This window comes from Faecalicatena fissicatena (assembly GCF_016900595.1).
Taxonomy (GTDB): domain Bacteria; phylum Bacillota; class Clostridia; order Lachnospirales; family Lachnospiraceae; genus Claveliimonas; species Claveliimonas intestinigallinarum.
Map to the genome: position 1 here is coordinate 56,033 of NZ_JACLYY010000012.1, position 47,993 is coordinate 104,025.

Genomic DNA, 47,993 nt, shown 5'->3' on the forward strand with positions numbered 1-47,993 from the left:
TTAAAATAGTCCTCCTCCGTGTTCCGCTGTTCCCGGGAGGAGATCAGGATGCAGGGAGTCCTCTTCAGATCCTCCAGCTCCACGCTGGCCTGCCCCGCAAGCGGATGCCCAGCTGAGAGCTCCGCATAGCAGCCGCAGCGGAGGAGCTGATAGTTGGCATATTTGTCCGAAAAGACCCTGCGCTGGTCATTCAGCACAAGATCCACCCCGCCGAACCGGAGGAGGTCATAAAGCTCCTCATGGGTCCCGTTCACGATGTGGATCGACACCTCCGGGTAGAGCCGGGAGAACTCTGCCACCGCCTGGTTGAGCTCCTGGCCGCTGTAGCAGCGCAGATACCCGATGCGCAGCCGGAGCTCATCGTCCTGGCCGATGCGGATGGTCTGCCGCCGGATCGCATCCACCTCCTCCAGCACCCCTCTGCTCTGGGCGTAAAAGTATTCCCCCGCCGGGGTGAGGGAAAAGCGGCGGTTCTCCCTGTGGATCAGCTCCACCCCCAGCTCCTTTTCCAGCGCCCGTATCTGCTGGGAGATGGCTGACTGGGAGATATAGCACTGCTCCGCCGCCTCTGTAAAGCTGCCCCGGACCACCACAGCCACAAAATATTTCATCTGTCTGAGCAGCAAAAAATCACCTTCCATTTCACTGTCTGTACCTGCTTTTCAGTTACAGTCTAGCAAAAAGGAAGGCGGTTTGTCTACTGCGTACTTTTGTCTGACGTATTTTGTCTTTCTATTCCTCCGGTCTTAAGGGGCCGTAGAAACAGGAGGCTGTGGCTCCCCCGTCAACGAGGAAATCTGCGCCTGTGATAAAGGCGCCCTTGCCGCTCATGAGCAGCTACGCCACATTGCCCACCTCGTCCGCCGCCTCGTTCACACATCTGAGGGCATTCAGGCTCCTGGGATAGCCGATAAAGGGAAGACACTGGGAAATGATCTTGATCAGAAATGCCTTGTCATTTCCCACCATCATATTGTTCACGGCGTGGGAGGTGAGCTGGGGCTCGCAGCCTCCCTGGGCCGACAGAAAGCAGAAGGTGATCATCTCCCGCTGCCTGTAGTCCAGGCCTCCCCTCGTGTAGTAATCCCCGAAGCAGTTGTCTGTGAGCCATCTGTTGATATGCCTGCTCTCTTCCGGTCCGGAGCCGGCAAATCCTCTCATGGACTCTCCCATGATGTCCACCATGGCCTGCTCTCCCGCCTCCAGCCTGTTCTCTGTAGTCGTCGTCGCCTGGGGCTCCAGGGGAAGCGCGACGCCCCGCTGCTCCAAAATGTCATTTACAGCATGCAGGAAGGGGAAGACTCTGCCGATCCCCAGGTAGGCCACAGCCTGGTAGACGATCTCTTTTACCTCCACCGGTGTCACGCTAAAGTTCAGGGCCGCCGGGACCATGGCCTGAAATTCGTCCACGCTCTGGCTCCCCACCAGGGTGGCCAGGATGGCCATCATGCGGGTCCGGTCGTCCAGGTCATCGCTGTTGACCACCTCGTCAAAGGCAAAGTTGTCAAACCGCTCTATGAATTCCGGGTCTGTCTCCAGGAATTTCGACTTGTATCCCGGGAACATCCTCTCATGATACCTTTTTGAAGCCTCTGTAATGCTCATCTCTATCACTCTCCTTATGCTCACATGGTCTTTTTCACCCAGGCCTCCACCTGGGCTCTGGACCCGGCCGCCTCCGCGCCGTGGATGGATAGGCCCTTCTCAACTGCTGCTCCCGGGCAGATCTTCTTTAGATCTCTCTCACTGCTGCCCATGCCGCTTCCCTCGTTGGTGCAGAAGGGAAGGATCCGCTTGCCGGACAGGTCATAGTGCTCCAGAAATGTAAACATGGCCATGGGCATAGTGCCCCACCAGTTGGGGTAACCCACGAAAATCGTATCGTACCCGTCCAGGCTGTCCATATAAGATTTCAGCTCCGGGCGCGCGCCCTCCCTGAGCTCGGCCTTGGCCTCCTCAATGCATGTATAGTAATCCGCGTCGTAGGTCTTCACTGTCTCCACCTGGAACAGGTCAGCTCCTGTCATCTCCGCGATCATCTCCGCCACGATCTCTGTGTTTCCTCTGGTGAGGTTCTTGATGCTTCCGTTCCAATAGTTCTCACCTTTTCTTGAATAATAAACGATCAATGTCTTTCCCATTGCAAATTCCTCCTCCATTTCTATTTCCTGGTCGGGAAACTGCTGCCTGCCTCAAACTTTGCCGCCACGTCCTTCAGATAGTCGGTGATGGGCAGATGCTGGGGACAGGCCCTCTCGCACTGCCTGCAGCCGATACAGTCGCTGGCCTTCCCGTGCTTCAGGCTGATATTGTTATAGTAGACCGCCTGGCTGGAGAAGCTGCCGGTAGTCCGGGAAATGCTGTTGTACAGCGCAAAATACTCAGGGATGGCGATCCCCTTCGGACATCCGTGGGTGCAGTAGGAGCAGGCCGTACAGGGGATGGGCGTATTTTTCTCTATGATCTCTGTCACCTGGCGGATGACAGCCATCTCCTCCTCTGTGATGGGCCTGAAATCCCTGAACGTAGCTGTATTGTCCATCACCTGCTCCATGGTGTTCATGCCGGACAGCACCCGCACCACACCCTCCTGGCTGGCCGCAAAGCGAAAAGCCCAGGACGCGAAGGAGGTCTCCGGCGCATATTCTCTCATCAGCTTCTTCGCCTCCTCCGGCAGGTTGACGAGGGTCCCCCCTTTACAGGGCTCCATGACAAACACGGGCTTGTGGTACTTATTGGCCACCTCCAGGCAGCGGCGGGACTGCACGTTGGGCTGCTCCCAGTCCACATAGTTGATCTGGAGCTGGACAAAGTCAAGCATCTCCCCGTAGTTTTCCAAAATCTCATCCAGAAGCTCCGGCATGTCGTGGAAGGACATGCCCAGATACCGGATCTTCCCCTCCGCCTTTTTCTTTGCCGCGAAGCCGAAGGCGTCGTATTTACGGCACTTTTCATAGACATTGGTGCCCATGTTGTGGAGGAGGTAATAGTCAAAATACTCCACGCCGCAGTGCTTCAGCTGCTCATTGAAAATGCGCTCCATATCCTCTGCATCTTTAAAATCCCGCAGGGGGAGCTTGGTGGCCAGCTCGAAGCTGTCTCTTGGATGGCGCTCCACAAGAGCCTTTTTTACCGCCTCCTCGCAGTGGTAGCCGTGATACGTGTAAGCCGCGTCAAAGTAGGTAAAGCCCCGCTCCATATAGGTGTCAAACAGCTTTTCTATCAGGGGATAGTCAAAAGACGCCGGATCATCCGCATTGAGGAGGGGAAGACGCATGCATCCGTAACCAAACTGATATTTTTCCATTTCCATCATCCTTTCTTTTCATTTTCCTGCTTTATATTTTATATCGCTCTCAAAATACTGCAATTTCAATTTCCGATCATATCTATAAGTGGAACTTATGCGAAAAGCAGAGGCCTCCTCCCCGGTCTCTGCTTTTCTCTTTCTGTCCATATTCCTATTTCCATATACTTTCTGGTTTATCTCCCCCTCCTGCAGGCCAGGAAGGGCACAGTCAGGCAGATCACAAAAAGACCTGCCGTCATCAGCGCCGCCGGGCCCGCAGGCCAGTGGAAGGCAAACCAGGATATCCGACTTCCCATGAAGGCCCCCAGGGCCGCCAGGATGGCGCTCCCCACTGTCAGAAGGAGGGCGGCCGCGGCCAGGACATAGAAGCTCCCTTCCGCCGCCAGCATCCACCGCAGCTGCCGCCTGGTCATGCCGATCCTCTCCAGCATGTCAAATTCCCTGCGCCGGGACAAAATTTCGGTGACGCAGACATTAAAATAGTTCAGGAGCCCGGCAAAGATGAGAAGGACCGCGATGACGCCAAAGACCAGGTTGCTGACAAAGATGTAGCTTCCGGCCTCCTCAAGAAGATCCTCTGCGCTGATGAAAAAGACGCCGGCCTCCCCCGCCTCCTCCCTCCGCCTGTTCTCCGCCGCGGTGATCCTCTCGACATCCTTCTGGACGTCCGCCTCCCGGCCGTCCTCTGCGTCCAGCTCCACAAGGAGGGTCTTAGCCTCTGTGGGGAGCTTGTCAAATCCCTCCCGGCTGATGACAAAATAGAGGATGTTCTCCCCGTGCCAGCTTCTGGGGAAATCCGGGAAACCCTCCGCCTTCGTGTCCATGTAGCCACACAGGATGAGTGGCCGGGAGGTCTTTCTTTCCACCTCTCCCATCTGCTCCAGTTCCTCCTGGGTGGCCTCCATCCTTCTCTCCCTCTCCTCCTTTGTCCAGAGTGTGGAAAAGGTGATAGGCTCCCCCACGCTCTCCCCGGCCAGCCTTTCCTTGGCCGGGGACAGGATGTGGTCGTGGAGAAGAAGAACGCCGGTACCTGCCGCCAGGCTCTCCATGTCAACCTCCAGGTCATGCTCCCTGGCAAAAGCTGTCAGCTCCCGTATCTCCTCCTCCGACAGGATCTGGACTGTGCAGTAATCCGCCCCCAGCATGACCTCCACCGGAAGTCCGGAGCTTCCGTACTCCTCCTCCAGCTCCTTTACGCTGTCATCTGTGTCGTTCAGGGGCTCCAGCCCCTTCCTGCTGAAGGTGGGGGACAGATAGCCTCCCTCCACCAGCTTCACGCTGCTCTGGTCCACGCCCTCCGCGGCCAGGAGCTGCTCTTTTACCTCCTGGCTGATGGGAGAGAATTCGTCATAGTCGTTGTCATAGAGAAGGGAAAATCCATCCTTGCCGGTGAGGAAGGGATCCCTTTCCAGGTCTCCTCCCAGATCTCCCTCCCCCTCCTCCGCCGGATAGCAGGAGCTCCCCGCCACCACAAAATCCGGTCTCTGTGCCACAGCGCCCCTGTAGTCCGCGCCCCGGGCCACCACAAGAGCCCCCAGGGCCGCCTCCACCCCGAGGAACAGGGACAGGACGGTGAGGAGGAACCGGGCCCGGTGACGGGTCACGTTCTGCCAGGCCATGAAGACAAGCTCTCTTCCTGGCGAGCAGGGTCTTCTCCTCTTTTTCTTTCCGGCAGCCGCCCTTCTCTTTCTCCTCTCTCCCGGTCTGCCCCCGGTGTAGGCGGAGGCCTCCGGGCCGCTTAAGCGGATCACCCTCAGGATGGCCGGCAGAGCCGCCCCTCCTGCCGACAGCAGGGCAAAGACCGCGCAGGCCGCCAGGATGCCGGGCCGGAAAAAGGTAACGCTTTCGGCCCCGCCCCAGTCTCCCAGATACCGCTCTCCCAGTGCTGTGGGCACCCACGTAAGAAGGAGAAGGGCGGACAGGGCAGTTCCCCCCAGCACGCCTCCCAGGATCGGACCTTTAAGCTGTCCCAGATAAAAATCCCGAAGCTGGCCGTCCGTCATGCCCAGAATGTGCAGAAGTCCCATTTGCCGGACATCCCCGGCCATGGAGATCTGCATCACATTGTAGATAAGAAAGAACATGCCCGTCAGGATGACCGCTGCCGCCAGGGCCGCTGCCCCGTAGCCTCCGGCCAGCCGCCTCACCGCCTCGTAGGAGGCCGTGTTTCCTCCTGTGAACCGCTGATCCTCCGTCTCCAGCCCCACATCCCGGTAGAGCCTCTCCTCCGTCTGCTGTCCGCCAAGAGTGTCCCTCTGCAGGATGAGAAGCTCCAGCTCCTCCTCCAGGCTGCCTCCCCACTCCTCCAGCTTTTCCTCAGAGATGTAGCCCTGGGCCTCCTGGCCGGAGCCCGCCGTGTAGTCTGTGTACCAGCCGCTTAACAGAAAGGTCTCCCGGCGCTTCTCAAAGAGCCCCGTCTCCACCTCCAGGGAAATCTCCATGCCCTCCCGGGGCCGGCTGATCCCCAGGTCTTCCAGAGCCCGCACCGGCAGCATGATCTCCTGCTCTTCGGCGGGGTAATGGCTCTCTATCCCCGTGTAGGCGGGGCTTACCATGATCTCCCAGGCAGTCTCATCCAGGGCCGACAGCCGGCAGACATAGCCCTCCCCCTTGAGATCCCCTCCCTCGGGTTCCTCTCCCTTGGGGCTCACTGCCCGGCCGGCAGGGGCCTTTCTCCCCACAGCCCGAATGTAGGAGAGGCTGCGGATAGACTCATACTGAGATATGTCCGCCCCCTCCAGGCAGGTGGAGGCTGCTGTCCCCGCCTGCCGGACAGAGCGGATCCGCTCTGCCTCTAGCCTTCCCGTGGAGAAGGCAAAGATCACGGCCAGTGCCGCTGTACAAAAGAGCACCGCAAAAAAGAGGATCCTGTTTCTCCCCGCAGCCGCCCGGGCCCCCCGCCTGGCCAGCATCCTCATAGCCTGCCGGGCGCTCCCGGCTATTCTCCCTCTGTGCTCTCTCATACCTTCTCACCCCCTGACAGCTTCCCGTCAGACATGCGGAGGATCCGGTCCGCCATCTGGGCAGCCGCCTCCTGGTGGGTCACAAGGATCACTGTCTGATGGAATCGGTCCGCGCAGGTCCGCAGAAGCCCCATCACCTCCATGCCTGTCACAGAGTCCAGGCTGCCTGTGGGCTCGTCGGCAAGCAGAATGGCGGGCTTGGTGACCAGAGCCCGGGCGATGGCCGCCCGCTGCTGCTGTCCCCCGGAGAGAGTCTGGGGCATCTGGCCCAGCTTCTCCTTTATCCCCAGGGCCGTCACCAGCTCCTCCAGAAAGGTCTCGTCCGGCTCCTCCCCGTCCAGCCGCAGGGGCAGGACGATATTTTCATACACATCCAGCATAGGAACCAGATTGAACTGCTGAAAGACAAACCCGATATTCCTCCTGCGAAAGACCGTTCTCTCCTCCCGTGTCATATCCTTCAGGCTGTTCCTGCGTATCCATACGCCCCCCGCTGTGGGCTCCTCCAGGCCGCCCAGCAGGTTCAAAAGAGTGGTCTTGCCGCTTCCCGATGTGCCGACGACGGCCAGAAATTCCCCCTCCTCTACGCAGAGAGTCACCCCGTCCAGGGCACGGACCTCATAGGTGTCTGTCACATAATATTTCTTCAGGCCTGCGGCTCTTACGATCTCCATCTTCCTGTCCTCCTTCATAATGCACCAGCGGCAGGGACGGACACGCGCCCCTGCCGCCGTATTCTGTTTTCAGTATAGAGGATAAATCTTACAGACTCCTAACAAAAATGCAGTCTTTTCGTTTTTCCATCTCTTCAGGAAATGACATTCGCTCCTCTCCTGTCTTTTATACGCGGCGCTATATGTCAGGCAGGCAGATCCTCACCTCCACGCCGGGATCCCTGCGCTGTATCTCCATAAAGCCTCCATGCCGGGCCGTGATCTCCCTCGCCAGATAGAGGCCCACGCCCAGCCCCTCCTGAGAGGCTGCCCTTCTTCCCCTGTAAAACCGCCGGAACACCAGGGCCTCCTCCCCCTCGTCGATGCCGATCCCCTCGTCCGCCACCCGGATGGTCAGATACAGTTCGCCTCTGGATACCCCCACCCATATGTGTCCGCCCTCAAGGCTGTACTTGACTGCGTTGTCCAGCACATTCCACAGGGCCTCCCCCAGCCAGCCCGGGTCATGCGGGCAGTCCAGCCCTCCGGGCAGATCTTCCAGGATCTCCACGCCCTTCTCCTTTGCCCTGGGGCGGGCCTGGGCAAGGGCCGCCTCTATGGTACCGGCAATGTCCCTCTCCTCCTTCCGGATGCGGATGATGTTGTTTTCCAGCCGGGAGATCCGGATAAACTCCTCGGTCAGGAAGCGGAGCTTTTCCTGGGAGCTTCGCAGTGCCTCCAGATACAGGGGCACGGGATCGGGCACAGAGGCCTCCCCCGCACATTCTTCTCCGGCGCCCCTCCTCTCTGAGAGCTCTCCCTCCAGCAGCTCCAGGTAGGTGCCCCCGTTTGCCAGGGGCGTGCGCATCTGGTGTGCGATCTCCGTGATCAGCTCCTGGATCCGCCTCCGGCTCGCCGCAAGCTCCTCCTGCCGTCCCCGGTTCATGCGCTGGATGCGCACCAGCATATGCTCTATGCGGCCGTAGAGGGTCTCCTCCCCCGCCGCCCTCTCCTGTATGTCCCTTTCGTCCAGCACGTCCCGCGCAAGGCCTGCCAGCTCCTCCAGCTCCTCCGCCCTTCTCCTTCTCTGCTCATGAAGGACAAGAGCAGAAGAAATCCCCGCTCCCAGGACGGCTCCCGCCGCAATCCATATCCACACAGCGCTCTTTCCCCCTCTCACTCTCCGAAGCGGTATCCCAGGCCGAAGACATTCTGGATGTAGCTCTCCTGCCCGGGCCGGGTATCGATCTTTTTGCGCAGCCGGTTTACCGTGACGCTCACAGTCCCCTCACCCACAAACCGGCCGTCCACATCCCAGACCTGTTCCAGGATGCTCTCCTTTCCAAGGACCCGCCCCTGATTTCTCATGAAGAGCTCCAGGAGACGGTACTCTCTGGGCGTCAGGGGGAGGGGCTGTCCGGCCAGGCTTGCCTCCTTCCTCTCCGGCCAGAGGGTCAGCTCCCGGCAGACAAGAACCTGCCCCTGCCTGGCCTCACTCCTTCGCAGCACGGCCCTGATCCGGCGGGAGAGCACCTGCATGGGGAAGGGCTTCACCACATAGTCGTCAGCCCCCGCATCGAAGGCCGCCAGCATGTCCCCCTCCTCGTCCCGGGCTGTGAGAAAGATGCCGGGGATCGGCCTGCTCTTCGTCAGCTCCCGGTACAGACGGATCCCGTCCCCGTCAGGCAGCGTGATATCCACAAGGAGGAGGCAGACAGAAGGCTCTAGCCGCTCCCGCGCCTCCCGGCAGGAGCGGGCCAGAGCTGTCTCATATCCCTCTTTTTTCAGAAAAATTTCCAGGGCCTGCCCCAGAAGCCGGTCGTCCTCTATGATCTCTATCTTCATGTCCCTTTTTCCTTCCCTTCTGCCCTGGAGTGCACGGCCTGCCCACCCGCAGCTCCCGGTAGACATTTTCTCATACTGACGCTATCATACCATATATACCGGCTTCTGTAAAAAAAGAAACTTTTTCAGGAAAATCTGTAACAAACATACCGGGATCTGCGTCTAATGTGCAAAGAGGGGAGGTGACGACACGGTGAAGGTTGATTTTGAAGAGCTGTACGACCGTTTTTTCAGGGATGTGTATCTCTTTGTCCTCTCCATGAGCAGGGATCCCCACACGGCAGAGGAAATCACCCAGGAGACCTTCTTCCGGGCCCTGAAGGACATCCGCCATTTTAAAGGAGGCTGCTCTGTCACATCCTGGCTGTGTCAGATCGCCAAGAACCTCTACATGGATCAGCTCCGAAGGGGGAAACGCCTGGTGCCGCAGGAGGCCGCGGGCGAGAGTCTGGCCGAGCGGCAGATGCCGGCTCCGGACGTGTCCGAGGCCTGTATCCAAAAGGAGGAGGCTCTCTCCATCTACCGGGTCCTCCACTGCCTGGACGAGCCCTACAAGGAGGTCTTCACTCTGCGGACCTTGGGGGAGCTGAGCTTCCGGGAGATCGGGGATATCTTTGGAAAACAGGAGAACTGGGCCAGAGTCACCTACTACCGGGCCAGGATGAAGATCATAAAAGAGCTGTCCCAGGACAGCCTGCAGTAAATGCATGAAAGGATGTGTATGTCATGAAAATTTCCTGCGATATTGTGAGGGACCTGCTGCCCCTGTACAAGGACAATGTGTGCAGCGACGCCAGCAAAGACATGGTGGAGGACCACCTCTCCGGCTGTGAGAACTGCCGGGCATACTACGAAAAGATGAGCGCAGAGCTTCCGGAAATCACCTCCGGCGGCGAGGACGCGAAGCAGATAGAAAGGGACCGGGATTTGTTTGAGAGGCTTGCCCGGAAGCTGACCTTCCGCCAGGTCATGACCGCCGGCGCGGCGGCCCTCATCCTGCTGGCCCTGTACGCGGCCCTCACCTCCTCCGCCCCCTTCATGGTCTTGGCCAGAGAGTGGGTGGCGGAGGCTGTGCCAGTGCTGGATAAGAGGATTTCTGTGGACGACGTGGAGGTACAGGATGTGTACCGTCTGGAGGACGGCTCCATCTACTGCTCCTTTAATGTGAACACCTATATCTCCTCCTTTGACCGCCAGTATGTGGTGGAGGATAAGTCCAGCCCCGAAGTGGATGTCAGCGCCTCCGGCGGCAATACCAACGGCATCTCCCTTCAGAGATACTGGTCTGATTTTCCAAAAGCAGAGGGCTATTCCTCCTCCTTCTATTTCCTCGTGCCGGAGGAGCTCACCTACTACCGGGAGGATCCTGTGACAGCGGAGCACAGGCTTGTCCGCCGGACCTCTGACGGGGTCTACTTTGTGGGGAAGGGAGGCGAGATCCTGCCTCTCTATGAGGAGGGGGATCCCATCTCCGACGCGCCCGGGGACATAGAAGAGCTGGTGCGGGAAAATAGGTCCGCGCACGAAACAAAGGAGAGTGAGGGATGGATGCCCTCCGTCGACTATTCCGAAAACTACTGCTATGTCCTCTCCTTTAACGAGAAAGAGTAAAAGCCTATCTTCTGATCCGGATCCGGTAGGACGCCTCAAAGACCTTTCCAGGCTCCAGACTGTTCTCCCACTCCCGGTCCTTCAGCTCCCCGTCAAAGCCCTCTCTGTCGCAGCGCCCGTACCAGGGCTCGATGCAGACAAAGGGGGCCTTCTTCTTCGGCGGAGACCAGATCCCCACAAGAGGGGCTTCAAAGGACACCTGCAGGTACTCCCTGCCCTTCGGATCCACAAGGGAGACGCTGCCGGCCTGGCCGTTTTCCAGGATCAGGGCATCTCCGTCAAAGAGGTGCTCGCTGACAGGCAGCAGGCCGTCCTTCAGCTCAAAGGTGACCTCCTGGTCCGTGGCAAGTCCCCCCTGCCCGAATACCCGGTTCACAAAGGATGGCCGCTTCTCCCCCTGTCTGTCCCGGATGCAGAGGCTGTAGTCGACCTGCTTCTCCCACTCTCTCACAGGGCAGCAAAAAGCCGGATGTGCGCCGATGGCAAAATACATATCGCTGCTGCCGGTGTTTGTCACCCGCCACATCACCAGGAGCTCCTTATCCTCCAGCCGGTAGCCGATCTCCAGCCGGAAGGGGAAGGGGTACACCTCCCTTGTCTCCTCATCGTCCTCCAGGACAAACCAGGCCTCTCTCTGTGTCACGCTGGCCAGGGCGAAATCCTTATCTCTGGCAAAGCCGTGCTGGCCCATGGGGTATTTCACGTCCCCGATCCTGTATTTTTTATCCCGCACGCCTCCCACAAAGGGGAAAAGAACCGGAGACGTCCTTCCCCAGTAGGCAGGATCCCCCTTCCACATATACTCTGTGCCCCTGGCCTTCTGCTTCAGCGATTTCAGCTCCGCCCCGTGGAGGCTGATCTGGGCCTCCAGCGACTCATTTTCCAGTTTTATCTTAATCCCTTCCAGTCCCATCTTTCACATTTACTCCTTCTCTTTTTCTCCAAACAGGAAGTCTCCCACCATTTTCAGCTCGTCCAGATACATGCAGTTTGGCAGGGTGTCTTCCTCCACCTGCCTCCAGCACTCCCGGTAGTCCATCCAGCGCACGGCCTCCACCTCCGACTCCTGGAGGGTGAGGGCGGTCTCGTCCACCGGCTCCCGGTAGATATAGACGGCGCTCAGCTCATTGTCCCGGAAGGGCCTGCCGTAGAAGACATCCTCAAACTGTGCCCGGCGCATGCCCACAAAGTGAAGCTCCTCCTCCCGGGCCCGGATGCCCAGCTCCTCAGCGAGCTCCCGGATGGCGGAGGGGAGGTAATCGTCCCCCGCCTCCACATGTCCAGCGGAGGAGATATCCCAGCACCCCGGATTGGAGTCCTTGCAGGCGCTCCTCTTCTGCAGGAGAAGATCCCAGCCGCCCTCCTTTTTCCGGACGATCCAGACGTGAGCGGTGGGGTGGAGGCTCCCCTCAAGATGGGCCACGCCCCTCTCCCTCACAAGGCCCGTCCTTGTGCCGTCCTCATTTAAAATGTCGAAGAGCTCCAGCGGCCTTCCGTCCAGGGCGGCCTCCAGAAGGGTGTCCGTCCTGTCGTAGACAAGCTTCAGGGAGAAAAAAGGCCGCCCCTCATTCAGGAGGCGGAAAAAGATCTTGTCTCCCTCCCAGATGTTCAGGCAAAGCACTTCCTCCTTGTCCACCCACTCCAGCTGTCCCTCGTCGCAGGGGTGGGGCTCCCCGGTAAATCCGTCCGCCGTGTAGAGGGACATGTACTCCGTGGTGTCCTCCCCGTAGATAAAAGTAACGATCCCCCGGTACTGCCAGGAGGTAAGGGTGTACCCCGTCTCCTCCCACACCTCCCGCAGAAGGCACTCCTCCGGGCTCTCGTTCCTCTCAAAATGTCCGCCCACACCGATCCACTTGTCTTTATTTACATCCTCCTTCTTCACCGTCCGGTGAAGCATCAGGTATTTCCCGTCCTGCTCAATGTAGCAGAGTGTACTCAGTCTCGTCATGGCCCTCCCTCTCATCCTCCTTCGGCTCCACAAGGAACCCTCTTTTTCTCAGGTCCTCCTCTATCATATCCAGAGTCTCCTCGCTGTCCGCCGTGATCCTGTGATAGTGATACCCCGAGGTAATATTTTTCAGAGGGCTGGACTTCCCGCTTTTGATGTCGCTGATAAATTCCGCCACTCTTCTCCTGGAGGTGATGTGCAGATCCGCCTCCAGGTGCCCGTACACCCTGTGGTTCACCATGACGTTCTCCACCGCGCCGCCCAGATCCACGATGGCGCACAGCTCCTCCTCCAGCTGGTCGTCTGTGTGCTTCACCTTCAGCACCCGGCTGACAGAGGGCGCTGTCCCCAGTATATAGCCCCGGTTGGTGGAGATGATCTCATAGCCCGCGGCCCGGATCAGGGCAACGTCCTGCACGATCACCTGCCGGCTCACATGGTAGAGAGCGGCCAGACTCTTTGCGGGAACCGGTCTTCCGCTCTCCTGGATCCTCCGGACGATATCTTCTCTTCTATCAGAACCAGTCATTTTCTTCTGGCCTCCTTTGCTTCTCGTTTTTCCGACTGCCTACAGGGCGTGGAGATTTTTCATAGAAATGTCCAGTATGGGAGCCGAATGAGTGAGGGCCCCGCTGGAAATATAATCCACCCCAGTGGACACAAGGCTGGCAATATTCTCCTTTGTCACGTTTCCCGAGCACTCGGTTTCAGCCCTGCCGTCTATGAGGCGCACCGCCTCCTTCATCTCCTCCGGGGACATGTTGTCCAGCATGATAATGTCGGCTCCCGCCTCAACGGCCTCCTTCACCATCTCCAGATTTTCCGTCTCCACCTCGATCCTGCGCACAAAGGGCGCATACTCCCTTGCCATGCGGACGGCTTCCCTCACGCCGCCGGCGGCGCCGATATGGTTGTCCTTCAAAAGCACCCCGTCGGACAGATTGTAGCGGTGGTTGTATCCGCCTCCCACGCGGACCGCATATTTCTCAAAAACGCGCATATTGGGCGTGGTCTTCCTTGTATCCAAAAGGCGGATGCCCGTCCCCTCCAGGAGATCCGCCACGGAGCGGGTGTAGGTGGCGATACCGCTCATCCGCTGCAGATAGTTGAGAGCCACCCTCTCACCGGACAGAAGTACCCGGATGTCTCCCTCCACCTTGCCCATGAGCTGTCCTTTAGTCACTCTCTCGCCGTCCCGGCAGAAGAAAACGACCTCCGTATTCTCGTCCAGAAGCTGGAAGACTCTCCGGAACACATCAAGGCCCGCAATCACGCCCTCCTGCTTGGCGATCAGATCCACCTGCCCGGGCACGGCCTCCTTCATCACCGCGTTTGTCGTCACATCCTCGCTGGAAATATCCTCCTTCAGCGCCTCCAGAAGCAGGTGATCCACCTGCAGTGTCATTGTAATTCTGTTCATCTCATCTCTCTCCTTGCTGTTTTCCATTATACTATTTTCTGCTCTGCCATGTCCAGAGTCTCCTGTGCTGTTCTGCGGGCAATATCCTTTGCCGCCCTTCTGGCAAATACAAGGCTCTCCAGCAGGGAGTTGCTGGCCAGCCGGTTGGCCCCGTGGACTCCGTTGCAGCTCGTCTCCCCCGCCGCGTAGAGACAGGGCATGGATGTGCGGCTCTCACTGTCCACCCAGATACCGCCCATAAAATAGTGCTGGGCCGGCACCACGGGAATCCTCTCCCTTGTCACATCATACCCCTCCTCCAGGCAATGGCGGTAAATATTGGGGAAATGGCTCAGGATCTTCTCCCTGGGAATGGGGGCCATAGACAGCCACACATGATCCGTCCCGTCCTTTTCCATCTGCTTTTGGATCGCCTCCGTCACCACGTCCCTGGGAAGCAGCTCATCCACAAATCTCTCTCCGTCCCGGTTCAGCAGCCAGGCTCCCTCTCCCCTCACTGACTCGGAGATGAGAAACCTGCGTCCCGGCTTCCTGGAGTAGAGTGTAGTGGGATGGATCTGAACATAGTCCAGGTGCTCCAGACGGATACCATGCTTTTTCGCAATGTCGATGGCGTCCCCGGTCAGGTGGGGAAAATTAGTGGAATGCCTGTATCTGCCGCCAATGCCTCCGCTTGCCAGAATCGTGAATGGCGCCCGTATGGCGATCCTCTCCTCGCCCTTCCTCGCGAGAACCCCCGTGCAGCGTCCCTTCTCTTCTATAATATCTGTCATCTCCGTATACTCATACAGCGTGACATTCTCCAGCTTTCTCACCTGATCCAGGAGATGGCTCGTGATCTCCTTCCCCGTGATATCCTCGTGGAAGAGAATTCTGGGCCTGGAGTGGGCCCCCTCCCTTGTGTAGGCGAACCCACCGTTGCTGTCCTTCGCAAATTCCACGCCGTACCCAACTAACTCCCTGATGATCTGGCGGGAACCGCGGATCATAATATCCACAGACTCCCTCCGGTTCTCGTAGTGTCCGGCCCGCATAGTGTCCTCAAAATAACTGTCGTAGTCCTCCTCGTCCCGGAGCACACATATCCCGCCCTGTGCCAGGAAAGAATCGCTGCTCTCCAGGTCAGCCTTCGTGATCATGACAATATTCAGATTCCGGGGCAGGCTGAGGGCGGCAAAAAGTCCCGCCACGCCGGTTCCCACGATCACTGTGTCCGCATGTATCTTCATGCTCTTTGCACCTCCTTTTATCTTATTTCGCCGCCAGGTCCATCATCCTCTCAAGAGGCTTTGCGGCCTGGCTGGCAGAGCTTTCTTCCACATGGATCTCATTGTTTCCCGTCCTCAGCACATCTCTGATCTTCTCCAGGGTGATAGTCTTCATATCCTCGCAGACAGGCTCTGTATCAGGAAAATAAAATGTCTTGCCCGGATTTTTCCGCTCCAGCTCCCACCGAACCCCGCTCTCTGTGCAGACGATGAACTCTCTGGAAGGGCTGTCCTGGGCATACCTGATGATCCCAGAGGTGCTTCCTACATAGTCTGCCATGTCACAGATGGCAGCGGGACATTCCGGGTGGACAAGAGTCAGCGCCTCCGGGTGCTGCCGCCTTGCCCTCTCTATCTCCCGAACCTTCATGCTTTCATGGACGGGACAAAAGCCGTCGTTGAAGACAAAGTGCTTTTCCGGCACCTGCCGGGCCACGAACCGGGCCAGATTTCTGTCCGGAATAAAGAAGATATGCCTGTTGGGCAGCTCTCGCACGATCTGTACCGCATTGGCCGAGGTAACGCACACATCGGAATGTCTTTTCAGCTCTGCCGTGGAGTTGATGTAGCACACTACCGCCAGGTCATCGTATGTATCCCGCATTTTCTGAATAGTCTCCGGATCCGCCATGTGGGCCATGGCGCAGTCCGCCGACACCTCCGGCATGAGCACCACCTTCTCCGGGTTCAGGATCTTGGCGCTCTCCCCCATGAAAAACACGCCGGCAAAGACAATCACCCGGCAGGTCAGCTTTTCTGCTGTCCGGCTCAGATAAAAGGAATCCCCTGTATAGTCGGCAATCTCCTGTACCTCCGGCCGCACGTAATAGTGGGCCAGAATCACCGCGTCCTTTTCTTTTTTTAATTGATTGATCTCCTCTTTGATATCCATATCATTTTCTCCTTTTTAACACGAACTTTCCCCATTATACCACTGTTATTTACATGTGACAAGACACATGTATTTACAAATATGCGAGAGTAAGATTACATATAAGGCCTTGCGTCCCCGTAATCTGTATGCTATACTGTTTAGGTTGTTAATAGTTTACCATGATAAAGTAGTAGAGGAGAAAAGTACATGAAGAAAATCGCATTTATCGGAAGCAGCGGAGGCAATCTCTTTAAACAGGGCGGGAATGACATCCAGGGCATGATGAAGGAGATCCTTCTCCAGACAAGGGCCGCCCAGATGGAGGTGGCCGCCGTGCAGTATATACTGGCCTCCTCCAGTCTGGACACAGCAGGGCAGGACAGCCCCGCAAAGCTGTACACCTGGAGGGACGGGGAGCTGTATCTGGAAAAGGAGGGCACCCTCTCCCAGATCAACGACGCCGCCCTGGAGGTGGACGCCCGCATCGCCCAGATGGTACGTGAAGGGCAGATCGACGGCGTCATGTTCGTCAGCGCGGAGCCTGACAGGATCAACCACCTCGCTTTCCAGGCCGCCATAGAGGCCCAGCTTCCCCTGGCCGGCACCGGCGGCAGCTCTGTGGCAAAGGTGCAGAGCATGGGCGGAAAGGTCCTGTCTGCCTCCGGCACCACCGGGACCACCAACCGGACGAGAGCCGTGGCCTTCACCACCGCCTTCGCCAGGGAGTGGGGCATCCGCTACCGCCCCGTCATCGGAAAGACCGGGGCCCAGGCCGCGGAAAATCTCCAGACCAATATATGGAAGCGGATCAATTTCCGGGGCATCATGATGACAAGTCTCCCCGCCTTCATCGCCATGGCCCTCTGCCTTGCCATCAGCCGCATCCCGGTCCTGACGGACCTGTCCAATGTGTTTGACACGCTGGTTGCCTCCATCCCTGTAGTCATCTGTGCCATAGCCGCCAAACAGGTGTCAGGCCTGGACGAGGTAGGCGTAGTGGCCGGCATTGTCTCCGGCGTGCTGGCTGTGGACGGCGGCATCATCGGCGGACTCATTGTGGGTATCGTGGCCGGCGTTTTCTCCTATTACATAAGCATTTTCTGCTTTCGCCACAACATTCCCGGTACAACGGCAAATATCGCCGCAGGCGGGCTGGGCGGACTGGCCGCGGGCCTCATCGGCATGTATCTCATATCGCCTGTTGCCCTCTGGCTTGGCAATCTGATCTGCGACGCCATCAACGCGGCCATTGACATCAACCCGGTGCTTGCGGGGGCCCTGGCCGGCGTGCTCATCTGGCCGGCTATCATCGGAGGCGTGTACCACGCAGCCATCCTGCCTATCGTTCTTCTGGAGATGGAGGAGGCCGGCTTCAGCTTCCTGGGCGCTATCGACATGACAGGGCTTGTCATGGTGTCAGCTGGCATCACACTGGCCAATGTGCTCTTCCCCAAGGACAAAGGGCAGGCTGCGGCAGCCCTTCCCGGCTTCCTTGTAAATGTGTGCTTCGGCACCTTCGTGGAGGCCGCCTATCCCTTCATGTTCTCCAGCCGGATCGTCTTTGGCGGAGCGCTCATAAGCGCCTGCGTCTCCGGAGCCCTGGTGGGACTTTTTAACGTCAGGGGAACCGCCTATGTGCCTTCCGTGGTGGCGCCAGCCATGGCCAACGAGGGGCACGGACTCCAGTTTCTGATCTGTATGCTGGTGGCTGCGGTCCTGGCCTTTATCATCACCTCCCTGGCCAACGTAAGGGAGAAGAAAAAAGCATAAATCTCAGGCAGCGCTTCCGGAAGGCGGCGCTGCTTTTCTTGACAACGGAAGAGCCCGCTCCTATAATAAAAAAAGCATGCGGCTTTTGGATAAGCTGCAGCTGTGGAACATTCGGATTTTATTAATCAAAGCAGGTGCAGACAATTGATGAATTACAAGAGCGGGGGATCTGTCCCCAAAGCAAACAAAAAAGTGCAGACTCTGACTATGTGCGGCCTTTTTACCGCCCTGGTGGCCATCGGAGCGTTTATCCAGATCACGATCCCCGTACAACCGCTTCCCATGCACTTCACACTCCAGTTTTATTTTGCTCTCCTGGCAGGATTTATCCTGGGCGGGAAGCACGGCAGCCTGAGCGTGGGGATCTATCTTCTCCTGGGGCTCTGCGGCGTGCCCATCTTTGCCTCCGGAGGCGGCCCCTCCTATCTGCTGCGGCCCACCTTTGGCTTTCTCCTGGGCTTCCTGTTCACGGCCGCGATCGTGGGCTGGCTGACGGAACGGTTTCACCCCAGGCACATTTTTTCCTATCTGGCCGTCTCCATGGCGGGCTTTGCGGTGATGTACCTGTCCGGTAATCTGTACTATTACGTTGTCAGCAACTATGTGCTGGACACTCCCGTCCCGTGGAGCGTTGTGATCTTCAACTGTTTTATACTGACCGCGTCGGGAGATTTTCTCCTCTGTGTTCTCGCGTCCCTGACGGCGCGGCGGCTCATTCCGATCATAAGCAGGGTTCTCTCTTGATCAAGAAAGAGACTTCCGACTGGAGAAGACAGGAAAGCAGTGAAACCCAATGACAGAAATCCCTGTACCAAAAAAAGAGATACGGCAGGAGATAAAATCCGCCGTATCTCTATTTTTTTGAGAACAGATGCTTCAAAAATACGTACATGACAATGACAAAGGCGATAAGGTAGCCGAAGGCCCCCAGCGCGGGGATGCCCCAGATCTTTGGCCTCATGTCTGTGGTACAGATGATGCTGGAGCTGATGAGAAGGGCCATGACCCACAGGCCCATGACAATATTCTGCACCATCCTCCGAAGAAGCCTGGCAAGCTCCGGCGAGGCGTGCAGATCCAGGTTCACCTTTGTCTGCCCCTTCAGATATCCCTGCACCGCGTCCGAGACGAGGACCGGAATGTCCAGGGCTCTCTGCACCGCCCGGTACAGCGTCTTCCCGCCGCTTTTCAGCTCCTTTTTCCAGTCAAAATTCTTGACAATATTTGCCTTGATGCGGCCCGCGGCGATCTCCACCATATTGATCTCCGGGGCAATATCGGCCAGCACTCCCTCCATGTGAGTCAGGCCCCTGGCCAGCATAGTCAGTCCGTGGGGCATGATGATCCGGTTCTCCTTCATGACCTCCATCAGATCCATCATGACCTCCGCCACATCGATATCCCCCATATCCACAGTGCCGTACTTGGCCAGAAGATTGCTGATATCCTCGTAAAGCCGGCTCGGATCCGGATTTTCCTTGAACTCTCCCAGGGCCATGACAGCCTCCTGGATCAGTCCCACGTCGTTCACGGCCACGCCCCGGACAGCCTTGGCGATGAGCTCTCTGTCCCGCTCCGTGAGCCGACCCATCATGCCCATGTCGATCCAGATGATCTTGCCATCCCGGATCCGCAGGTTCCCGGGATGGGGATCCGCGTGGAAAAATCCGTCCTCTATCACCTGCTTCATGTAGTTGTCCGCCAGGCGGCTTCCCACTTCCTTCAGGTCATAGCCGTTTTCCACCAGCTTCTCCTTCTCGTCTATGCCAAAGCCGTCGATGTACTCCATGACAAGCACGTGGATGGTCGTGTACTCCTGGTACAGCACAGGAAAGCCCACATAGGCGATGCCCTCGTTTTTCCGGGCAAACTCCTCCATATTGGCGGCCTCTGTGAGAAAATTCATCTCCTCCCGGGTCACATCCCACAGCTCTCCCAAGACCATATCCAGATCCACCATGCCCTTGATGCTCACCGGCGGGAGAAGCCTCACCGCCTTTCTAAGAAGGGAGATGTCCCTGGCCATGATGCCGTAGATCCCCTTCCTCTGCACCTTGATAACCACAGGGGAGCCGTCCTTTAAGACCGCCCTGTGCACCTGGGCGATGGAGGCGGATCCCAGCGGCTTCTCGCTGATCTCCCGGAAAATGGCGCCCCAGGGGCAGCCGTAGGACTCGTCCAGCACCTCCGACACCTCCGAGAAGGGCATGGGCTTTACGTCCGAGCGGAGCTTCATCAGCTCGTCGCAGTACCGCTTTGGAAGGATATCTGAGTGCATGGACATGATCTGCCCGATTTTTATAAAGGTGGGGCCCAGATCCTCCAGTATCATCCGCAGCTTCTCCGGCGTCAGCCCTTTGGTGATCTCGTATTTGTGCAGGACAGACGTCATCTCCCTAAGACGGCTCTTGTACTGCCCCGCCTCCCTGTCGTCAGACTCCTGTCTACTCATGGGCCTTATCTTCCTCCGGTCCGCCGGCCTCCTCCTGGTCGGTCTCCTCCTCTTCTCCGTCCGCCTCAGCCTCCATGGCCTGGATGCGGGCCTTCAGAGCCTCGATCTGCTCCGGCGACATGCGATCCAGAAGCGCGTCCAGCTCCTCCGGCGTGGACGCCTTCACGGACACATTGACCTTCTCCTTCATGGTCTTCTTGATATTGTGCTTGAGTTCCTCGTTCAGGGCCTTCCCCTGCTCCACGGTCAGCTCACCCTTTTTCACCATATCGTCCAGTACTTCTTTGGACTTCTCCGTCGTCACTGCCACGGCTCCGATGCCTGCCAGCAGAAGTTTTTTGATGCCGTCTCCAAAGTTTTCCATAGAAATCTCTCCCTTCACTATATCTGTCTTACTTATCCTGTTCTTCTCCGCCGTTTTGCCCTTCTCTTAGCCCAGCAGTCCCAGAAGGAACTGCCAGCCCTTTGGGATAAAGATGATGAGGCCCGCCGCTGCCGCCATGATGGAGGCAATCAGCACAGCCCCCGCCGCCGCATCCTTTGCCAGCTTGGCAAGGGGATGCCGCTTCTCCGTCACCAGGTCCACCACTGACTCCACAGCCGTGTTCACAAGCTCCAGGGACATGATCAGGCCAAAGAGAACAAAGCAGACGCACCACTCCAGCGCCGATATCTGAAAAAACAGCCCCGCCGCAATGACCAGAGCCATCATACAGCAGTGTATCTTCATGTTTCTCTCTTTTTTTATCACGGCAAAAATGCCCTCAAAGGCATAGCCGAAGCTCCTGTAAAGAGGTGGCTTTTTCTGTCCGCCCATGCTCCTTCCCTCCCGGCAGAGATTTGTCTTCATTATAGCAGAAAACACCAGCTATGACAGCCGTTTTTCCTCAAAAATCTCCACGATAGTCTTCTCTGTGCCCGTCATGCCCGGGGAGGCGATCCGGCCCATGTTCCGCATGGTCTCCTCCGGCGTCTTCCCGTTGATGCCGTGGACGTCCGCTATATAGATGTCGTTCATGGCAAACTCCACAGACTTGTACGCCGCGTCCACCGCCGCGATGCCCTTCATGGTGCAGCCCTGGTTCCCGCCGTCGCAGATCATGCCCGTGATGCTGCTGGCCATGTTGTTCAGGGTGTGGGCCATCTCCTCCACAGTGCCGCCCCGCAGCCACACAAGGCCGCAGGCCATGCCCGACCCCGCCGCTATGGCGCACCCGCAGAAGGCGGACAGCCTGCCCGAGTACTCTTTGATGTACATGCACACAAGGTAGGAGAGGGCTGTGGCCCGAAGAAGCTGCCCCTCTGTGTAGCTGTTCACCTGGTAGGCCGCGTAGAGCGGCATGGTGGCGATGATGCCGTGGGCCCCGGAGCCTGTGATGCTCATAGCGGGGGCGTCCAGCCCGATGACCCTGGCCTCGATGGCGCCATTGCACAGAAGGGACGCTGTGGCCTGCTCATTGTCTGAGATCACCTGCCCTCCATTGAGCTTCAGAAGGTGACGGGCAAAGGTGGTCTTAGGGCTCTCGAGTCCCAGGTGGAAGAGCCTCAGATTGACCTCATAGGCCTCCCGGATGAAGTCCAGCTCCGCGGCGTCCACCTTCTCTATATAGTCTACCAGCTCCGCCAGCGTATACCTGTGGATGGCATGGCCTTCCTCCCCTGCGCCGCTGTCCGCCTGCTCCTCTGTCTCTTCTCCTGCCTTCTCTCCGTCCGTCTCCCCGGCCAGCTCCCGCGCCTTCTCGAAGATCGTTTCCCCGTTCACAGTGATCTTCACAATATTGGTGTGGGTGTCCCGTATGGTGACGGCAGCGGTTCCCGCCTCTGTCTCCACGCTGGCCTCGATAAAGATGCGGCTGGAGATGCTGTCAAGGATCGTCTTTACCTTTCCCTCCCGGATCAGCTCCCTGGCCTTCGCATTGTCCTCCTCCGACACGCAGGCCAGGCACTCCAGCCCCTTCTTTGGGTCTCCGGCCACTGTCCCGAGGGCCGCCGCGTAGACGCTCCCCACCTGGTCAGTGCCTGGGATGCCGCAGGTGAAAGCATTTTTGTACATGCCGCTGTTCATGGAGACAGTGACGCTTTTCACCTCCCCCGGCACACAGCTTCTGGCCTTCGCCGCCGCAAAGGCGATAGCTCCCGGCTCCGTCACTCCGAGAGCCGGCTTCATGTCCTCCCGGATCATCTCTGTCAGTTCATGCATCTGTCCATCCTCCCCTCTGCTTTCAATTCTTTCCCCAGTAGGCTGCCGCGTATTCTTCAGCCTGCTCGGGCGGGACGGAAAACTTCTCCGCCACCTTCTGTCCGGCTGTCTCCTTTGTCTGCCCCAGCTCCCGGCATGTCTCCACCAGGGCCCGTATTCCCTGGAGCCTGCCCCGCTCCACGCCCTGCTCTATTCCCTGTTCCCTGCCAGTATCTACGCCGTTCTGATACAGATCCTCCAACGCCTTGCACATATTGACCTTCGTCTCCTTTCTGTCCTTTCTCACATCTCTCAGAATTTTCTCTGAGTGCAGCAGCTCCCGCAAGGCCTGGTATGTCTCCAGGTCCACGCTCTCAAAGTACTCCCTGTGCTGCTCCACGTACTCTCTCAGCTTTTCCGCATCCTGTCTACATTTTAACATGCCGAAAATCACTTGTAAATCCGTGTGGAACCGGCTCACATCCTCCACATTTCCCACGTCGATGAGATTGGAGAGTTCCGTTAAACAGATCCGCGAACCTGTCTCTGTCCTGCAGCCACTGATTGACAGCAACATTTCCTTTTCCCATAGGCTTTTTCTCCTTCCCTATTCTGTTGTCCCGTGGCCGAAACCGCACAAAGATCCCTGCCACGGCTGTTAAAGCTGTTAAAATGGAATTTCCGGCTGAACCAGCCATGAATTCACAGGAAAGTCAGATCTTTCCATGAGTTGATGAACAGAGTATAGCACCTGCGCCGGAAAAGCGCAATATGTCCGGATTATTTTTTCTTCTCCGTTTTGGTCAGCCACAGCACGCAGCCAGCCACAAAGCATATCATATATATGCCGGAAGAATAGGTAAATATAAAATCCATCATATGAAAATAGATGTGGCCCAGCACCGGGCCAAAGTTAAATCCGTAGCTGCGCATCGTCTTTTCCGGATACAGCAGCACATCCGCCCAGGCCCAGATCTTCATCGCTATAAATGAGAGAGAATAAGGCGCCATAAAAAACAGGCAGCCGGCAAATGGTACAAGAACTGTTCTGTGAACAACGCTTTTTCGCGCCAAAAAGGTCGATTTTCCCCCTGTCACGGCCATGATCAGGGAAGTCACCGTACTGCCGGTCCACAGAAACAGGACAGGATACCCTGTAAGTCTCATAAAGAGACTGATGCACGGCATCATATACGTGGTTCGGGCCGCGTCCTCCTCGTACCCGGCAATGACTTGGGAAATCACATACAGCAGCAGAATGACAGCCAGCCTGGCCGCCGCTCTGCGGATCTCTTTCACGTTACGTTTTTTCGGTTCTCCGTATATAAACAGCTGTATATCTGTGTCCAATGCCTCCGCCAGTCTGGTGAGCATCTCCACATCCGGATTAGATCTTCCGGTCTCATAATTGGATATTGTCTGTCTTGTCACATAAAGCCTGGCCGCCAGCTCCTCCTGGGACAGTCCTTTTTTCATCCTCTGTTCTCTGATATTCCTGCCAATCTTTGCCATCTTTCTTCCCCCTTCCGTCATAATGCCTGTCTATTTATCTTCATCATAGCCGGTTTCAGCGGAAAAGTCACGCAAAGAACCTTTGCCTGCACTGAGATAGCCAAAAAAAGAGCGGAAGACAATCTTCCACTCTTCTTAATTCCGCTTTATGCAAGCTTTATTTCACAGATGTATTTCTGATGATCTCACGGATTGGAAGCACGCTTCCTGGTGTCACGGACAGCTCGTCCACACCCATCTTCAGGAAGTCCTCCGTCAATGTGGTGTCCGCTCCAAGCTCTCCGCAGATACCCACCCAGCAGCCGCCCTTGTGTCCGTTCTCCACTGTCATGCGGATCATCTCCAGCACGGCCGGGTGATGGGAGTCGTAGATGTTGTCCAGCTTGGCGTTCTGACGGTCAATAGCCAGCGTGTACTGGGTCAGGTCGTTGGTTCCGATGCTGAAGAAATCTACTTCCTTCGCAAGCTGCTCACTGATGATGACTGCGGCCGGCGTCTCGATCATGATGCCCAGCTCCACATCCCCGTAGGGGATGCCCTTCTCATCCAGCTCCGCCTTGATCTCAGCCACATACTGCTTGGCCTGCTGCACCTCCTTCACGGAGATGATCATGGGGAACATGATGCCGATGTTGCCGTATGCGCTGGCACGAAGAAGCGCCCGCAGCTGAGTCTTGAAGATCTCCGGCTGATCCAGGCAGATACGGATGGCCCGGTAGCCCATGGCCGGATTGTCCTCGTGGGCCAGATTGAAGTAGTCCGCCTGCTTGTCCGCACCGATGTCCAGTGTACGGATGATGACCTTCTTTCCGGCCATCGTCTCCGCCACTGTGCGGTAAGCCTGGAACTGCTCCTCCTCTGTCGGGAAGGTGTCCTTCTCAAGGTAGAGGAACTCACTTCTGAAAAGTCCGATGCCGCCCGCATCGTTGGCCAGCACCCTGGCCACATCGCCCACGCTTCCGATGTTGGCGTAGAGACGAATCTTCTTTCCGTCAAGAGTGACATCCTCTTTACCCTTCAGCTGCTGGAGAAGCTCTCGCTGCTTCTTCTCCTCGTCTTTCTTCCCCTGATAGTAGGCCAGCGTCTCCTCGTCCGGATCCACGATCAGCTCGCCCTTCACCCCATCGATGACCGCCATCCTGCCATCCAGCTCCTGGCTTACCGGAATACCGATCAGCGCCGGAATGTTCATGGTCCGGGCCAGGATAGCTGTGTGGGAGTTGGCGGATCCAAGCTCTGTCACAAAGCCAAGGAGCTTGGACTTGTCCATCTGCACGGTCTCACTGGGAGCCAGATCCCTGGCAGCCAGGATCACAGGCTCATCTCCCAGATCTCCTGCTGTATGCCTGCCCTGGAGGATCCCCACTACCCTCTCCGCTATATCCTTGATGTCAGCGGATCTGGCCTTGAAGTACTCATCCTCCATCTGGGCGAACATCATGGAGAAATTGTCCCCGGTGGTGGCCACCGCGTACTCCGCGTTGACCTTCTGGTTCTCGATCATATTTTTGATGGAGTCGTTGAAGTCGTCGTCCTCCAGCATCATGCCGTGCACCTCGAAGATAGCGGCTCCCTGCTCGCCCACCTCCTTCAGCGCCTTCTCATAGAGGGCATTCAGCTGCTCTGAGGCCTGCGCCTTGGCGTCCTCATACCGCTTCCACTCCGCCTCCGGGTCATCTATGCTCTTTCTCTGCACCATCTGCTCTTCCTTGGAATAGTAAAGGATCTTTCCAATGGCAGTTCCTTTCAGTATGGATTTACCCTGATAAGTTTTCATGGCGCACTCCTTTCTTCTTACTTACCTGCTACGCTTTCCGGATCCTATAAGTTCTTCTCCAGAAATTCCTGCATAGCTGCGATAGCCGCGTCCTCATCGGCACCCTCAGCTGTCACTGTAAGCTCTGCGCCCTGCTTTAATCCCATGCCCATGATAGCAAGGAGTTTTCCTGCCTCAGCAGATTTTCCATTTCCGGACAGAGTGATCTTGGACTCAAACTTCTTTGCCTCTTTTACAAGAAGTCCTGCCGGTCTTGCGTGGATCCCCAGTTCGTCCTTGATGGTGTAGTTGAATGTCTTCATTTTGTTTTCTCCTCTCTTACTTATACAAAATCATTGTTTCGTATGGTTTTAAAGCCGCTTCCGTGCCCTTCAGTTCCTGCTCGTCATAGTTTCCGAGCAGACACTCATAGGCCTCCAGGTCCTCTCCTGCATCCCAGCGGACCGGTGTGCCATAGAAATTACCTATCACCAGAAGCTCCTTTCCTCTATAATACCGCTTATAGGCAAAAATGGAAAGATTTTTTTCTGCTTTTGGCTCAAAATCTCCGTACGCGATTATGTCATAGTCTTTTCTCAGCTGTACCAGCTTTTTGTAGAAAGCAAACACGGAGGTCTCGTCCTTCATCTCCGCCTCAGCGTTGATGGTGCTGCAGTTTTTGTTGACCTCTATCCACGGCTTCCCTTCCGTGAAACCGCCGTTCTCGCCGGCCGTCCACTGCATGGGCGTACGGCTGTTGTCCCGGGAGTGGATCTGCAGGATCTGGTAGGCGTTCTCCTCGCTCAGGCCCTTCTCCTGAAGGATGCGGAAATGGTTCAGGCTCTCCACGTCCTTATACTGGGAAATGTCCGTAAACCCGGCGTTTGTCATGCCCAACTCCTCACCCTGATAGATGTAGGGCGTGCCCCGCAGGCAGTGGATAACAGCGGCCAGCATCTTGGCCGACTCCTTCCAGTACTTCTTCTCGTTTCCAAACCGGGATACCACCCTTGGCTGGTCATGGTTGCACCAGAACACCGCGTTCCAGGCATGGTGCTCTGCCATGTGGGTCTGCCAGTCAAAGAGGATGTTTTTCAGCTTCAGGAAATCAAAGGGCACGATGACCCACTTCTCATTCCCCATAAAATCCACCTTCAGATGATGGAAGCTGAACACCATGGACAGCTCCTTCCCATCCTCGTTAGCATAGTGATAGCAGTTCTCCATAGTGGTGCTGGACATCTCCCCCACGGTAATGATCTCAGCGTCCGTGCCGAAGGTAGCCGCATTGAGCTCCTGCAGGTATCTGTGGATGTTGGGTCCGTCGGTGTAGAAGCGGCGGCCGTCTCCCTCGTAGTCGTCCTCAAACCGATCCTTGCTGATCAGATTGATAACGTCAAAGCGGAAGCCCTTCACGCCCTTGGACATCCAGAATTTCACCACCTTCTGGATCTCTTTTCTCACTTCCTCGTTGTCCCAGTTCAGATCCGGCTGGGACACATCGAAGAGGTGGAGGTAGTACTCGTCAAACTTTTCCACGTACTCCCAGGCGTTTCCACCGAACTTGCTCTCCCAGTTTGTGGGGGGCTCTCCGTTGGCCTTCCCCTTCTTAAAAATGTAGTAATCCTTGTATTTGGGGTCTCCCGCCAGCGCCTTCTGAAACCACTCGTGATGGCTGGAGGTGTGGTTGAAGACCATGTCCAGCATCAGCTTGATGCCCCTCCTGGCGGCCTCCCTGGAGAGCTCCTCAAAGTCCTCCATGGTGCCGTATCTTGGATCAATGTTGTAGTAGTCCTCCACGTCGTAGCCGTTATCGTTCTGGGGGGACACGAAGAAGGGGGTCATCCAGATGTAGTCCACACCCAGCTCCTTGATATAGTCCAGCTTTGCCGTCACGCCCTTCAGGTCGCCCAGCCCGTCGCCGTTTGTGTCGTAAAAGGATTTCGGATAAATCTGATATACAACGCTCTTCTTAAAATCTGCCATCTTACTTTTCCTCCTGTCTACTGAAAGCGGATCACCGGTGTCTCCCCTGCCACGGCCTCCATGCCGGACAGGTACTGGATCCCCTTTGCGTTTCCTTCCTCTGTCACGATAAATACTGTCACGGACGGATGTCCTGCCGCGTGGATCTTCTCCTTGTCAAAACGGATCAGCGGAGTGCCCGCCTTCACCTTCTGTCCTTCACTTACCAGCAGAGTAAATCCGTCTCCGTTCATATCCACTGTGTCCACACCGATGTGGATGAGCAGCTCCATGCCGTTGGCGAAGGTGAGTCCACAGGCGTGGCCTGTGTCTGCCATGACCGCATTCACTGTGGCGTTAGCCGGCGCCACCACTGTGTCGCTCTCCGGCTCAATGGCAATGCCGTCCCCCATGACATGCTGGGAAAATACATTGTCCGGCACATCGTCAAGAGGAATAACCTTTCCGGTCAGGCCGGCCTTAAGCTCTGTGAGGGGCTCTGCCGTCTCCCCGTCGCTCTCCTCTGCCGCCCTGACAGACTCATCAGACTGTATCTCAGACCCGCTCTGTGTGCCAGCTTCCTCTTCTGCCACTGCGTCTTCGCCGAGGAGGGCCTCCCTGGACAGCTTTCTGCTGCCGACGATCATGGTCAGGATAAAAGGAACTACGATGGCTACTGCCATGGCCAGCAGGAAGTACAGATAGAACTCCGGCTTAATGGACAGGATGCCCGGAAGGCCGCCCACGCCGATGCTGAAGGCCTGCACGCCGCTTCCCACGGAGATCATGGCTGCGATGGCGGAGCCGATCATGCCGCACACAAGGGGGAACCCGTATTTCAGGTTGACACCGAAGAGGGCCGGTTCCGTAACACCCAGGTAGCAGGAAATGCACGCAGGGATGTTGACCTGCTGCGCTCTCTCATTTTTCTTCTGCAGGATGGACATAGCCAGAACAGCGGAGCCCTGGGCGATGTTGGAAAGAGCGATCATGGGCCACAGGATGGTGCCCTTGTAAAGGCTTGTGAGCTGTGAGTCGATGGCGTTTGTCATGTGGTGCAGACCAGTCATGACGATAGGCGCATACAGGAGACCGAAGAGTCCTGCGAAGGCCACGCCGAAGGGTGACATCAGTCCATTGTAAACTACGTTTGCGATGGCATCACCGATCTTCCAGCCGATGGGTCCTACGATAGTGTGGGCGATGATGACCGCGGGCACAAGAGAGCAGAAGGGGACAACGATCATGCTGATCACTTCCGGACAGTACTTCTTAAAGAATTTTTCCAGGTAGACAAGGACAAAGCCCGCCATCATGGCCGCGATGACCTGTCCCTGATAGCCGATCATCTCCACCTTGGCAAAGCCGAAATCCCACACCGGAATATCCGCCGCGGGGGTGTCCGCAACGCTGAAGCCGTTGAGAAGCTGGGAGGACACAAGCGTCAGTCCAAGGACAATACCGAGGATCTGGGTGGTTCCCATCTTCTTTGTGATTGACCAGACGATACCGACGGGGAGCAGGTGGAATACCGCTTCACCGATGAGCCACAGGAAGTTGTATGTACCTGCCCAGAACTGGGAGATATCTGCCAGACTCTGTGTACCGTCGTTAAAGAAGTTGATCTCACCGATCACGTTTCTGAAGCCTAGGACAAGACCTCCGCAGATCAGGGCCGGGATCAGGGGAGCGAAGATCTCGCCCAGAGCGCTCATGATCTTCTGCAGCGGGTTCTGGTTTGTCTTTGCCGCTGCCTTCACCGCGTCCTTGCTGACTCCCTCAATGCCTGCGTACGCGGTAAATTCATTGTAGAACACAGCCACATCGTTTCCGATGATGACCTGGTACTGTCCCGCCTGTGTAAAGGTTCCCTTTACGCTGGGGATCTTCTCGATGGCTTTCTCATCTGCCTTTTTCGGATCGATCAGGACAAACCGCATCCTTGTCATGCAGTGTGAGACAGCCTGGATGTTCTCTTTCCCTCCTATGAGGGTCAGAAGCTGTTTGACATCATTTTCATACTTTGCCATTGTTTCCTCTCCTTTTTCCACGATAATCCGTTCCAACTTGTTTGAACAAGTATAAAATAACACACTTGTTTAAACATGTCAAGCACAATTTGTTTAAACAAGTTTGACTGTTTTTCTTGACTTCCCTCTTCTGTATATTCTATAATAGTATTAAATTGTTTAAACAGGATTATTCATGACTGGATGTGAAGCGATTGCCTAGAAGTAAATATGAAGCTATCTACAGAGATTTAAAACAGAAGATTGAGAACAACGAATTTGCCAGCCATGCCCTGCTTCCCTCAGAGCACGCTCTTGTGCAGGAGTACGACTGCTCCAGGAACACGGTGCGCCGGGCCATAGCCCAGCTTGTATCAGACGGGTATGTGCAGACACTGCAGGGAAAGGGTGTGCGCAACATCTACCGCCCGGTGGATCAGGCCGCCTTCACCATAGGGGGGATCGAGTCCTTCAAGGAATCCTCCGCCAGGAACCACAAATGGGGCGTCACCAGAGTTCTCCAGTTCATGGAGCTGACATCAGACGAGAAGATCGAGAGGCGTACCGGCTTCCCCGCGGGGACCCAGCTGTACTACATACAGCGCCTCCATTACCTGGACGGGAAGCCCCTCATCATCAACCACAACTACTTTCTGAAGGACGCGGTTCCGGGACTGACACCCCAGATCGCCTCCGACTCCATCTACGAGTATCTGGAAAAGGAGCTCCACATGACCATCGTCAACAGCCAGCGGGTCATGACGGTAGAGAAGATCACACAGATCGATGAGAAATATCTGGAGATGGATGTCAACGATTACAACTGCGTGGCCGTGGTGAGCAGCCACACCTACAACAGCGACGGCATCATGTTCGAGTTCACTCAGTCCCGCCATCGGCCGGACTACTTCCGGTTCCAGGATAACGCGGTGCGCCGGGCGCCGGAGCCGGCACAGGCCAGAAGCGCGGGATAGCTCTTTAAGAATAGAAGAAGAGATAAAAAACGGATGGGAGAAAGCACATCGCCTCTCCCATCCCTTTTCTTTTTTTACAACTCAACAGAGTACAGGGAAATCTCTGCCCCGTCTGCCTCCGCCTCCAGGGTGCGAGTCTCCGGATAGTACCTGGTGGTAAAGACATATTCTCCGCCGTTCACGAACACCTCCACAGAGGAGGCATCCCCCAGTATCTTCACGCTGTCCAGGCTTTTCATCTCCTGATACCTGAGTCTCCTTCCGCCGGAGATCCTCTCTCCCTCCGGGCCCTCAAAGCGCATTTCAAAGCGGCTGCCGGTGTATGTCAGCGCCAGACCGCCGCCCAGCACCGCCCGGAAGGCTCCGCCCTGGATGCCTGTGATGTCTGCCTCCCAGGCCGACGGGCACTCCGCCTCAAGGCGGTCCTGCGCTTCCTTCACCTTTCTCTTAAGCTTCTCCAGCTCCCGGACAGGCCTCTGGCGCACAGCGCCGTCCCTGATAAAAATCTCCCTTGGGAAGGTGAAGCAGTGCTGCCACCCCTCCGCGAGAGCCGGTTCGTTGCCGTACTCCGGGCAGTCCGGCATGCCCATCCAGGCCACCAGGACCACCCGGCCATCCTCTGTCACAAAGCTCTGAGGCGCATAGAAGTCAAATCCGCAGTCCCAGAGCTGGTACTCTGAGAGGCTGTACTCTCCCAGGATATCCCCTTCTATATAGAAATAACCGGACTGGTACACATTTTGGTCCCTCCACTTATCTCCCTCCAGACCCTGGACGGAGGCCGAGAGGAGCTTCTGCCCGTCCACATCCATGTAGTCCGGGCACTCCCACATGTAGCCAAAGGGCTCCCCTGTGCGGATCCGCTTCAGAGGGCTCCAGGACAGCCTGTCACCGGACACGAAGATCTGGGCCTCCCCCACATCCTCCTTTGTCCTGACTCCCTGGATCATGTAGTACCGGCCGTCCTGCTTCCACACCTTCGGATCCCGCACGTGACAGCTGAGATCCGCAGGGTAATCCTCATTTCTCATGAGGAGCTGCTTTCTCCCCATGCTAAAGCCATCTTCACTCTCCACCAGCACGGTGTTGCCCTCCCGTCCGGCCAGCACATAGTCGTACTCCCGGTCCTCCAGCTTCACGTTACCGGTGTAATAGAGGTACATCCTTCCGTCCTCCACAAGAGCACATCCGGAGTAGGCGCCGTGGCAGTCAAAGGGCTGGTCCGGATAGAGGGCTGTGCCCTGGTACTCCCAATGCACCATATCCCTGCTTGTGCAGTGTCCCCACATTTTCACGCCCCCCTCCGGATTGAAGGGAGAATACTGAAAAAACGCGTGAAAAAGGCCCTTGAACTGGCACAGCCCATTGGGATCGTTGAGCCACCCTGTGGGGGGCATCAGGTGGATCTTCTGGCGGAAGTGCCCCCCGGCCGGCGCTGCCTTCTCCGCCAGCTCCACCAGCTGCTTTAAATCTCTCGTCAATGCGTTCATATGCTCACCTGCTTTTTATGCTTTCTCAATCTTCATGACAATGCTGGACGGATCCACCTGGCCCGGCTCGGCCTTCTGCGTGCTGGCATAGTCGTCCGCATTGGTCAGGATCATCATGGTGGCCGTGTCGTAGCCTGCGTCCCGGATAGCGTCAAGATCCGCCTCCACCAGCACATCTCCCGCCTTCACCTGGTCGCCGTCAGCGACCTTCTTTGTAAATCCTTTTCCCTCCATCTTCACCGTGTCGATGCCGATGTGGATCAGAAGCTCTCCGCCTGTCCTTGTGGTCAGGCACACGGCGTGGCCTGTGTCGTAAATGCTGGACACGGTGGCGTCGCAGGGTGCCAGGATCCTTCCGTCTGAGGGGACCACAGCCACGGTAGCGCCCAGGATCTCCGATGCAAATGTCTCATCCTTCACTTCTGTGAGGGGGATCAGCTTTCCCACGGCCGGGCTGTGGAGCTCCTCCTCCTTCGTCTCCTCCTCCTTTGTCTCCTCCTTTGTCTCTTCCTCCTGAGCGTCCGCTGTCTGTACATCTGCCGGCTGCGCATCCTTATACAGGATAAAGGAGAGGACAAAGGCAACGCCCACAGCGATCACCATCTCGATCAGGTACTGCACCGGTGTGTCCAGACAGAGCAGGATGCCGAAGATACCGGTCACGCCGGTCCCCTTTGCCCCCAGATGGACGATGGAGGCGTAGAGGGCTCCGCAGCCTCCACCGATACATCCTGCGATGAAGGGCTTGAAGAACCGCAGGTTCACACCGAAGATGGCGGGCTCGGTAATGCCCATGAAAGCGCTCAGGGAAGAGGGCAGAGCCAGTGATTTGATCTTCTTGTCCCTGGATTTAACCGCCACAGCCAGAGCCGCCGCTCCCTGGGCGATGTTGGCCGCGCTCGCCAGGGGCAGCCAGTAGGTGACGCCGTACTGGGCGATCTGCCCGATATCGATGGCCGTGTACATCTGGTGAATGCCGGTGACAACGGTGGGCGCGTAGAGCGCTCCCATGACAAGGCTTCCCAGCCCAAGGGGCAGGGTCAGCAGCCACTGGATGCCTCCCAGGATGGCGTTCTCAGCCCAGACAAAGACAGGGCCGATGATGGACAGCGTCAGATAGCCGGTGACAAACACGCTGACAAGGGGTGTGACAAACAGGTCCAGCACCTCCGGCACCACCTTGTGAAGCTTTTTCTCGATGACGGACAGAAGCCACACGGCGATGACCACAGGGATCACATGGCCCTGGTATCCCACCATGTCAATATCGTAGAGCCCGAAAAACACGGACTGAGTCTGCTGCACTCCCTCCGTGGCCACTGTGTAGGCGTTCTGCAGGGACGGGTTGATCATGATCATGCCGATGACCGCTCCCAGATAGGGGTTGGCTCCAAATGCCTTGGCCGCCGAGAAGGCGATCAGGATCTGCAGAAACGTGTAGGCCGTGTTGCTGAACAGGCTGGCAAACACGTAGATAGAGCTGCTCGTATCCATGTTAATAAATCCGTTGTTGATCATAAAGTCCAGGGAATTCATGATCCCCATCAGGAAACCGCTGGCGACGATGGCCGGGATGATGGGCACGAAAATGTCACCCAGCAGCTTAATAGCCCGCATGAACACGTTCTGCCTCTGGGCCGCCGCCTCCTTTGCCTCGGCCTTCGTGCTGGCTGTGATGTTGCCGATTTCAATAAACTCGTCAAACACTTTGTTTACGGTTCCGGTTCCCAGAATGATCTGGAGCTGTCCGGAGGCCTCAAACACGCCCTTGACTCCCTCCACATTTTCAATGGCCTCCTTGTCCGCCTTGGAATTGTCAGCGATGACAAGTCGGAGCCTGGTGGCGCAGTGGGCGGCGGACACGATATTTTGGCTGCCGCCTACTTTGTCCAGAATTTCCTGCGCGGTCTTTCTGTAATCCATAAGTTCTCTCCTTCCTTTATATGTAATCGTTTTCATATTTTCCATATAAAATAATATCGGCAAAACTCCCGTTTGTAAAGACGGAATTTTTGCCGATTTTGGTTTCCCTGTTTTGTGCATGTTGCACTATTTTGTGAAATCGATATTATTTTCATTCTCCTGACCACTGACCAGCCGGAAGCCCAGCTTCATCTCCACAGGGATCTGCTCTCCCCTCTCGATCACGTCCAGGAGCAGCTCCGCCCCCCGGATGCCGCTCGTCTTATATCCAAAATGTACAGTGGGAATCCCCCCTGTGACAGCCTTCAGGAACTGGTTGTCCCCAAAGCCAGTCACCCGGATCCCGGTGCGGTTCAATATATATTCCATCCTGCCGCCGGACTGTACAGCGGATCTGGGAATTTCCGCCCGGGTGTAGACCAGCAGGGCCTCAATGGCCCCCGCCGCGATGGTGTCTGTAGCGCAGGACAGAACGCCTATATCCCGCTTTTTTTGCAGAAGCTCCAGAGCCGCCGCAAAGCCCGAGTCCATGGTAAACTGAGCCCGCCGAAAGCAGTCCTCCTCAATCTCCATGCCTGCTGCCCGCAGTCCGGCCCGGAAGCCGTCCTCCCGGGATACACCCACGGCCCGGTCCTCCCTTGTCACGCCGATGTAGGCTATCCGGCCGCGCCCGGCCGCCTCCTTTGCCGCCAGCTTCCCCATGGCCTTCCCGGCGCCGTAGTCGTCGTGATAGATGCAATTGGCATATCTGGTGTACTGCCCTACCACGACCACCGGCGCCCTGGCGCCCTTCAGGAACTCCCGGTGCTTTGGCGTAATCACCGTGCCGATAAGGATGATACCGTCCACCGGGTAATTTTCAAACAGCTTCAGGTATGTGAGCTCCTTTGCCGGATCGTTGTCCGTGCTGGCCAGCAGCATCTGATATCCCCTGGAGGAGAGGACGCTCTCGATGCCCGCTGTGATCCGGCTGATGGACTCGGAATTAATCTTGGGCACCACCACCCCCACAAGGCAGGCCCGCTTTGTCCGCAGCATCCTGGCCTGGGCGGAAGGCTGGTAGCCCGTCTCCTCGATAACCCGCCTGATCTTGTCCTTCTTCTCCTCGCTGACATAGCCCCCGTTCAGATACCTGGACACGGCGGCGCTGGACACACCGGCCAGCTGCGCGATTTCCTTGATAGTCATAGGTTCAGTGTCTCTCCCTTCTCTCCAGCTTCAGCAGATATTCCTTTTTGTCCAGTCCCCCCGCGTAGCCGGTAAGCTGTCCGCCGCTTCCCAGGACGCGGTGGCAGGGAATGATGATGGAGATGGGATTGTGTCCCACAGCTCCGCCCACAGCCTGTGCGGACATGCCTGTCTTCTCCCCGGACAGGGCCTTCGCCAGATCTCCGTATGTCCTCGTTTCCCCGTAGGGGATTGCAAGGAGGAGCTCCCACACCTGCCGCCGGAAAGCGGAGCCCTTGGGGGCAAGAGGAGGCCGGGACATAGGGCGCTCCCCCGCGAAATAGGCGTCCAGCCATTTCTTCGTCTGCCCAAACACAGGGATATCCTCCCCCGCCCTGTGCTCCGGCAGCTCTTCGCGCTCCTTATCCAGCGTGCTTCCGAAATATTTCTGCCCGTCAAACCAGAGGCCCGTCAGATGTATGCCGTCCGAGGCCATGGTCATCTCGCCAATGGGGGAGCTGTACCCGCATGTGTATTCCATTCTCATTTATCTCCTTTCCCGTAATGGCCGGGATTCAGATTGCCCTGCCCGTCAAACTCCAGCGCTACCGGCCCTTCCAGCAGGCGGATCTGCGGGTTGTCCTTCAGCTCCCCATACAGCGCCTCCGACACATAAAGCCGTGCAATCTGGTTCGTGTTCTCAATGCGGACCCCCCTGGCCTTTTCCGCGTCCTCCAGTCCGGCCGTCTCCAGAGCCGCCCGGATGGCTTCCCTGTCATTTTCCAAAATGCAGGGGATCTTTCCCTGTGCCGGAGCCATAGAGGCCACCGCGTTCTTTGCCGTGGCGGCAAAATCGATTTTCTCCAGCACGGCCCTGGTGGAAAAGTCCGCCAGCCCGATCCCGATGGCATTGCCTTGGGACTCCTCTGTAAGGCCCAGCACCGCCAGCCTTTTTACCCTGGGGCTCTTTGGCTCCTTCTGACCGGTCACGTACACCCGCCCTATGACCTTTGTGTCCATGCCGGAGCCGGAAATATTTTTCCCCATCTCATCCACGATCAGCACATCGATCCTGTCTGAGGGAAGCTTCATGCGGCCGCTTTTCACCTCTTCCAAGAGTCTCTTCTCCGTCTCCAGAAAATTCTCCGGTCTTTCCATATAGATACCGTTCAGCTCATGGACTGCATTCTCTGTCAGGAGCACGCCGAAGAGCACCGGAGCCCCCGTCTCCTCCTCCGTCACGCCCAGAGAGGCCAAAATCTCCCGCTGCCCCCGGGCCGTGCCGTTTCCGTGGGAGCCCATAGCGCCGAAGATATACGGCTCTCCCCCTGACTTTCTCACCGCCTCCACAGTCATGCGGACGATCTGCTGTATCTTGTCAATGCCCCTGCTTCCCACAGCAATCCCCACTCTCTTCCCACGAATCTCCTCTGTGGAAAGCTGAAGACCCTTCAGTCTTTTTTTGAATTCTTCCTCCACATCCCCAAGTCTTACGCTGTTGTAGTCCTGATTGTGGATGAGTGCCATACGAGGGAACATGCAAACACCTCCCATTTTTTTCTTTATCTGCATTATAGCTTTTTTCTCTCCGGCGCACAAGATAAAAGGGCGTGCGGGGAAAAGCTCCGCACGCCCTTTTATCCTGTTTCCTTTTATGTATCCGATTTCATATGCCGCAAATATCTATGCGTCCTCGTCCATATCCTCGCATCTCTCTGTGGGATATACCACGCCCTCCTTCATGACAAAGGCGCAGTCGAGAAGCGCCTTGGGATCTGTCATCAGATCCCGTTTCCATGCGGAGATGTCCGCCAGCTTGCCCTTTTCGATGGTGCCGATCCTATCGTCCAGCTGCAGGATCTCAGCGTTGATCCTAGTGGCTGCCTCCAGGGCCCGGAAGGGATCCATGCCGCTCTCCAGCCATGCCTTGTACTCATAGCCGCTCTCATAGTTCTGGTGGGTAGCCACCTGGTCTGTGCCGTAGCCCAGCTTACACTTGCAGTTCTTGATGACCTCACGCCCGGCCTGAAGAGCGTCCTTGTAGTACTCCAGCTTGGCCCGGAACTCCGGCTGCTTGGTCTGGATCTTCACCGGATCATAGTGGACCGCCTCCTCGTAGGGGCAGAAGGTAGGAACAATGTAGGCTCCTGCCTCCTCTACGATCTGGGCTGTCTCCTCGTCCAGAAGGGAGCAGTGCTCCAGTCCGTCGATGCCAAAGCCCACCAGCTTGCGGATATGGTCCGGGCTGTACACGTGGGCGGTGACTGTCTTACCCCACTCATGGGCGGTGCGGATGACTGCCTCCATCTCCTCGTCATTCATCTGCTGCTGCCGCGGATTGTCGTAGGGTGTAAAGAAGCCGCCTGTGGCCATGATCTTGATAAAGTCTGATCCTGCCTTGATCTCTTCGCGGACCGCGTTTGCGAAGAAGTCCTTTCCTGCCCCCAGAGAGCTGATCATATTCTGGACAGCAAAGGAGAACTCCGGCCTCCTGGCAAAGGTCTGGGAGAGATCCCCGTGGCTCCCTGCCGTGCAGATCAGCCTTGCGGCCGCCACGATCCTGGATCCGGAGAAATATCCCTGGTTGATCATATCTCTCACATCCAGCACGCCGAACCCGTTGGAGGTGATCCCGCCGGGATGACGAACCGTCGTAAACCCGCGGGAGAGAGCCTTCTGTGCCGTCCGAAGAATGCCAAGCGCCTTGTGCTCCTCGGAGGTGTAGTAGACCTCCTGGCGGATCGTATGCCAGTCAATATTGTCCATGTGCATGTGGGCATCGATCATGCCCGGTGTGACTGTGGTGTCTGACAGGTCAATGACCTGGGCTGACTCGGGCTGCTGTACCTCCGGTCCCACCTCCACGATCCTGTCGTCCTCGATCAGGATTTTTTGATTGTCCTTCAGCTCCCGGTCTATGCCGTCATAGAGCTTTCCGCAGATAATGTACGTCAGTTTTCCCATGATTACTCCTCCTTTTCTTTTCCTTTCTTATAATCCACGATGTAGATCGCCGCAGAGACAGCGATAGCGATCAGCATATAGTAGGCCCCGCTGATAGGGGTGAAATAACAGCACACAAGGCAGACCGCCAGGGGAACAAGGTAAAATCCGAACTGCTTCTTCCCCTTCAGTATCGTCTGGGCCACCAGTCCTCCAAAGAGGGCAGGCACTACGTAGTCAAAGGCCGGCTGCAGCGTAGGCGAGTTGAGCACCGGCGAGAGAGGCGCCGCGACCACAACGCCGATGGCCACGATGGCCACTGTAGTGATAACCGACGCGCCGCAGGCAATGATAGCCATTGTGTGGCAGGCATCTGTGTTGGGCTTGATCCCCAGGGAATTGATGGTCCCTACCGTGGCGGGCATCCTCAGGTTCGTGACATTGCCCGTGATATAGGACATGTACAGAGCTCCCGGTCCCATGACGGGCATGTACCCGATGGTCTCAGCCGGCCAGTAGGGGGCCATGAACAGGATCACCGCGATAAACCCGGGCCACAGCGCTCTGAAGTCCGGCCACAGACCGTACACCGCGCTGGCCACTACCGGGAATGCGGTCATTCCCACAAAAAGTATCAGGCTGGACAGTATGCCAAATCTGTGTGTCCACTTGTTGAAATCTTCTCTAGACTGTAGCTTCATACCGTTCCCTCCTTAAAAAATGATGCACGCTGCCGCCATTCCGATCAGCATGCTGATAGCCATGATATAATCAGATAGCCATTTCAGCTTTGGAAATTTCTTATGTAGAATAACTAAAACCGCGCCCGCCGCAAAGCTGATCAGGAAGACCACGCCCTGGGTGGACATCTGTCCGAAGCCGTATGCCACAGAGACATATGCCATTACACCGGCCAGGCAGCCGCTTCCGATAGCGAGCACAAGGCCCATATCAATCTTCTCCGCCTTATTGTAAAGGGAGGAGATGGGCTTGATCATGATGGTGGACCAGAGGATACAGGCGCTTCCTCCCACTGTCATGACCCAGGCAGCCGCGATCCAGCCTATAGCCGAGTACCCGTTTACCGTCAGGGACTCGCCCACGCACTCCAGCGCGGTAGTAGCCGCGTAGGTCTCATAGTACGCGGATCCGATCACTGAGAGCCGAAGCCAGGGCAGAGGAGCCCCGAGAAGAGGCATGAGGGACAAAAATACGACCAGGACCGGCAGAGTCGGCACAATGCTGATGGTCACTCCCGTGGTCAGGCCTTTTCTTATCTGCTGGTTGGAAAGGCCCAGCCCCCTCGCCCTCGTCCACGCCTTTTTCATGAAGATCAGGCACTGGACAATCACTGCGATCAATAAAACTCCTACCCAGATGTACATCCACGGTGCGTTGCATATATCACTATAACTCATAGTATCACTCCTTCCTTTAGAAACCGTGGTCTGTTGATTTTCGTTAATTGTATCACGATCTTCGCTTTCATACAAGTATGTTGTCCCTATAATATGGATTTTTGTGAAATATTTTCTATTTTATTTGTGAATGTTAGATAATTTTCAGATAATATTTTGTGTATATTTACCCTTGAAAAAAAAGACCGCGGTTTGCTAATAGATAAAAAATCGCAGAAGAGAAGATTGCCTCTACTCTTCTGCGTCCTTCCCGGATGGCTCCAGAAATTCCATATAAAGATTAAAGCTGTGGGCGCCGAAATAGCCCAGAGAATACCCCCCGTCCTCCACACACCAGTCTGTGAGGAGTCCCCGCTCCACGAGGAGTATATGCTTGACCAGCTCGTCCGCAGTCAGGTCTGACCGTATCTCTCCCTTCTTCTGCCCCTCCGTGATCAGTCTTTTGACAAGTCTGATATAATATCTGTTCGGATCCAGAAAGTGGGTCTGCTTCTTTTCAGCCAGCTGAGACCTGTACAGGGACGCCAGAAGATCTACCTTTACATTCCCCTCGATAAAGTAGAACACATACTGGTTCAGCAGCTTGATCTGCATGATGTAGTTCAGGGATTTGTCCATGCTCTGATAATACTTTTCATATTCCCGGTCAAAGAAATAGTACAGAGAGTTCAAAAGCTCGTCCTTGGCATGAAAATAGTAGTAAAATCCGCCCTTGGACGTCCCCGCCTTCTCGATGATCTCATTGACTGTGGTCGCTGTGTACCCCTTCTCCTGGAACAGCTCCCAGGCTGCCTCCATGATCTTTTTCTTCAGATCCATATGTGCTGTACTCCTTTTCTCAGTCTATCTTTAGATATTATCACAGAAACCGCGGTTTGTAACCATAAAACGCAAAAAAAGACTGTGCTTTCACACACAGTCTTTTCCTTATTCTATCCTGTAGCCGGAGAATATCTGCCGCACTCCTATGCTTCCGCCTCGGCGTCCTCCTCGGCATCCTCCACCGGCTGGTTGTGAATCTCTGTGACAGCCACAACCGTTGTCTCCGGATTGGTGATCAGATCGATATCTTTATTCTTCGCGATATCCAGATCCTTAACCTGGATGGAGTCTCCCAGCTTCATATCTCCTACATCTATCTCGACTTTCTCTACCAGCGCAGCGGGAACAGCCTTGAAGGCGATCTCATGGAGCATCTGGTTCACAAGCCCTGTGTTGACCTTCTCATGGTTCAGCAGGATCACCTCTGCGACAGAGTGTACCTTCTCACCGCTCACCAGAGCCTGAAAATCAATCTCGTAAATCTCTGTCTTGAGGGGGTTGAAATCAATCTCTTTTACAAGGACGTCCATGGTCTGTCCGTCTACCTCCAGCATAATCTGGCTTCCCTTTCCGTGTGTCTTTACAAGACGCTCCGCATCGGCCTTCAAAATCTGGATCGGCATGGACTCCTTCATTTCCCTGCCAAATACATTGCCGGTAACAAATCCTTCTCTTCTTAATTTCTTTGCTTTTGTCTGCATGTTTCTCTTTTCAGCTTTTAAAGTATTCATTTATCTTTTCCTCCAAAATCTGATGATGCTTAGCAGCCTTCAACTTTGCAAAACAAAGAGGTCAGTTAAGTATGTTTTCTTGTTACACGTATATTATAACACCTATGATAGATAACACAAGAGTTTTTTTCAATTTTTTTACGGGCAGCATCTGCCGCAGGGTTCATATCCCTCATCAAGGAGCTGCTGCCTGTCCCCGGTATACTCCTCTTTATTCTTTTCCTTGATATCCTCCACGCTGGCGCAGCCCGGGTCGTGGAATTTGCGGGTATTCCTGTTGAGGATGTAGGTTCGCTCCTGGCCGTCGTCCGCCCCCTGTGCCTGGCTGGCATCGGCCTGGCCGCTTTGCGCCTGGCTGCCGTCCTGCGCCTCCCGGCTGTCCCCCTGGGCGTAGTCGATCTCTATGCCGGGCTGCACATTGTAGACGTACACGTTAAAGGAGACGCCCTGGCCGTCGTCCTCCACGGACTCGGCCTCCATCCACACACCGGAGACTACCAGATTGTCCCCCTCGAACACAGGAGTCACCCGGTACAGGACATGGTTCCCTGTCTCCTCCACATAGTCGGCCACTTCGTCCTCAAAGGGAAGCATGCCCTCTGTGTTCATATATCGGGTGCCTGTGATCAGATTTTTCTCATTGGCGTTCTCCGCGGTAAGCTGGTAGCCGATGAGATGACACCGGTTGTAGAGGTAGCCTCCGTCCACCCCGTCATACTCCACGGACTGCCACCCGGTAGGCTTCACCTCGCTGATGCTCTCCCGCTCCCCGTCAGGCATGGTCTCCTGTCCCACACAGGCCTGGGCCTCCTGACATCTGCCCAGCTCGTCCAGGTCACTGTAGGACTCGTAGGGCTCCTCCGTCATCTCCTCCTCCGCAAAGTCCGGCTGGCCGTTCTCCACCTCCACGTAGGGGTCGCCGCTGTACTCCGGTATATCCCCGAGAGCGATCTCCTCCTCCGTGACAGAGACCGTGCCGGCAGACGAGACGGGAGCGGTGGGGGTCCCGGGCAAGCCAGCTTCCGGTATGCTCTGGCAGGAAGAAAGGAGAAGAACCGCCAGCGCAAGAACATATGCGCCGGCCGTTCTTCTCCTGTATTTCCATATTCCGCGGTTCTGTCCTTCTCTCCTATTCGAATGTTCTGTCAAACCGCCTGTTCAGCTCCTTTCCGGTCTGTATCGTCTCATCCAGGCTGTAGATCATATCCACAGCGATCTTTACCGCTCCGTCAAACCGTCGCAGCAGCTCCTGGCTGCTCCTTCTGCACCGCAGGTTATCCCTGTGCTGGTTCATCAGTCCCTTCATGTAGGGGTACTTCCCAGTCAGCTTCATCACTGTGTTGATGGTGTCGTGCTTCAGTCTTCCCGGCGCGGTGAAAATTCTCTTCACCAGTCGCATATCTCTGAGGGCCGTGAGGGCCGTCTCCTCTGTGATGTCATCGTAGAAGGGGCAGATGGCCTCCGCCGTGGTCTCGTCCGCCGGCACCAGATCTGCCAGAGGATAGGCAAAGGGATCCTTCCCGTCCATCCGCAGGAGCAGCTTCTCAAACTCCTCCTCGATCTCCAGGTGCTGTACGCCGCTCTTCTTTATATAGGCCTCCACAAAGGGATGGCACTCGCTGTCCAGGATAAAATGGCACACAAAGCCCAGAAGATAGGCATACTCCTTACTTGTTCGCCCTTTCTCCCTGACTACAGCCGCCCCGTGTCGGAAAAAGGGATAGGCAGATATCTCATGGAGATGATTTCCATATTTGGAGACCTTATTTGGATGCCAGGGCCGGTAAAAGAAAAAGAGATCCGGTCCCTGCAGCCCGATCCGGAACTGCCGGCTGTGCTTTTTGATCGTCTGTTTTATCTCTCCGTCCAGTCTGGAATACACCTTTCTCCCAAACCGGTCATGTGCGTAAAATGCGGGCATGATGATATCTCCAATCTTTTCTGATCTATTTTTGCGGCTCTGTGTTTGTCTGTTGTTCACTTTACCGCCGCATGACCTCATTATAATCCGTTTTTTGACAGATAACAAGAGTATAAAAGCTCCAAAACCCGTATGAGGGATTTTGGAGCCTGCTGTTTTTTCATCCTGTTTTTTAATACAGACACTTCACCGTGGGATAGATGGTGCGGAACTTCTGGTACTTCTCCTCGTACTTTTTCACCAGCTCCTCCTCCGGCTCAACAGTGTCCACGACCTTCACGATCTTCTCCGCGATGGTCTTCACATCCGGGTACTCGCCGCAGCCCACAGCCGCCAGCATGGCGCCGCCCAGGGCCGGGCCCTCCTCGCTCTCGATCACATCCACCTTCAGATTCATGACATTGGCAATGATCTTCTTCCAGAGAGGGCTCTTGGCTCCTCCGCCGCAGATCTTCGTCCGCTCGATCTGGATGCCCAGACTTCTGGCCACCTCCAGGGAGTCCCGAAGGCCAAAGGCGACACCCTCCAGCACAGCCTGGGTCATATCCTCTCTTGTGGTGTCCATGGACATGCCGATGAACATGGCTCTCGCGTCCGGATTATTGTGAGGAGAGCGCTCTCCCATAAGGTAGGGAAGGAAGAACACATTGTTCTCTCCCAGCTTCTGGATCTCCTCCTGCTCCTTTCCGAAATCCTTTGTCTTTAAAATATCCTCCATCCACCACTTATTGCAGGAGGCAGCGCTGAGCATACATCCCATCAGGTGGTAGTTTCCGTCCGCATGGGCAAAGGAGTGGAGGGCATTGTTCTCATCCACGCCGAAATTCTCGCTGGAGATAAAGATCGTTCCGGATGTGCCCAGGGAAATGTTGCACATGCCGTCTCCTACTGTGCCGGTTCCCACAGCGGCAGCCGCATTGTCCCCGGCGCCCGCGATCACTTTTACGTCGGCTGAAAGTCCCAGCGCTTCCGCTACGTCTTCCTTTAAAGTTCCTACTACTTCGTAGCTCTCATAAAGCTTTGGAAGCATCTCCTCTGTAATGCCGCATATCTCCATCATCTCTTTGGACCAGCAGCGGTTCTTCACATCCATCAGCAGCATGCCTGAGGCGTCTGATACATCTGTGCAAAAGGAGCCGGACAGCCTGTAGGCCAGATAATCCTTGGGCAGCATGATCTTTACAATCTTCGCAAAATTCTCCGGCTCGTGCTTTTTCATCCAGAGGATCTTGGGGGCTGTAAATCCCGCGAAGGCGATGTTGGCTGTGTACTGGGAAAGCTTGTCCTTGCCGATCACATTGTTGAGGTAGTCGGTCTCCTCCCCGGTGCGGCCGTCATTCCAGAGAATGGCCGGCCGGATCACCTGATCATCCTTGTCAAGGGCCACCAGGCCGTGCATCTGCCCGCCAAAGCTGATGCCCGCCACCTTTGACCTGTCAAATCCTTCTGTCAGTTCTCGAATCCCCTCCATGGACTTTTCAAACCAGTCCTCCGGGTTCTGCTCAGACCAGCCCGGATGAGGGAAGAACAAAGGGTACTCCTTTGACACAATATTTTTGATATCTCCTGTCTCGTCCATCAGAAGGAGCTTCACCGCTGATGTGCCGAGATCCACGCCAATATATAACATATGTACCTCCTGAAACAGAGGGCGGGGTTATGCTGTCACCCCGCCCTGTTGTATTGTCAATATAGCTGCTCTTTTACTTATCTCCAGGGATTTTCTGTCGGATATCTCACGCCCGCCGGCTGGTTGTATCCGATCTCGTCCACCGGAACGCCTATGTATTTGAACACTTCATACAGCGCTTTTCCGTGATGTCCGAAAGCGACTGCCCCGTGATGCGGGAAGCCTCCCTCGATCAGCACATGGCGGTAGAAGCGTCCCATCTCCGGAATAGCGAACACGCCGATTGCTCCGAAGGATCTGGATGCCACCGGAAGCACCTCGCCCTGCGCGATGTACGCACGGAGGATGTTGTCTGATGTGCTCTGCAGGCGGAAGAATGTGATATCGCCTGGAACGATGTCTCCCTCCAGAGTTCCCTGTGTCACTTCCTCAGGCAGCGTTCTTGCCATGATCTTCTGGTACTTCATCTCGCAGAAGGACAGCTTTGAGGAGGCTGTGTTTCCGCAGTGGAAGCCCATGAACACATCCTGAAGTGTGTAGTTGTATTTGCCCTTGATATCCTCGTTGTACATATCCTTGGGCACGCTGTTGTTGATGTCAAGCAGGGTGACAGTATCGTTGCTCACAACGGTTCCGATGAACTCGCTGAGAGCTCCGTAAATATCCACCTCGCAGGACACCGGAATGCCCTGGGCTGTCAGGCGGCTGTTTACATAGCAGGGCACAAAGCCGAACTGTGTCTGGAATGCAGGCCAGCATTTTCCGGCGATTGCCACATATTTTCTGTAGCCTCTGTGCTCCTCCACCCAGTCTTTTAAAGTCAGCTCATACTGAGCCAGCTTGGACAGGATCTCCGGCTTCTTGTTTCCGGCTCCCAGCTCCTCTTCCATCTCCTTGACAATGGCGGGAATTCTCTCATCCCCTGCGTGCTTATTGAAAGCCTCGAACAGGTCGAGCTCTGAGTTCTCCTCGATCTCCACGCCGATGTTGTAGAGCTGCTTGATAGGTGCGTTGCAGGCGAGGAAGTTCAGCGGACGGGGTCCGAAGGAGATGATCTTTAAGTTGTTCAGTCCCACAATTGCTTTTGCGATCGGAACAAACTCGTGGATCATGTCCGCGCAGTCCTCAGCGTCGCCTACCGGATACTCCGGAATGTAGGCTCCTACGTTGCGCAGCTTCAGGTTATAGCTTGCGTTGAGCATACCGCAGTATGCGTCTCCTCTTCCGTCCAGAAGGTCATTTCCTGACTCCTCCGCAGCGGCGATGAACATCTTCGGTCCGTCAAAGTGCTTTGCAAGCAGTGTCTCGGAGATCTCCGGTCCGAAGTTTCCAAGGTATACGCACAGAGCATTGCAGCCTGCCTTCTTGATATCCTCAAGAGCCTGCACCATGTGGATCTCACTCTCCACGATGCAGATAGGACATTCATAGATCTCCTCTGAGCCGTACTTCTCTGTGTAGGCTTTCATTAGGTTCTGTCTTCTCGTCACAGACAGACTCTCCGGGAAACAGTCACGGCTTACAGCCACAACTCCGATTTTTACTTCTGGCATGTTGTTCATAGTGTTTCATTCCTCCTTTAAATTTTATCAAACATTCTACAGTGTGATGTTCTCTCCTTTTAATCCGTTAAACGCGCCCTCGATCTTTGCTTCCTCGTGGGCGATAAGCCACTTATTCTTTGCGGTGATGAGCCTGTCCTCCCCGTCTTTTCCCACAGGGAAGGTCAGGTCCGTGTTGGTGTCCTTAGGCAGCACGACTACCACGCGGAAGCCTTCCTTGTCCCCCACTGTACAGGGAGCGTAGTGAAGCGTTGTGGCATACACCTCTATGGCTGTCCCGGCAGGAACAAGAAATGCCTCCACCTTCGATGTATCGTAGGTGTAATCCGGCTCCACATCCTGCTGCTTTCCGATCAGCAGGATAGCATCCGTCACTGCCACATTGATCTCTGACGAGCGGTGATACTCCAATGCGTTGAGCTTTTTATTGTTTCCATTGCAGTATCCGATCTCGATCGGCAGACCGCCAAACCCACGGTTTTTCAGTTCCTCCGCCACCGGAAGGGTCTCCAGCTCCTCCACAGAGGGCACATAGATGACATCGTCAGCGGGCAGGGGCGTGTGCTCCATCTCCTTTAACAGGCGGCCGAAATCATAGCCTTCCAGCACCTTGCCGTATGCCCTGAAGGACGCATCCGTCACTTTCTGGATCTGCATGTCCATCTCCTCCTTCTTTTATTCACTAAAGTCAGTATATCAACATTTTTTATTGAATACCACCAATTTTTTGTGCTCTTTATGGCAAATTCTTGTCTTTTTGCACTCTTCTCTCTGCTATATCACTGGACCGTCTGCACGGAGCAGTTCCTCCTTGGCCTTTTTCAGGTCGCTTTCCAAATTGTTAATCTGAACGAGTAGCCGAACTTTACCGCTTGCCGTCAGGCCTGCTTCGTCAAGTTTCTTTGTTAGGCTTAGATGATCTTCGGCAACCATTTTTAGACTTGCATAGGTCTTTTGTTCAAGCGTCTCCTCCATACTTTCCACCTTGCTTTTTAAATTCGCTATTTCGCTGAACACAGGAGCAAATTTTTCATCCAGCAGCTTTGACATCTCCTTTTTTAAAACATCTCTTTCCACTATTGTTCCTCCTTATGGTATCTGTTTATGGTGATATTGATATTACCATAAACAATTTTTTTCGTCCATAAATATTAAGCATTTTTATAGTTTCTATCTTTAGTGATATTCAAAGAATTCGTCTTATTTCCCTTATATACTGCCCTATGCTTATCTCCATTTTCTCTAATATATCATATATAGACAAAGCTTGTACTGCATTAACATATTCCTTTACATTTAGTGGAACTACCCTAAATACATAATAATTTTCTAATTCATATGTTTCCACTTCTAAACTTAATTCTAAGTCTTGGTATAATCCTTTTAGATAATCATTTTTAATATCTTGAAAAAGCTCTTCATCAACGTAATCTAACATGGTTCCGTATAAAGTTTTAAAATCTGTATTGGAACAATATCTTCCGTTATAATCATTTAAACAAATTTGTATTTGCAAAAGTGTAACCTGCTTCCCCAAATGAAGAATATGACAGATAACTTTCTCTTCATTGTCATACAGTTCCTTAGATAATCGCGGTAATATATCTTCAATAATACTTAAACACAAATCTTGGCAAGCTCTTTTCTTAATAGTATCAAACGACATTGGGTCTACAGGGAAAAAAATCTCAATTATATTTTCCAATTGTCTTATCACAGCACATCTATCCAGCTTAAAATACACATCACACTTAGGTAAATATGGGGAATTTATTTTTACAGAATACATTTCTTCAATCAACTGTTTAATTCCACATTCATCAATTTTTCCTATAACAATCATTCTTTTATAAGCCTGTCTCTTATACACATCT

General features: G+C 55.5%; 47 protein-coding genes (1 of these 47 cut by a window edge). 5 read left to right on the top strand and 42 right to left on the bottom strand.

All coding sequences use genetic code 11. The features are described from left to right. The 9 genes from H7U36_RS11940 to H7U36_RS11975 all read right to left on the bottom strand — a co-directional run. A protein-coding gene (locus tag H7U36_RS11940; protein WP_243426760.1) for a LysR family transcriptional regulator crosses the window boundary here: on the bottom strand, positions 1-611 show its 5' portion. 292 nt of this gene lie to the left of the window's left edge; only the first 611 of its 903 coding nucleotides appear in the window; the start codon lies at positions 609-611; its stop codon lies off the left edge, out of view. Positions 612-837: 226 nt separating this feature from the next. After that, positions 838-1,605 carry a carboxymuconolactone decarboxylase family protein gene (locus H7U36_RS11945; protein ID WP_033124222.1) on the bottom strand — a complete coding sequence of 256 codons (768 nt, stop codon included), beginning with the start codon at positions 1,603-1,605 and terminating at the stop codon, positions 838-840. 20 nt (positions 1,606-1,625) lie between these two features. Further along, complete coding sequence (locus H7U36_RS11950) at positions 1,626-2,141, bottom strand: flavodoxin (protein WP_205156228.1); 516 nt, start codon at positions 2,139-2,141, stop codon at positions 1,626-1,628. 20 nt (positions 2,142-2,161) lie between these two features. Further along, positions 2,162-3,307, bottom strand: a complete 1,146-nt coding sequence (locus H7U36_RS11955) for an aldo/keto reductase (protein WP_330637126.1) — start codon at positions 3,305-3,307, stop codon at positions 2,162-2,164. A gap of 18 nt (positions 3,308-3,325) precedes the next feature. Continuing rightward, entirely contained in the window at positions 3,326-3,457 is a 132-nt protein-coding gene (locus tag H7U36_RS15320) for a hypothetical protein (protein WP_275951607.1), read from the bottom strand. 26 nt (positions 3,458-3,483) lie between these two features. Then, entirely contained in the window at positions 3,484-6,273 is a 2,790-nt protein-coding gene (locus H7U36_RS11960) for an FtsX-like permease family protein (RefSeq protein WP_205156230.1), read from the bottom strand. After that, the gene (locus tag H7U36_RS11965) at positions 6,270-6,947 is read right to left on the bottom strand and encodes an ABC transporter ATP-binding protein (protein ID WP_191428361.1); all 678 of its coding nucleotides are present in this window, start codon (positions 6,945-6,947) and stop codon (positions 6,270-6,272) included. The genes H7U36_RS11960 and H7U36_RS11965 overlap by 4 nt, the downstream gene beginning before the upstream one ends. A 178-nt stretch (positions 6,948-7,125) precedes the next feature. Continuing rightward, a complete protein-coding gene (locus tag H7U36_RS11970) occupies positions 7,126-8,085 on the bottom strand; it encodes a sensor histidine kinase (RefSeq protein ID WP_191428362.1) in 960 nt (319 codons plus the stop codon). Positions 8,086-8,102: 17 nt separating this feature from the next. Beyond that, on the bottom strand, positions 8,103-8,771 hold the full coding sequence (locus tag H7U36_RS11975; protein ID WP_191428363.1) for a response regulator transcription factor: 669 nt from the start codon (positions 8,769-8,771) through the stop codon (positions 8,103-8,105). 193 nt (positions 8,772-8,964) lie between these two features. On the opposite strand from H7U36_RS11975, the gene H7U36_RS11980 reads away from it, so the two are divergent. Together H7U36_RS11980 and H7U36_RS11985 are read left to right on the top strand one after the other, a co-directional pair. Then, positions 8,965-9,474 carry an RNA polymerase sigma factor gene (locus H7U36_RS11980; protein ID WP_191428364.1) on the top strand — a complete coding sequence of 170 codons (510 nt, stop codon included), beginning with the start codon at positions 8,965-8,967 and terminating at the stop codon, positions 9,472-9,474. Between the two features lie 23 nt (positions 9,475-9,497). After that, a complete protein-coding gene (locus tag H7U36_RS11985; RefSeq protein ID WP_205156231.1) occupies positions 9,498-10,382 on the top strand; it encodes a zf-HC2 domain-containing protein in 885 nt (294 codons plus the stop codon). 4 nt (positions 10,383-10,386) lie between these two features. Here the strand turns inward: H7U36_RS11985 and H7U36_RS11990 are convergent, their stop codons facing one another. The 6 genes from H7U36_RS11990 to nadA are packed head-to-tail and all read right to left on the bottom strand — an operon-like array spanning position 10,387 to position 15,913. Continuing rightward, positions 10,387-11,295, bottom strand: coding sequence for an aldose 1-epimerase family protein (locus tag H7U36_RS11990; protein ID WP_171031521.1), 909 nt, complete (start codon positions 11,293-11,295; stop codon positions 10,387-10,389). Positions 11,296-11,304: 9 nt separating this feature from the next. Beyond that, positions 11,305-12,333 (bottom strand): NUDIX domain-containing protein, encoded by a 1,029-nt coding sequence (locus H7U36_RS11995; RefSeq protein ID WP_205156232.1) that lies wholly within the window; start codon positions 12,331-12,333, stop codon positions 11,305-11,307. Further along, complete coding sequence (locus H7U36_RS12000) at positions 12,302-12,862, bottom strand: transcription repressor NadR (RefSeq protein WP_033124226.1); 561 nt, start codon at positions 12,860-12,862, stop codon at positions 12,302-12,304. Before H7U36_RS12000 ends, H7U36_RS11995 begins: the two co-directional genes overlap by 32 nt. Before the next feature lie 39 nt (positions 12,863-12,901). Then, positions 12,902-13,753: a carboxylating nicotinate-nucleotide diphosphorylase gene (gene nadC, locus H7U36_RS12005; protein ID WP_033124254.1), complete on the bottom strand. Its 852-nt coding sequence runs from the start codon at positions 13,751-13,753 to the stop codon at positions 12,902-12,904. A gap of 26 nt (positions 13,754-13,779) precedes the next feature. Then, the gene (locus H7U36_RS12010; protein WP_033124227.1) at positions 13,780-14,982 is read right to left on the bottom strand and encodes an L-aspartate oxidase; all 1,203 of its coding nucleotides are present in this window, start codon (positions 14,980-14,982) and stop codon (positions 13,780-13,782) included. A gap of 22 nt (positions 14,983-15,004) precedes the next feature. Continuing rightward, on the bottom strand, positions 15,005-15,913 hold the full coding sequence (nadA, locus tag H7U36_RS12015) for a quinolinate synthase NadA (RefSeq protein ID WP_033124228.1): 909 nt from the start codon (positions 15,911-15,913) through the stop codon (positions 15,005-15,007). 189 nt (positions 15,914-16,102) lie between these two features. On the opposite strand from nadA, the gene H7U36_RS12020 reads away from it, so the two are divergent. Both H7U36_RS12020 and H7U36_RS12025 read left to right on the top strand, forming a co-directional pair. Further along, positions 16,103-17,665: a PTS sugar transporter subunit IIABC family protein gene (locus H7U36_RS12020; RefSeq protein WP_033124229.1), complete on the top strand. Its 1,563-nt coding sequence runs from the start codon at positions 16,103-16,105 to the stop codon at positions 17,663-17,665. A gap of 147 nt (positions 17,666-17,812) precedes the next feature. Continuing rightward, positions 17,813-18,409, top strand: coding sequence for a biotin transporter BioY (locus tag H7U36_RS12025; RefSeq protein WP_052083727.1), 597 nt, complete (start codon positions 17,813-17,815; stop codon positions 18,407-18,409). A gap of 109 nt (positions 18,410-18,518) precedes the next feature. On the opposite strand, the gene H7U36_RS12030 is transcribed toward H7U36_RS12025, so the two are convergent. The 10 genes from H7U36_RS12030 to treP all read right to left on the bottom strand — a co-directional run bounded on the left by H7U36_RS12030 (position 18,519) and on the right by treP (position 29,559). Next, the gene (locus H7U36_RS12030; RefSeq protein WP_033124230.1) at positions 18,519-20,117 is read right to left on the bottom strand and encodes an ABC1 kinase family protein; all 1,599 of its coding nucleotides are present in this window, start codon (positions 20,115-20,117) and stop codon (positions 18,519-18,521) included. Beyond that, positions 20,110-20,481, bottom strand: a complete 372-nt coding sequence (locus H7U36_RS12035) for a phasin family protein (protein WP_033124231.1) — start codon at positions 20,479-20,481, stop codon at positions 20,110-20,112. Before H7U36_RS12035 ends, H7U36_RS12030 begins: the two co-directional genes overlap by 8 nt. 66 nt (positions 20,482-20,547) lie before the next feature. Then, entirely contained in the window at positions 20,548-20,934 is a 387-nt protein-coding gene (locus H7U36_RS12040) for a diacylglycerol kinase family protein (RefSeq protein ID WP_033124256.1), read from the bottom strand. A 51-nt stretch (positions 20,935-20,985) separates the two neighbouring features. Continuing rightward, entirely contained in the window at positions 20,986-22,317 is a 1,332-nt protein-coding gene (locus tag H7U36_RS12045; protein ID WP_205156233.1) for an L-cysteine desulfidase family protein, read from the bottom strand. A 22-nt stretch (positions 22,318-22,339) separates the two neighbouring features. Further along, complete coding sequence (locus tag H7U36_RS12050; RefSeq protein ID WP_191493831.1) at positions 22,340-22,873, bottom strand: hypothetical protein; 534 nt, start codon at positions 22,871-22,873, stop codon at positions 22,340-22,342. A 203-nt stretch (positions 22,874-23,076) separates the two neighbouring features. Then, a complete protein-coding gene (locus H7U36_RS12055) occupies positions 23,077-23,808 on the bottom strand; it encodes a helix-turn-helix domain-containing protein (protein WP_205156234.1) in 732 nt (243 codons plus the stop codon). 157 nt (positions 23,809-23,965) lie between these two features. Then, positions 23,966-25,585, bottom strand: coding sequence for a phosphoenolpyruvate--protein phosphotransferase (gene ptsP, locus H7U36_RS12060; RefSeq protein ID WP_033124235.1), 1,620 nt, complete (start codon positions 25,583-25,585; stop codon positions 23,966-23,968). A gap of 44 nt (positions 25,586-25,629) precedes the next feature. After that, positions 25,630-25,887 (bottom strand): HPr family phosphocarrier protein, encoded by a 258-nt coding sequence (locus H7U36_RS12065; protein ID WP_033124236.1) that lies wholly within the window; start codon positions 25,885-25,887, stop codon positions 25,630-25,632. A 16-nt stretch (positions 25,888-25,903) separates the two neighbouring features. After that, positions 25,904-27,550: an alpha,alpha-phosphotrehalase gene (treC, locus tag H7U36_RS12070; RefSeq protein WP_191429138.1), complete on the bottom strand. Its 1,647-nt coding sequence runs from the start codon at positions 27,548-27,550 to the stop codon at positions 25,904-25,906. A gap of 17 nt (positions 27,551-27,567) precedes the next feature. Further along, positions 27,568-29,559, bottom strand: a complete 1,992-nt coding sequence (gene treP / locus H7U36_RS12075; RefSeq protein WP_205156235.1) for a PTS system trehalose-specific EIIBC component — start codon at positions 29,557-29,559, stop codon at positions 27,568-27,570. Positions 29,560-29,753: 194 nt separating this feature from the next. Here treP and treR point away from each other — a divergent pair, with 194 nt between their 5' ends. Further along, on the top strand, positions 29,754-30,512 hold the full coding sequence (treR, locus tag H7U36_RS12080) for a trehalose operon repressor (protein WP_205156236.1): 759 nt from the start codon (positions 29,754-29,756) through the stop codon (positions 30,510-30,512). Between the two features lie 74 nt (positions 30,513-30,586). Here treR and H7U36_RS12085 read toward each other — a convergent pair whose 3' ends face one another. The 17 genes from H7U36_RS12085 to H7U36_RS12165 all read right to left on the bottom strand — a co-directional run. Then, the gene (locus H7U36_RS12085; RefSeq protein WP_205156237.1) at positions 30,587-32,002 is read right to left on the bottom strand and encodes a glycoside hydrolase family 32 protein; all 1,416 of its coding nucleotides are present in this window, start codon (positions 32,000-32,002) and stop codon (positions 30,587-30,589) included. 15 nt (positions 32,003-32,017) lie between these two features. Next, a complete protein-coding gene (locus H7U36_RS12090) occupies positions 32,018-33,925 on the bottom strand; it encodes a PTS sucrose transporter subunit IIABC (protein WP_205156238.1) in 1,908 nt (635 codons plus the stop codon). A gap of 126 nt (positions 33,926-34,051) precedes the next feature. Next, positions 34,052-35,113 carry a LacI family DNA-binding transcriptional regulator gene (locus H7U36_RS12095; protein WP_191428894.1) on the bottom strand — a complete coding sequence of 354 codons (1,062 nt, stop codon included), beginning with the start codon at positions 35,111-35,113 and terminating at the stop codon, positions 34,052-34,054. A 4-nt stretch (positions 35,114-35,117) separates the two neighbouring features. Beyond that, the gene (locus H7U36_RS12100; RefSeq protein ID WP_033124262.1) at positions 35,118-35,633 is read right to left on the bottom strand and encodes a methylated-DNA--[protein]-cysteine S-methyltransferase; all 516 of its coding nucleotides are present in this window, start codon (positions 35,631-35,633) and stop codon (positions 35,118-35,120) included. Between the two features lie 2 nt (positions 35,634-35,635). Continuing rightward, a complete protein-coding gene (locus H7U36_RS12105) occupies positions 35,636-36,619 on the bottom strand; it encodes a hypothetical protein (RefSeq protein ID WP_205156239.1) in 984 nt (327 codons plus the stop codon). A 156-nt stretch (positions 36,620-36,775) separates the two neighbouring features. Then, positions 36,776-38,056, bottom strand: coding sequence for an amidohydrolase family protein (locus H7U36_RS12110; protein WP_205156240.1), 1,281 nt, complete (start codon positions 38,054-38,056; stop codon positions 36,776-36,778). Between the two features lie 2 nt (positions 38,057-38,058). Next, positions 38,059-38,736 (bottom strand): hypothetical protein, encoded by a 678-nt coding sequence (locus tag H7U36_RS12115; protein ID WP_033124265.1) that lies wholly within the window; start codon positions 38,734-38,736, stop codon positions 38,059-38,061. 12 nt (positions 38,737-38,748) lie between these two features. Continuing rightward, positions 38,749-39,453, bottom strand: coding sequence for a DUF5058 family protein (locus H7U36_RS12120; RefSeq protein WP_205156241.1), 705 nt, complete (start codon positions 39,451-39,453; stop codon positions 38,749-38,751). 231 nt (positions 39,454-39,684) lie between these two features. Next, positions 39,685-40,272, bottom strand: coding sequence for a TetR/AcrR family transcriptional regulator (locus tag H7U36_RS12125; RefSeq protein ID WP_033124267.1), 588 nt, complete (start codon positions 40,270-40,272; stop codon positions 39,685-39,687). 146 nt (positions 40,273-40,418) lie between these two features. After that, a complete protein-coding gene (locus H7U36_RS12130; protein WP_033124268.1) occupies positions 40,419-41,006 on the bottom strand; it encodes a 50S ribosomal protein L25 in 588 nt (195 codons plus the stop codon). Positions 41,007-41,144: 138 nt separating this feature from the next. Further along, the gene (locus H7U36_RS12135; protein ID WP_408610363.1) at positions 41,145-42,113 is read right to left on the bottom strand and encodes a DNA/RNA non-specific endonuclease; all 969 of its coding nucleotides are present in this window, start codon (positions 42,111-42,113) and stop codon (positions 41,145-41,147) included. Positions 42,114-42,135: 22 nt separating this feature from the next. Beyond that, a complete protein-coding gene (locus tag H7U36_RS12140; protein WP_052083731.1) occupies positions 42,136-42,927 on the bottom strand; it encodes a zinc dependent phospholipase C family protein in 792 nt (263 codons plus the stop codon). A gap of 172 nt (positions 42,928-43,099) precedes the next feature. Then, positions 43,100-44,557, bottom strand: a complete 1,458-nt coding sequence (gene xylB, locus H7U36_RS12145) for a xylulokinase (protein ID WP_205156242.1) — start codon at positions 44,555-44,557, stop codon at positions 43,100-43,102. Between the two features lie 77 nt (positions 44,558-44,634). Continuing rightward, the gene (locus H7U36_RS12150; protein ID WP_033124271.1) at positions 44,635-46,119 is read right to left on the bottom strand and encodes an L-fucose/L-arabinose isomerase family protein; all 1,485 of its coding nucleotides are present in this window, start codon (positions 46,117-46,119) and stop codon (positions 44,635-44,637) included. Positions 46,120-46,155: 36 nt separating this feature from the next. After that, entirely contained in the window at positions 46,156-46,776 is a 621-nt protein-coding gene (locus tag H7U36_RS12155) for a DUF4867 family protein (protein WP_033124272.1), read from the bottom strand. Between the two features lie 117 nt (positions 46,777-46,893). After that, entirely contained in the window at positions 46,894-47,196 is a 303-nt protein-coding gene (locus tag H7U36_RS12160; RefSeq protein WP_205156243.1) for a hypothetical protein, read from the bottom strand. A gap of 109 nt (positions 47,197-47,305) precedes the next feature. Beyond that, positions 47,306-47,993: hypothetical protein (locus H7U36_RS12165; RefSeq protein ID WP_205156244.1), on the bottom strand; the 688-nt coding region annotated here is incomplete at its 5' end.

Excerpts from the sequence above, each read along its gene's own strand:
- H7U36_RS11945 (WP_033124222.1), bottom strand. The coding sequence starts at position 1,605 with ATGAGCATTACAGAGGCTTCAAAAAGGTATCATGAGAGGATGTTCCCG.
- H7U36_RS11990 (WP_171031521.1), bottom strand. The coding sequence starts at position 11,295 with ATGGGACTGGAAGGGATTAAGATAAAACTGGAAAATGAGTCGCTGGAG.
- H7U36_RS12030 (WP_033124230.1), bottom strand. The coding sequence starts at position 20,117 with ATGAGTAGACAGGAGTCTGACGACAGGGAGGCGGGGCAGTACAAGAGC.
- H7U36_RS12040 (WP_033124256.1), bottom strand. The coding sequence starts at position 20,934 with ATGGGCGGACAGAAAAAGCCACCTCTTTACAGGAGCTTCGGCTATGCC.
- H7U36_RS12050 (WP_191493831.1), bottom strand. The coding sequence starts at position 22,873 with ATGTTGCTGTCAATCAGTGGCTGCAGGACAGAGACAGGTTCGCGGATC.
- H7U36_RS11955 (WP_330637126.1), bottom strand. The coding sequence starts at position 3,307 with ATGGAAAAATATCAGTTTGGTTACGGATGCATGCGTCTTCCCCTCCTC.
- H7U36_RS11950 (WP_205156228.1), bottom strand. The coding sequence starts at position 2,141 with ATGGGAAAGACATTGATCGTTTATTATTCAAGAAAAGGTGAGAACTAT.
- nadC (WP_033124254.1), bottom strand. The coding sequence starts at position 13,753 with ATGAACAGAATTACAATGACACTGCAGGTGGATCACCTGCTTCTGGAG.
- H7U36_RS12000 (WP_033124226.1), bottom strand. The coding sequence starts at position 12,862 with ATGACTGGTTCTGATAGAAGAGAAGATATCGTCCGGAGGATCCAGGAG.
- H7U36_RS12055 (WP_205156234.1), bottom strand. The coding sequence starts at position 23,808 with ATGGCAAAGATTGGCAGGAATATCAGAGAACAGAGGATGAAAAAAGGA.
- H7U36_RS12100 (WP_033124262.1), bottom strand. The coding sequence starts at position 35,633 with ATGGAATACACATGCGGGTACAGCTCCCCCATTGGCGAGATGACCATG.
- treC (WP_191429138.1), bottom strand. The coding sequence starts at position 27,550 with ATGGCAGATTTTAAGAAGAGCGTTGTATATCAGATTTATCCGAAATCC.
- H7U36_RS12085 (WP_205156237.1), bottom strand. The coding sequence starts at position 32,002 with ATGAACGCATTGACGAGAGATTTAAAGCAGCTGGTGGAGCTGGCGGAG.
- H7U36_RS12105 (WP_205156239.1), bottom strand. The coding sequence starts at position 36,619 with ATGGCACTCATCCACAATCAGGACTACAACAGCGTAAGACTTGGGGAT.
- H7U36_RS12010 (WP_033124227.1), bottom strand. The coding sequence starts at position 14,982 with ATGAAGATACATGCGGACACAGTGATCGTGGGAACCGGCGTGGCGGGA.
- H7U36_RS11975 (WP_191428363.1), bottom strand. The coding sequence starts at position 8,771 with ATGAAGATAGAGATCATAGAGGACGACCGGCTTCTGGGGCAGGCCCTG.
- H7U36_RS12110 (WP_205156240.1), bottom strand. The coding sequence starts at position 38,056 with ATGGGAAAACTGACGTACATTATCTGCGGAAAGCTCTATGACGGCATA.
- H7U36_RS12020 (WP_033124229.1), top strand. The coding sequence starts at position 16,103 with ATGAAGAAAATCGCATTTATCGGAAGCAGCGGAGGCAATCTCTTTAAA.
- nadA (WP_033124228.1), bottom strand. The coding sequence starts at position 15,913 with ATGGATATCAAAGAGGAGATCAATCAATTAAAAAAAGAAAAGGACGCG.
- xylB (WP_205156242.1), bottom strand. The coding sequence starts at position 44,557 with ATGTTATATATTGGCGTGGATCTCGGCACATCAGCGGTGAAGCTCCTT.
- H7U36_RS12090 (WP_205156238.1), bottom strand. The coding sequence starts at position 33,925 with ATGGATTACAGAAAGACCGCGCAGGAAATTCTGGACAAAGTAGGCGGC.
- H7U36_RS12130 (WP_033124268.1), bottom strand. The coding sequence starts at position 41,006 with ATGAATACTTTAAAAGCTGAAAAGAGAAACATGCAGACAAAAGCAAAG.
- H7U36_RS12115 (WP_033124265.1), bottom strand. The coding sequence starts at position 38,736 with ATGAAGCTACAGTCTAGAGAAGATTTCAACAAGTGGACACACAGATTT.
- H7U36_RS12025 (WP_052083727.1), top strand. The coding sequence starts at position 17,813 with ATGAATTACAAGAGCGGGGGATCTGTCCCCAAAGCAAACAAAAAAGTG.
- ptsP (WP_033124235.1), bottom strand. The coding sequence starts at position 25,585 with ATGAAAACTTATCAGGGTAAATCCATACTGAAAGGAACTGCCATTGGA.
- H7U36_RS12120 (WP_205156241.1), bottom strand. The coding sequence starts at position 39,453 with ATGAGTTATAGTGATATATGCAACGCACCGTGGATGTACATCTGGGTA.
- H7U36_RS15320 (WP_275951607.1), bottom strand. The coding sequence starts at position 3,457 with ATGGACAGAAAGAGAAAAGCAGAGACCGGGGAGGAGGCCTCTGCTTTT.
- H7U36_RS12095 (WP_191428894.1), bottom strand. The coding sequence starts at position 35,113 with ATGACTATCAAGGAAATCGCGCAGCTGGCCGGTGTGTCCAGCGCCGCC.
- H7U36_RS11995 (WP_205156232.1), bottom strand. The coding sequence starts at position 12,333 with ATGACGAGACTGAGTACACTCTGCTACATTGAGCAGGACGGGAAATAC.
- H7U36_RS11960 (WP_205156230.1), bottom strand. The coding sequence starts at position 6,273 with ATGAGAGAGCACAGAGGGAGAATAGCCGGGAGCGCCCGGCAGGCTATG.
- H7U36_RS12065 (WP_033124236.1), bottom strand. The coding sequence starts at position 25,887 with ATGAAGACATTCAACTACACCATCAAGGACGAACTGGGGATCCACGCA.
- H7U36_RS12035 (WP_033124231.1), bottom strand. The coding sequence starts at position 20,481 with ATGGAAAACTTTGGAGACGGCATCAAAAAACTTCTGCTGGCAGGCATC.
- H7U36_RS12150 (WP_033124271.1), bottom strand. The coding sequence starts at position 46,119 with ATGAACAACATGCCAGAAGTAAAAATCGGAGTTGTGGCTGTAAGCCGT.
- H7U36_RS12140 (WP_052083731.1), bottom strand. The coding sequence starts at position 42,927 with ATGCCCGCATTTTACGCACATGACCGGTTTGGGAGAAAGGTGTATTCC.
- H7U36_RS11965 (WP_191428361.1), bottom strand. The coding sequence starts at position 6,947 with ATGGAGATCGTAAGAGCCGCAGGCCTGAAGAAATATTATGTGACAGAC.
- H7U36_RS12125 (WP_033124267.1), bottom strand. The coding sequence starts at position 40,272 with ATGGATCTGAAGAAAAAGATCATGGAGGCAGCCTGGGAGCTGTTCCAG.
- H7U36_RS12155 (WP_033124272.1), bottom strand. The coding sequence starts at position 46,776 with ATGCAGATCCAGAAAGTGACGGATGCGTCCTTCAGGGCATACGGCAAG.
- H7U36_RS12045 (WP_205156233.1), bottom strand. The coding sequence starts at position 22,317 with ATGCATGAACTGACAGAGATGATCCGGGAGGACATGAAGCCGGCTCTC.
- treP (WP_205156235.1), bottom strand. The coding sequence starts at position 29,559 with ATGGCAAAGTATGAAAATGATGTCAAACAGCTTCTGACCCTCATAGGA.
- H7U36_RS11985 (WP_205156231.1), top strand. The coding sequence starts at position 9,498 with ATGAAAATTTCCTGCGATATTGTGAGGGACCTGCTGCCCCTGTACAAG.